At 52.7% G+C, this 57,671-nt stretch carries 49 protein-coding genes and 1 pseudogene (1 of these 50 running past the window's edge); 20 read left to right on the top strand and 30 right to left on the bottom strand.

Going from position 1 to position 57,671, the window contains the following annotated elements; translation table 11 throughout:
* From G367_RS22930 to G367_RS0102505, 3 genes are all read right to left on the bottom strand, one after another.
* Positions 1-1,403: the 5' portion of a SpoVR family protein gene (locus tag G367_RS22930; protein ID WP_020411518.1), read on the bottom strand. It extends 187 nt beyond the left edge of the window; the window shows 1,403 of its 1,590 coding nt (coding positions 1-1,403); the start codon lies at positions 1,401-1,403; its stop codon lies beyond the left edge, outside the window.
* Positions 1,397-2,680, bottom strand: coding sequence for a YeaH/YhbH family protein (locus tag G367_RS0102510; RefSeq protein WP_020411517.1), 1,284 nt, complete (start codon positions 2,678-2,680; stop codon positions 1,397-1,399). Before G367_RS0102510 ends, G367_RS22930 begins: the two co-directional genes overlap by 7 nt.
* A 179-nt stretch (positions 2,681-2,859) precedes the next feature.
* Positions 2,860-4,782, bottom strand: coding sequence for a PrkA family serine protein kinase (locus tag G367_RS0102505; protein WP_026304895.1), 1,923 nt, complete (start codon positions 4,780-4,782; stop codon positions 2,860-2,862).
* Between the two features lie 350 nt (positions 4,783-5,132).
* Between G367_RS0102505 and galE the strand changes: the two are divergent.
* Positions 5,133-6,111 (top strand): annotated as a pseudogene (gene galE, locus G367_RS22925) (UDP-glucose 4-epimerase GalE).
* 130 nt (positions 6,112-6,241) lie between these two features.
* On the opposite strand, the gene G367_RS0102495 reads toward galE, so the two are convergent.
* The 5 genes from G367_RS0102495 to G367_RS0102475 form a co-directional block, all read right to left on the bottom strand.
* Positions 6,242-7,054, bottom strand: coding sequence for a symmetrical bis(5'-nucleosyl)-tetraphosphatase (locus tag G367_RS0102495; protein WP_020411513.1), 813 nt, complete (start codon positions 7,052-7,054; stop codon positions 6,242-6,244).
* Between the two features lie 11 nt (positions 7,055-7,065).
* The gene (rsmA, locus tag G367_RS22920) at positions 7,066-7,884 is read right to left on the bottom strand and encodes a 16S rRNA (adenine(1518)-N(6)/adenine(1519)-N(6))-dimethyltransferase RsmA (protein ID WP_020411512.1); all 819 of its coding nucleotides are present in this window, start codon (positions 7,882-7,884) and stop codon (positions 7,066-7,068) included.
* 81 nt (positions 7,885-7,965) lie between these two features.
* On the bottom strand, positions 7,966-8,943 hold the full coding sequence (gene pdxA / locus G367_RS0102485) for a 4-hydroxythreonine-4-phosphate dehydrogenase PdxA (protein WP_020411511.1): 978 nt from the start codon (positions 8,941-8,943) through the stop codon (positions 7,966-7,968).
* A 74-nt stretch (positions 8,944-9,017) separates the two neighbouring features.
* The gene (locus G367_RS22915; protein ID WP_020411510.1) at positions 9,018-10,352 is read right to left on the bottom strand and encodes a peptidylprolyl isomerase; all 1,335 of its coding nucleotides are present in this window, start codon (positions 10,350-10,352) and stop codon (positions 9,018-9,020) included.
* Positions 10,353-10,360: 8 nt separating this feature from the next.
* Positions 10,361-12,985, bottom strand: a complete 2,625-nt coding sequence (locus tag G367_RS0102475; RefSeq protein ID WP_020411509.1) for an LPS-assembly protein LptD — start codon at positions 12,983-12,985, stop codon at positions 10,361-10,363.
* A 260-nt stretch (positions 12,986-13,245) separates the two neighbouring features.
* Between G367_RS0102475 and G367_RS0102470 the strand changes: the two genes are divergently transcribed.
* The 8 genes from G367_RS0102470 (at position 13,246) to trpC (ending at position 20,784) form a co-directional block, all read left to right on the top strand.
* On the top strand, positions 13,246-14,286 hold the full coding sequence (locus G367_RS0102470) for an aminoglycoside phosphotransferase family protein (protein WP_020411508.1): 1,041 nt from the start codon (positions 13,246-13,248) through the stop codon (positions 14,284-14,286).
* Positions 14,287-14,313: 27 nt separating this feature from the next.
* On the top strand, positions 14,314-15,021 hold the full coding sequence (locus G367_RS0102465; protein WP_157533302.1) for a nucleotidyltransferase family protein: 708 nt from the start codon (positions 14,314-14,316) through the stop codon (positions 15,019-15,021).
* A gap of 19 nt (positions 15,022-15,040) precedes the next feature.
* The gene (gene rpe / locus G367_RS0102460) at positions 15,041-15,703 is read left to right on the top strand and encodes a ribulose-phosphate 3-epimerase (protein ID WP_020411506.1); all 663 of its coding nucleotides are present in this window, start codon (positions 15,041-15,043) and stop codon (positions 15,701-15,703) included.
* A 232-nt stretch (positions 15,704-15,935) separates the two neighbouring features.
* Entirely contained in the window at positions 15,936-17,447 is a 1,512-nt protein-coding gene (gene trpE / locus G367_RS0102455) for an anthranilate synthase component I (RefSeq protein ID WP_020411505.1), read from the top strand.
* A complete protein-coding gene (locus G367_RS0102450; RefSeq protein WP_020411504.1) occupies positions 17,434-18,297 on the top strand; it encodes an ion transporter in 864 nt (287 codons plus the stop codon). The genes trpE and G367_RS0102450 overlap by 14 nt, the downstream gene beginning before the upstream one ends.
* Positions 18,294-18,872, top strand: a complete 579-nt coding sequence (locus G367_RS0102445; RefSeq protein WP_020411503.1) for an anthranilate synthase component II — start codon at positions 18,294-18,296, stop codon at positions 18,870-18,872. The genes G367_RS0102450 and G367_RS0102445 overlap by 4 nt, the downstream gene beginning before the upstream one ends.
* 71 nt (positions 18,873-18,943) lie before the next feature.
* Positions 18,944-19,993 (top strand): anthranilate phosphoribosyltransferase, encoded by a 1,050-nt coding sequence (gene trpD, locus G367_RS0102440; RefSeq protein WP_020411502.1) that lies wholly within the window; start codon positions 18,944-18,946, stop codon positions 19,991-19,993.
* On the top strand, positions 19,990-20,784 hold the full coding sequence (gene trpC, locus G367_RS0102435) for an indole-3-glycerol phosphate synthase TrpC (RefSeq protein ID WP_020411501.1): 795 nt from the start codon (positions 19,990-19,992) through the stop codon (positions 20,782-20,784). Before trpD ends, trpC begins: the two co-directional genes overlap by 4 nt.
* A gap of 80 nt (positions 20,785-20,864) precedes the next feature.
* On the opposite strand, the gene crp is transcribed toward trpC, so the two are convergent.
* Positions 20,865-21,515 (bottom strand): cAMP-activated global transcriptional regulator CRP, encoded by a 651-nt coding sequence (gene crp, locus G367_RS0102430; RefSeq protein WP_051089460.1) that lies wholly within the window; start codon positions 21,513-21,515, stop codon positions 20,865-20,867.
* Between the two features lie 300 nt (positions 21,516-21,815).
* On the opposite strand from crp, the gene G367_RS0102425 reads away from it, so the two are divergent.
* Positions 21,816-22,223, top strand: coding sequence for an OsmC family protein (locus G367_RS0102425; RefSeq protein WP_020411499.1), 408 nt, complete (start codon positions 21,816-21,818; stop codon positions 22,221-22,223).
* 104 nt (positions 22,224-22,327) lie between these two features.
* Here the strand turns inward: G367_RS0102425 and coq7 are convergent, their stop codons facing one another.
* The 11 genes from coq7 to G367_RS0102370 all read right to left on the bottom strand — a co-directional run bounded on the left by coq7 (position 22,328) and on the right by G367_RS0102370 (position 34,455).
* Positions 22,328-22,972 (bottom strand): 2-polyprenyl-3-methyl-6-methoxy-1,4-benzoquinone monooxygenase, encoded by a 645-nt coding sequence (gene coq7 / locus G367_RS0102420; protein WP_020411498.1) that lies wholly within the window; start codon positions 22,970-22,972, stop codon positions 22,328-22,330.
* Positions 22,973-23,026: 54 nt separating this feature from the next.
* Positions 23,027-24,331 (bottom strand): phosphoribosylamine--glycine ligase, encoded by a 1,305-nt coding sequence (gene purD, locus G367_RS0102415; protein WP_020411497.1) that lies wholly within the window; start codon positions 24,329-24,331, stop codon positions 23,027-23,029.
* Between the two features lie 192 nt (positions 24,332-24,523).
* On the bottom strand, positions 24,524-26,095 hold the full coding sequence (gene purH / locus G367_RS0102410) for a bifunctional phosphoribosylaminoimidazolecarboxamide formyltransferase/IMP cyclohydrolase (protein ID WP_020411496.1): 1,572 nt from the start codon (positions 26,093-26,095) through the stop codon (positions 24,524-24,526).
* A gap of 143 nt (positions 26,096-26,238) precedes the next feature.
* Positions 26,239-26,547 carry a DNA-binding transcriptional regulator Fis gene (gene fis, locus G367_RS0102405; protein WP_020411495.1) on the bottom strand — a complete coding sequence of 103 codons (309 nt, stop codon included), beginning with the start codon at positions 26,545-26,547 and terminating at the stop codon, positions 26,239-26,241.
* The gene (gene dusB / locus G367_RS0102400) at positions 26,544-27,536 is read right to left on the bottom strand and encodes a tRNA dihydrouridine synthase DusB (protein WP_020411494.1); all 993 of its coding nucleotides are present in this window, start codon (positions 27,534-27,536) and stop codon (positions 26,544-26,546) included. The genes fis and dusB overlap by 4 nt, the downstream gene beginning before the upstream one ends.
* A gap of 195 nt (positions 27,537-27,731) precedes the next feature.
* Positions 27,732-29,009 (bottom strand): DUF3426 domain-containing protein, encoded by a 1,278-nt coding sequence (locus G367_RS0102395; protein ID WP_020411493.1) that lies wholly within the window; start codon positions 29,007-29,009, stop codon positions 27,732-27,734.
* A 75-nt stretch (positions 29,010-29,084) separates the two neighbouring features.
* Entirely contained in the window at positions 29,085-29,966 is an 882-nt protein-coding gene (gene prmA, locus G367_RS0102390) for a 50S ribosomal protein L11 methyltransferase (RefSeq protein ID WP_020411492.1), read from the bottom strand.
* A gap of 131 nt (positions 29,967-30,097) precedes the next feature.
* Positions 30,098-31,438 carry an acetyl-CoA carboxylase biotin carboxylase subunit gene (gene accC / locus G367_RS0102385; protein WP_020411491.1) on the bottom strand — a complete coding sequence of 447 codons (1,341 nt, stop codon included), beginning with the start codon at positions 31,436-31,438 and terminating at the stop codon, positions 30,098-30,100.
* Between the two features lie 14 nt (positions 31,439-31,452).
* Positions 31,453-31,920 (bottom strand): acetyl-CoA carboxylase biotin carboxyl carrier protein, encoded by a 468-nt coding sequence (gene accB, locus G367_RS0102380; protein WP_020411490.1) that lies wholly within the window; start codon positions 31,918-31,920, stop codon positions 31,453-31,455.
* A 24-nt stretch (positions 31,921-31,944) separates the two neighbouring features.
* Positions 31,945-32,400 carry a type II 3-dehydroquinate dehydratase gene (gene aroQ / locus G367_RS0102375; RefSeq protein WP_020411489.1) on the bottom strand — a complete coding sequence of 152 codons (456 nt, stop codon included), beginning with the start codon at positions 32,398-32,400 and terminating at the stop codon, positions 31,945-31,947.
* 258 nt (positions 32,401-32,658) lie between these two features.
* Complete coding sequence (locus G367_RS0102370) at positions 32,659-34,455, bottom strand: protein-disulfide reductase DsbD family protein (protein WP_245556644.1); 1,797 nt, start codon at positions 34,453-34,455, stop codon at positions 32,659-32,661.
* Positions 34,456-34,527: 72 nt separating this feature from the next.
* Here G367_RS0102370 and G367_RS0102365 point away from each other — a divergent pair, with 72 nt between their 5' ends.
* The 4 genes from G367_RS0102365 to G367_RS0102350 all read left to right on the top strand — a co-directional run bounded on the left by G367_RS0102365 (position 34,528) and on the right by G367_RS0102350 (position 38,325).
* Positions 34,528-35,310 (top strand): hypothetical protein, encoded by a 783-nt coding sequence (locus G367_RS0102365; RefSeq protein ID WP_020411487.1) that lies wholly within the window; start codon positions 34,528-34,530, stop codon positions 35,308-35,310.
* Entirely contained in the window at positions 35,307-35,780 is a 474-nt protein-coding gene (locus G367_RS0102360) for a copper chaperone PCu(A)C (protein ID WP_020411486.1), read from the top strand. The genes G367_RS0102365 and G367_RS0102360 overlap by 4 nt, the downstream gene beginning before the upstream one ends.
* Positions 35,781-35,819: 39 nt before the next feature.
* Entirely contained in the window at positions 35,820-36,389 is a 570-nt protein-coding gene (locus G367_RS0102355) for a YajG family lipoprotein (RefSeq protein WP_020411485.1), read from the top strand.
* 166 nt (positions 36,390-36,555) lie between these two features.
* A complete protein-coding gene (locus G367_RS0102350; RefSeq protein ID WP_020411484.1) occupies positions 36,556-38,325 on the top strand; it encodes an EAL domain-containing protein in 1,770 nt (589 codons plus the stop codon).
* A 58-nt stretch (positions 38,326-38,383) separates the two neighbouring features.
* Here the strand turns inward: G367_RS0102350 and G367_RS0102345 are convergent, their stop codons facing one another.
* A complete protein-coding gene (locus tag G367_RS0102345; protein WP_020411483.1) occupies positions 38,384-39,382 on the bottom strand; it encodes an adenosine kinase in 999 nt (332 codons plus the stop codon).
* A 374-nt stretch (positions 39,383-39,756) separates the two neighbouring features.
* Between G367_RS0102345 and mrcB the strand changes: the two genes are divergently transcribed.
* The gene (gene mrcB, locus G367_RS0102340; RefSeq protein ID WP_020411482.1) at positions 39,757-42,327 is read left to right on the top strand and encodes a penicillin-binding protein 1B; all 2,571 of its coding nucleotides are present in this window, start codon (positions 39,757-39,759) and stop codon (positions 42,325-42,327) included.
* Positions 42,328-42,368: 41 nt separating this feature from the next.
* Here mrcB and hemB read toward each other — a convergent pair whose 3' ends face one another.
* The 7 genes from hemB to G367_RS0102305 all read right to left on the bottom strand — a co-directional run bounded on the left by hemB (position 42,369) and on the right by G367_RS0102305 (position 50,014).
* Positions 42,369-43,379, bottom strand: a complete 1,011-nt coding sequence (gene hemB, locus G367_RS0102335) for a porphobilinogen synthase (protein WP_020411481.1) — start codon at positions 43,377-43,379, stop codon at positions 42,369-42,371.
* 125 nt (positions 43,380-43,504) lie between these two features.
* Positions 43,505-44,131: a GntR family transcriptional regulator gene (locus G367_RS0102330; RefSeq protein WP_020411480.1), complete on the bottom strand. Its 627-nt coding sequence runs from the start codon at positions 44,129-44,131 to the stop codon at positions 43,505-43,507.
* Between the two features lie 6 nt (positions 44,132-44,137).
* A complete protein-coding gene (locus G367_RS0102325; protein WP_020411479.1) occupies positions 44,138-45,313 on the bottom strand; it encodes a benzoate/H(+) symporter BenE family transporter in 1,176 nt (391 codons plus the stop codon).
* Positions 45,314-45,488: 175 nt separating this feature from the next.
* On the bottom strand, positions 45,489-46,772 hold the full coding sequence (hemL, locus tag G367_RS0102320; protein WP_020411478.1) for a glutamate-1-semialdehyde 2,1-aminomutase: 1,284 nt from the start codon (positions 46,770-46,772) through the stop codon (positions 45,489-45,491).
* 171 nt (positions 46,773-46,943) lie between these two features.
* Positions 46,944-47,729, bottom strand: a complete 786-nt coding sequence (gene thiD / locus G367_RS0102315; protein WP_020411477.1) for a bifunctional hydroxymethylpyrimidine kinase/phosphomethylpyrimidine kinase — start codon at positions 47,727-47,729, stop codon at positions 46,944-46,946.
* An 82-nt stretch (positions 47,730-47,811) separates the two neighbouring features.
* Positions 47,812-48,234, bottom strand: coding sequence for a protoporphyrinogen oxidase HemJ (hemJ, locus tag G367_RS0102310; protein WP_020411476.1), 423 nt, complete (start codon positions 48,232-48,234; stop codon positions 47,812-47,814).
* Positions 48,235-48,268: 34 nt separating this feature from the next.
* On the bottom strand, positions 48,269-50,014 hold the full coding sequence (locus G367_RS0102305) for a chloride channel protein (RefSeq protein WP_245556647.1): 1,746 nt from the start codon (positions 50,012-50,014) through the stop codon (positions 48,269-48,271).
* 171 nt (positions 50,015-50,185) lie between these two features.
* Between G367_RS0102305 and argC the strand changes: the two genes are divergently transcribed.
* The 4 genes from argC (at position 50,186) to erpA (ending at position 53,017) form a co-directional block, all read left to right on the top strand.
* Positions 50,186-51,232, top strand: a complete 1,047-nt coding sequence (gene argC / locus G367_RS0102300; protein WP_026304893.1) for an N-acetyl-gamma-glutamyl-phosphate reductase — start codon at positions 50,186-50,188, stop codon at positions 51,230-51,232.
* Between the two features lie 64 nt (positions 51,233-51,296).
* Positions 51,297-52,028, top strand: a complete 732-nt coding sequence (locus G367_RS0102295; RefSeq protein ID WP_020411473.1) for a DUF6776 family protein — start codon at positions 51,297-51,299, stop codon at positions 52,026-52,028.
* Positions 52,029-52,061: 33 nt separating this feature from the next.
* Positions 52,062-52,505 (top strand): bactofilin family protein, encoded by a 444-nt coding sequence (locus tag G367_RS0102290; RefSeq protein WP_157533300.1) that lies wholly within the window; start codon positions 52,062-52,064, stop codon positions 52,503-52,505.
* A gap of 158 nt (positions 52,506-52,663) precedes the next feature.
* On the top strand, positions 52,664-53,017 hold the full coding sequence (gene erpA / locus G367_RS0102285) for an iron-sulfur cluster insertion protein ErpA (protein WP_020411471.1): 354 nt from the start codon (positions 52,664-52,666) through the stop codon (positions 53,015-53,017).
* 29 nt (positions 53,018-53,046) lie between these two features.
* Here the strand turns inward: erpA and G367_RS0102280 are convergent, their stop codons facing one another.
* Both G367_RS0102280 and G367_RS0102275 read right to left on the bottom strand, forming a co-directional pair.
* The gene (locus G367_RS0102280) at positions 53,047-54,156 is read right to left on the bottom strand and encodes an anhydro-N-acetylmuramic acid kinase (protein ID WP_026304892.1); all 1,110 of its coding nucleotides are present in this window, start codon (positions 54,154-54,156) and stop codon (positions 53,047-53,049) included.
* Positions 54,157-54,172: 16 nt separating this feature from the next.
* Positions 54,173-55,552 (bottom strand): peptidoglycan DD-metalloendopeptidase family protein, encoded by a 1,380-nt coding sequence (locus G367_RS0102275; protein ID WP_020411469.1) that lies wholly within the window; start codon positions 55,550-55,552, stop codon positions 54,173-54,175.
* Between the two features lie 275 nt (positions 55,553-55,827).
* Here G367_RS0102275 and tyrS point away from each other — a divergent pair, with 275 nt between their 5' ends.
* Entirely contained in the window at positions 55,828-57,132 is a 1,305-nt protein-coding gene (gene tyrS, locus G367_RS0102265) for a tyrosine--tRNA ligase (protein WP_020411467.1), read from the top strand.
* Positions 57,133-57,671 lie beyond the last annotated feature (539 nt).

Raw genomic sequence — 57,671 nt, 5'->3', positions numbered from 1 at the left:
TACTGGGTGTGATGTAAGGTCAATGAGCGATCGCCGCGAGTGTCTACTGAGAAAACCTGGATATTGGGCTCTCGGTTACCCAGATTGTATTGGCCTGCGAGATTCTCCCTTAGTTGTCGATAGCCGCTATCGTCATGAATTGCGCTGACAACGATTTCATTCTCCTTGTCGTTGTCGCTGATACAGAAGAGCTTCATATCGCGCATTACTTTCGGAGAGAGGAACTGCAAGATAAAACTCTCATCCTTGAAATCTCGCATGGCAAATTGCAATGTTTCCCGCCAGTTACTTCCTGCGATATCGGGGAACCAACGACGATCCTCATCAGTAGGGTTTTCACAGATTCGCCTCAGGTCACTGAAAATACTGAACCCCAGAGTGTAAGGATTTATTCCACTGTAGTGGGGGCTATCAAAGCCAGGTTGGTAAATTACGTTGGTGTGGCTTTGCAAAAATTCCATCATAAAGCCTTCGGTCACCCTACCTCGCCGATATAGCTCTGTTAGCAGAGTGTAATGCCAAAAAGTAGCCCATCCCTCATTCATTACCTGGGTCTGGCGCTGTGGATAAAAATACTGGGCTAACTTGCGGACAATACGCACCAGCTCTCGCTGCCAGTTTTCTAAAAGTGGTGCATTTTTTTCAATAAAGTAAAGGATGTTTTCCTGAGGCTCTTCTGGAAAGCGTTTTTCCTGGGTTTCCTCGGTGCCTTCTCCAAGTTTGGGGATAGTCCGCCATAGATCATTGAGTTGCCGTTGCCGGTATTCTTCGCGCTCTTGCTGCTGGCGCTCCTCTTCAATTGCAGAGATGGGATAAGGCCTCTTGTAACGATCTACGCCATAATTCATTAAGGCATGACAGGAGTCGAGTACTGCCTCTACCTCATCAAGGCCATAGCGCTCTTCACAACGGGAGATATAGTTCTTGGCAAAAATTAAGTAATCAATGATACTGCCGGCATCTGTCCAAGAGCGAAATAGGTAATTGCCTTTGAAGAAAGAATTGTGCCCGTAGGAGGCATGGGCAATAACCAATGCTTGCATCGTCATGGTGTTTTCTTCCATGAGATAAGCAATGCAGGGGTTGGAATTGATAACAATTTCGTAGGCTAACCCCATAAGGCCGCGCTGGTAATTATTTTCGACGCTGATGAATTGTTTGCCAAAAGACCAGTGGTGATACCCCACTGGCATCCCTACCGATGAATAGGCATCCATCATTTGCTCAGAGCTGATCACTTCGATCTGATTGGGGTAGGTATCCAGACCAAACTCTTCCGCTAGCTCGCTAATGGCGCAGTCATACTCCTGAATCAGTTCAAAGGTCCATTCAGAAGAAGTGGAAATAGGGCCAGAAGAATCAGATTTTTGTGAGTCGCTGCCGCTGGCAAATGTTTCTAGCATCGAGCGGTTACCTTTTGGCTAAACAACTGTCGAAAGACCGGATAGATATCCTGGACATCCACAATTTGTTCCATGGCAAAATGATTTGGGAATAGTGCGCGAACACTTTCATATTCTTCCCAGAGGGCCTGGTGATCTCGTGGGGTAATCTCTACATAAGAGTAATATTGAACATGAGGCATGATGTCATCAATCAGGATTCTATGGCAGGTACTGGAGTCGTCATTCCAGTTGTCACCATCAGAAGCCTGGGCACCATAAATATTCCATTCGCTAGCCGGATAGCGTTCGCGCATGATTCTTCGCATTAATTTTAACGCACTGGAAACTATAGTTCCGCCAGTCTCCCGTGAATAAAAAAACTCCTCTTCATCCACTTCTTTGGCACTGGTGTGATGGCGGATAAATACGACCTCGGTATATTCATAACTGCGCTGAAGAAAAAGATAAAGTAATAGGAAGAAGCGCTTTGCCATATCTTTAGTTGCTTGATTCATCGAGCCAGAAACATCCATCAAGCAGAACATGACAGCCCTAGAGCGCGGCTTGGGCTGGCGAATTAGTAGGTTGTATTTAAGGTCAAAATCATCAAGGAACGGCACACGACTGATACGCTGGCGCAACTCGATGATTTCATTTTTAATTGCCTCTATCTTTCGTTGATCACGCAAGGCGGAATCTTTCCGTTCCTCCATATCCAAGGAGTGCTCCAACTCACGTAGTACCCGCCTTTTATTACTGGTAAGAGCGATACGGCGTGCATGAGCAGCCCTAAGGGAGCGAATGACATTGAGCCGGCCGGGTGTGCCTTCATTGCTGATGCCGGCACGAACTATCTGGAAGGACTCATTACCGGCCAGTCGGCGCTTGATCATATTGGGCAGCTGTAGCCCTTCAAACATAAAATCGAGGAACTCTTCTTGAGATATCTGGAAAACAAACTCATCTACGCCCTCACCACTATCACTGGCACCACCTCCGCCACCATCACCACCTCTTTGGCTTTGGCGAGGGATTCGGTCACCAGTAGTGAACTCTTTATTACCTGGAAGTACCCGTTCAATATGCCCGCCGGCACCGTGAGAGAATAGAGGTTCGCTGATATCCCTGGTCGGGATACTAATGCGTTCGCCCTTGTCCATGTCCATGATGGAGCGGCTATTCATGGCGTCTCCGACAGCTTTCTTTATATGGGCTTTGTAGCGCCTCAAGAAACGTTGACGATTAACCGTGCTTTTCTTCTTTCCATTCAGGCGACGGTCGATGATATAGCTCATATTTCTGCCTTTGGGCGGATAAACTCACCGGTCAATTGGCCTGGAATTTGTTCAGAAATATCCTAGTGGACTCGCTTAGTTCAGGGTAACTGTCGGATATTTTGTTAAGGCCAGCTGGCTTGGTTCCCCGTGTAAGGGTGAGCTTTCCTTGGGGAAAGCCCTCCCACTGTGCTTTGAGGTCACTGCGATTTACGGACACGCAGATACCATTCAGACAATAAGCGTACTTGCTTCTCGGTATATCCGCGCTCGACCATTCGAGCAACAAAATCCGCATGCTTACGCTTGTCATCTGCAGAAGCTTTAGTATTGAAGGAAATTACTGGCAGGAGATCCTCGGTATTGGAGAACATCTTCTTCTCAATAACTGCACGTAATTTCTCATAGGATCTCCAGTCAGGATTTTTTCCCTGATTATTCGCCCTTGCGCGCAATACAAAGTTGACTATTTCGTTACGGAAATCCTTAGGGTTAGATATTCCGGCGGGTTTTTCCGTTTTCTCCAACTCCTCATTGAGCGCGCCTCGGTCGAGTATCTCGCCAGTCTCAGGGTCGCGGTATTCCTGATCCTGAATCCAGAAGTCAGCATAGGTGACATAGCGATCAAACAAGTTTTGGCCATATTCTGCGTAGGATTCCAAGTAGGCAGTTTGTATCTCTTTTCCAATAAACTCGACATATCTTGGAGCTAGGTACTCCTTGATGAATCCAAGATATGTTTCCTGGATTTCTGGAGGGAATTGCTCTTGTTCAATTTGCTGCTCCAATACATAGAGTAAGTGAACAGGGTTGGCTGCAACTTCCGTTGCATCAAAGTTGAAGACCTTGGAGAGAATTTTGAACGCAAAGCGTGTAGATAGGCCATTCATCCCCTCATCAACGCCAGCGTTGTCCCGATATTCCTGAATAGTCTTTGCCTTAGGGTCGGTGTCCTTTAGGTTTTCTCCATCATAAATCCGCATTTTGGAGTAAAGACTAGAGTTCTCAGGATTTTTGATTCGGGACAGCACGGAAAATTGTGCCAGCATTCTCAGAGTATCCGGCGCACAAGGCGCTTTAGAGAGAGAGCTGTTTTCCAATAGTTTTTGGTAAATTTTGATTTCTTCCTGGACTCTCACACAGTAGGGCACTTTGACAATATAAATTCGATCTAGAAAAGCTTCATTATTGCGGTTATTTCGAAATGATTGCCATTCGGACTCATTGGAATGTGCCAGGATTGTGCCATTGAAAGGTATAGAGCCGAGTCCCTCGGTGCTGTTGTAATTGCCCTCCTGGGTGGCGGTTAGCAAGGGGTGAAGCACCTTGATTGGCGCCTTGAACATTTCAACAAATTCCATCAATCCCTGGTTGGCGCGACAGAGGCTGCCTGAGAAGCTATAAGCATCGGGATCATTTTGTGGAAAATCTTCGAGCTTGCGAATATCTATTTTGCCAACCAGAGAGGATATGTCTTGGTTGTTTTCGTCTCCGGGCTCTGTTTTGGATATTGCGACTTGATCCAGGATAGAAGGTCGAATTTTTACTACCCGAAATTTACTGATATCTCCCTTGAACTCATGCAACCGTTTAACAGCCCATGGGGACATAATGGTATTGACATATCGCCTGGCGATACCATAGTCCTCTTCCAGGATTCGACCATCTTCGCTAGGTGAGAATAAACTCAAAGGTGATTCAAATACAGGTGATCCCTTGATTGCGTAAATTGGCACCTGTTCCATTAGGGCCTTTAAGCGTTCAGCTAGTGACGATTTACCTCCTCCTACAGGTCCAAGCAAATAAAGAATTTGTTTTTTCTCTTCCAGGCCTTGGGCTGCATGTCGAAAGAAAGAAACAATCTGCTCTATGGCTTCTTCCATACCATAAAACTCGCTGAATGCTTTGTATCGCTTGATGACTTTATTACAGAAAATTCGAGATAAGCGTGGGTCGCGAGAGGTATCTATTAATTCTGCCTCACCAATTGCCATTAACATTCGCTCTGCAGGAGATGCATAGGCGCTGCGATCAGTTTTACATAACTCCAGATACTCCTGGATGCTGAGTTCCTCATCTTGGATTGACTCATACCTTTCCAGGTAGTGGTTGAAAATTGTCACGGTATTTACCTCCCTGTAGCCTAGTGGGCAGAGCTCAGCGTCCTGCTTATCAATTAGAGTCAGTGCACTGGTTGTTTCTAAGGTTGCACCGCTTGTACACATATGGTGATCAATATGTGAAGCGGCATAGCAATCGCCTTGTCTGAGATAAGCTCGGCAAAAGCGCAATTGATTGTTGCCGTTACTATCCTTGTTCTTCCCTGGGGTATACGGAACTGACCCCAGCTATTCCAGCATAGCTTTCAGTCTCATCACGGCACGGTATTGTTATCTAGATGGGTTGAATATAACGGCAGTTTTAAGTTTTATTCGTACTCTTTTAGAAGTGGGTAAAGCTCGAAGGAAGTAAAATGGCGATTCTAGTGACTGGTGGTGCCGGCTACATTGGCAGTCACACATGCATAGAGTTACTTGGTACTGGCTTTTGGCCAGTTGTTGTGGATAACCTATCGAATAGCGGCCGGGAAGTGCTAAATCGTGTCGAGATGATTTCTGGGCAAAAGGTGCTATTTGATGACTTTGATATTGGCGATCAAGAGGGGCTTCGGAAAGTCTTTTCAGAATGTGAGATTGAAGCTGTAATTCATTTTGCTGGTATGAAGGTAGTAGGAGGTTCTGTCGAGCAGCTGCTACGTTATTGTCAGAATAATGTAGCAGGTACCCAGGCTCTTATAGACGTGATGGAGGAATTTGACGTATTTCGAATGATCTTCAGTTCTTCTACAACTGTCTACGAGGAACCTGACACGGTGCCGATTAAAGAAGATTTTAAAATTGGAGCTACTAATCCCTATGGTGCCAGCAAGCTCGTCAAGGAGGGCATACTGCGAAATATCTGTGTCGTTCCTGGGAGCTACTGGAAAGTAAGTTTGTTACGCTACTTTAACCCTATTGGTGCACATAAAAGTGAAAGAATAGGTGAGGATCCTCGAGGAATCCCCAATAATCTTTTGCCGTATGTATCTCAAGTTGCTGTTGGTCGCGGTCCTTACCTACTGGTTTTTGGTGATGATTATGAAACTGTAGATGGGACAGGTGTTCGGGATTATATACTGATCTAGCTCTGGGACATTTAGCAGCCCTAGAACTACTTAGAAAGCCCACAACAGACCAGGGTTGCTTTATCCATAACTTGGATACTGGCCAGGGAAGTTTTGTGTTGGAAGTCGTAAAGGCATTTGAAAAACCAGTGGTAGAGAAATTCCTTATGAAATTGTACCGCGTAGACCTGGGGATATTGTGGAATGCTATGCGGATACTGAGCTGGCTGAAAAAGAGCTAGGCTGGAAAGCGGAATATGACCTGATACAAATGGTTGAAGATGCATAGCGTTGGCAATCACAAAACCCGGGGGGATATAGCTCGTAATATCGACTCCCTGTAGAAAACCCTAACTGCTTGGTCTAACTTAACAGTTGAGGTTTGCTAATTTGCAGTAAAGTCGTAAGTATTTAATTTTTTATAGGCTGCAATCTAGGCAGAAGAACTCCTCATCATCCAACCGCATTGCCGTAAGGTAACCACCCCAAACGCATCCCGTATCTAGTGCATAGATATTTTTAGTATCGGCACGCCCCTCCAGAGCTGCCCAGTGGCCAAAGATAATTTTTTCATTCTTACTTTTTCTGTTCGGAAAGCTAAACCAGGGCTTGTAATCGGCATGCGCGGCTTGAGGTCCTCGTTTGGTCACTAAATCTAAGGTGCCATCTGCTTTACAAAAACGCATTCGTGTAAAGTAGTTGGTTATGGAACGTAACCTTTCGATACCGATAAGATGGTCATTCCAGCAATGTGGTTCATTACCATACATCCCATAAAAATAAGCTTTTGCCATAGCTTCATCAGACAGGGCATGCTCAACTTCGCGAGCAAGCGCCGCTGCCTTGGTTACACTCCAAATGGGAGGAATCCCTGCATGAACCATGGTGTACCCCTTTTTGTGTACTAGAAGGGGAAGACCTTGAAGCCAGTTTAGTAGCTGGTCTGAGCCTTTGGCTTTCAGGATTTTAGCTAAGTCATGCTCTTTTTCAGAAAGGTGTTTGGCTCCATGGGCCAGAGCTAAAAGGTGTAAGTCGTGGTTGCCTAGAACGGCGGTTACCTGATGACGGTACTCATACAAAAAGCGCAAAGTGCCAAGACTGTCGTCCCCACGATGAACAAGATCTCCAGCAAGCCACAATTTGTCACGATCAAAGCGGAAGCGGATTTTCTTTAGTAGCCGTTGTAATGGCTCAAAGCAACCCTGAATATCTCCAATGGCGTAAGTAGCCAAATTTTCGCCCCCTAAATTGGCTTGTTATTTTTTTGTTTTTCAAGCTGTGTACAGAAATTTGCTAATCGGACAAATTCTTCAACACCGAGGGTTTCAGGGCGACGGCTGGCATCTACCGGGAACGAGTTTACATCCAGTTCTGGAAATAGCGGTTTTAAAGCATTGCGCAGTGTCTTGCGACGTTGCTGAAAAGCTACATTGACAATTCGCTCCAGCAGCTTCTCATCCTCGGCAATGAACGGAAGTTTTTCATGAGGAGTAAGGCGTACGATTGCAGATTCTACTTTAGGTGCTGGTTGGAATGATTGGGGGGGCACTGGAAAAAGTCCCTGAACACGGCAGTGATATTGCACCATGACACTCAGACGGCCAAAGGATTTGTTACCCGGAGTGGCGCTGAGGCGGTCGACGACTTCCTTTTGCAGCATAAAGTGCATATCCCGCACTTTACCTTTGAAGCTGAGTAAGTGGAAAAGTAATGGCGTAGAAATGTTATAGGGCAAATTGCCAACTATGCGTAAAGGTGAATCTGCTGCAAATTCTCCAAAGTCAAATTTGAGGGCATCCTGCTCAATAATTTTAAACTGGAGATAATTCCTAAACTTAAACTGCAGCAAGGGTATTAAGTCCCGGTCTAGTTCAACTGCAGTTAGGGAAGGGCATCGTTGGAGGAGAAGCTCTGTAATCGCACCTTGCCCGGGACCAATTTCTACGAGTTTGTCGGATTCTTTTGGGGCTACGGCGCGTACAATACGTTCAATGATATTTTCATCGACTAAAAAATTTTGGCCAAAACGTTTACGGGCTTTGTGCTGGAAAAAACTGTCCATTAAATAATCTATACTTGAAGCTTTTTTGGGTTGATATATACGACAAAAGGGAGAGCCACTTTGCAAATACTGCGAGGTAGCTCACCGAGTAGCCAATTCAATAGCTTGCGCCAAAGCTGCCTCCAAACTACCACTGTCGGCATCGCCAGTACCAGCAAGATTCAGCGCGGTACCGTGGTCTACTGATGTACGGATAAAAGGCAGCCCAAGGGTAATATTTACAGCTTTACCGAACCCCTTGAATTTTAACACCGGCAGCCCCTGATCGTGATACATGGCCAATACTGCGTCACAGTGAGTTAATTGCGGGGGTGTAAAGAGTGTATCGGCAGGTAAGGGGCCAAGGAGCTGGATGCCCTCTGCTCGCAAGCTATTCAGAGCTGGTTCTATCACCTCTATTTCTTCCATACCGAGGTGACCGCCTTCCCCTGCATGCGGGTTTAAGCCGCATACCCCGATGCGAGGAGATTCGATCCGGAACTCATTGGTCAGGCTTTTGTGTAGAATTTGAATGACCTGTGTGAGGCGCTCTCCTGTGATAGCTTTACTGACATCTTTTAGAGGGAGATGTGTAGTCACCAATGCCACGCGCAGATTTTCAGCTGCTAGCATCATTACGACTTGCTCAATACCCGCTTGCTCAGCAAAAAATTCGGTATGCCCACTAAATGGGATGCCTGCATCGTTGATCACTCCTTTGTGTACGGGGCCGGTTACTAAGGCATTAAATTGTCCTCTCAAGCATCCTTTAGCTGCAGCCTCCAGAGTGCTCAAAACATAGGGAGCATTGGTAGTACTCAATTGACCTGGCTTGGCACTGCTGGCCATTTGGATTTCTTGAATATATAGGCAGCCGGGTGGAGTAGCCGATGCTGCTGAATCAGGAGAGAAGGGTAGTAATGTCAGTGGGAGACTGAGAATGCTAGCGGCCTGGTATAGTAGTTCTGGATCTGCAATAGCTATTATTTGTGAGCTGCTGCCCTGCTGTGCCACTTTAACTGCTAATTCTGGGCCTATACCTGCGGGTTCCCCTGGGGTTAGTGCAATTTTGGTGGTCATTTGGTGGGCCAATTCCTTGATCAATAAAAAACCGGGCGCTTAGGCCCGGTTTTGGGATTCTAAAAGGATGAGTGCTACTGTTGCTCTTTTTCGGTCGAGTCTTTGTTTCCATCCTGCAGCTTAATTTCAACATAAGCCTGATCGCGAATTTCACGGCGCCAATTTTGAAGTTCTTCTTCGTAGCGACGGTTACGTAACAAGTTGGCAGCTTGATTGCGGATATATTGATCAGTCATATCTTGCTTGCGCCGGTCCTCAACTTTCAGGATATGCCAGCCAAATTGGCTGCGAAACGGCAGACTGATTTCGCCAATATTAGTGGTGTCCATTGCCTGGGTAAATTCTGGTACAAATTGGCCAGGCATAGACCAGCCTAGATCCCCTCCGGCGAGCATTGAGCCTATATCTTCAGAGTTTTCCCGGGCTAATTTATCAAAATTATCATTGGCCATGGCTTCCTCGCGCATGGCGATCAGTTTGTTATAGGCCTCGTCATCGGTGAGGATGGCGGATGGCTTCAACAGAATATGACGAACTTTAGTCTGTTCCACCAGCTGTTCGTTAGCACCTTTCTGGGCGTGAATCTTGAGTAAATGGAAGCCGGCATCACTGCGGAAAGGCTCTGTTACATCTCCCACTTTCAGGCCGTTGAGCGCATCTGCAAAGAGGGTCGGCAGTTCCACTGTCTTACGCCAGCCTAGATCACCACCGGCTAGAGCATTTTGCCCAGCGGAGTTGGCTATAGCCAAGCGACGGAAATCAGTACCCTCACGTGCTTGTTCAGCTAGCTCTTCTGCCTTTTCGCGAGCTTGGGTCACCTCACTGGATGGTGCGCTGGAGCTTATGGGAATCAGGATATGACCGAGCTCAAATTGCGGTGACTTCCAGAACTCTCCTTCTTTGGAGCGAAGGAAGTTGTCGATATCCTGATCTGTGATTTGGATTCTGCGGTTAACACTGCCTTGTTCTACGCGGCGAATCATCAACTCTTGGCGGACTTGCTGGCGAAAGCTCTTTATGGTCATACCATCTGCACGAAGGCGCTGGCGGAATTCTTCCGGGCTGACACTGGCATTCTGTTGAACTCGTGCGATGGCTTGATCAAGCTCAGACTCAGAGATAGTAACGCCTGCGCGCGAAGCCATTTGCAGCTGTAGTCTTTCGACAATCAGCTGCTCAAGTACTTGGCGGCGTAAAACTTCAATAGGGGGCGCCTGGACCTGCTGTGCTTGGATCTGGCTGGCAATAGTATTCAAACGCTGGGCCAGCTCACTGGCCATCACGACATCTTCATCGACAACGGCGACTACTCGGTCCAGGGTTTGCACTTGTGCTGTAACAGTACCGGCGATCAGTGCGCAGGCAGCCAGAACGGATGACAGACTCAATTTAGTCACAAATTTCTGCATTATTCTCATCACGGTTTCAGCTTTTCTCTCTGATCAAAGTTTGCAATGCCCTTGTAAAGCATCTGAGTTACAGTTGATCCGAACCCTGCCAGACCTTTTAGTTGCACCTCTAGGAAGATACCTTCCTCGTACTCCAAGTCCTCAGCGGCTACGACCCCGGCCAGGTCATTGTCCAGGGTGCGGCTCCATACCAGGCGCGCACGATAGCAGCAATCATCGTATTCGATGCCAGCTAAGTATTGCAGTTCCCGGTCCAGGGTTAAATCGTAGGCGGCGCTAGCCATTATAGAGGTATGGGTGCTGATAGGCAGGACTGCAGAGCTGTTGAGCTGCCGGGTAGAGGAGTCGTCATCATTGTCCACTTCGTTTGGAAATAGCAGTGCGTCATTCCGCTCATAGTAATAGCTGAGGTTGAAGATTCTGGCGTCATCGTCAAAGTATCGCAGGCTGAAATTGCCCCGGTTGATATTGTGCTCCGTGTCGTCGTAAACAAACTCACTGCCGATACGCAGGGACTGAATCGGTCGACTTTCTAGTCGGGCAGCGAGTTCAGAGCGGGGGGTCTCCTCAATTAACTCCGTTAACCCAATTTGTGAGTCACTGGAATAATAGGCCTGGCCAATGCTGGCGGAGAACAGGTCACGCCCGCTGATCGGATCAATAAAGCGGGTAGTGAGACCTAGAGCGACTCGACTTGCATCATCTATACGGTCACTGCCCGCAAAACGGCTGTCGCGGAATAGCTGATCGTAGCTGAAGGTAAATAGCGAAGTATCGTAAAGCAGATTATTACTACGGGGATCAATAACAAGTATGTTATTAGGGTCGTAAGGGTAATTAACTTCCTTCCTGCTGATATCAAAAAAGTCATCCTGGTTGGCATTACTACTGATCAGTGTAAACAGCCGGGGTTCCAGGGTGTGAATAAAGTCCCTGTTGAAAATAAAACTATCCCGTTCAAAATACAGGCCCGTATCCAGGGTGAACTGGGCAGCGGCGGCATCGGGTGTGTCGTTGGCATCTTCGGGCAGGAACAGATCGCTCACCTGGTAGCCCAGGTAACGGCCGGCGATACCGGGTTTGAAATAGCCCCATAGCCATTCTTTATCCCAGGCGAGTTCGTAGTCGAGGCGCAATCTATCCGCAGTAATAAAATCCGTGGTTTTAGTTACCACGCTAGTAGGATCGTCAGTGTCCCCAATAGATGTGATTGTCTGGGTATCCTTGTGCCTCCAGGCTATGGCCTCGTTATGCATAGAGAGTCGCCAGTCCTCCCAGCGGTAATCACCGTTCACATCCAGGCGCGGCAGCTGAGCGAAGGTGTCGGGGAGGTCATTTTCCAGGACCTGGTAGTCCTGGGCACGTAAAGTGACTCGCCAGTTTTCTGTGCTTAAACTGCCTTGCGCTGCTTGGTTGACCTGGGTTTCCGCATTAATCCCCAGATTGGCAGTACTTAAATCCCGAAAATAGTCTGGATCACTGACTTTTGTAAAGTCGATATCGGTGCGCCAGATACTGCCACTGTAGCCGCCTTCCTGGTCAAGATTCACCAGCCAACGGTCCCTGCCTTTGTTGGGTAGCACCAGATCCTCGGGGAAGCCGCGGTCGATAAGTTTGCGGGACAGATCATCGTTGCCGCCTTTGTCATTTGGCAGATCAGCTACGCGGAGTCTGGTATTAAAGATAGGGCTCAAATGGCGAAATTCCACTTCCAGACCTTTGCCCCGGTATTGGATATAACGCGGGGTAAGGGTTGCATCCATCTGCGGCGCTATATTCCAATAGTAGGGAATAGCGAGGTCCCAGCCGTTCTTATCACTGTTGCTCAAAGAGGGAAAGAGGAAGCCCGACATCCGGGCATCTCCCACTGGAAAGCGGAAATAGGGAGCGTAGAACACCGGAACGTCCATGATTTCCAGGCGGACATTTCGAGCTGTACCCTGGCTTTCTACTTCATCAATATTGATTTCACTGCCAATCAGTCGCCAAAACTCCTTTCCCGGTTCACAGCGGGTATAAGTGCCGTCTGTTAGGGTGAGTTCACCACTGGTTTGGCGGGCTGCGTAGGCCGCGTCGCCATGGATGTATTCATCGTGAATAACGTAAGAGACATCATCAATCGATGCTGCCTCACTGTCTGTGTGTACCTCAGCCGAAGCCCCACGGATCAATAAATTCGGCTCACGCAGCTCTACGGCTCCGCTTAGGTAGGCGGTATGGTTTTGCTGATTGAGGTCAACCTGGTCGGCAAATAATTGGCGATATCCTTGGGTGATATGCACATTACCGCTTAATTCTGCGGTGCCATCATCAAGTACCTGTGATCTTTCGGCGGTGGCACGCAGAGGGGCATTCTCGGGAGGAAGATCTGCATCAGGATAGTTTCTCGGAGGGGGAATAAAGGCCCCTGAACATATAGCCGGTATCCTGCCCCTCTCTTCGGGGGTAAGCTCTGAGCGGGGTAGCCAGTCGAGGTACAAATAAGGGTTGTAGTTTGGGTCTTCGTAAGCATTACCCTGGTTGGCGTGTGCCCACAGGGGGGTTGCGGCAATTAAGCCGATTGCGAAAGTACGGGTGTGTGAATAATTAGCAATCGCGAGTGCTAGGCGACGCCACCGGGGGACTTCATGCATCAATCGATAGGTTCCGGCTATTCTTAAATGTTTCTTTATCGGTAGATGCGTGCGACAGCTATCGAGCCGGGGCGCGCAAAAATCTTCGCTCGATTCTACTTGAATGTAGAAATAGTTAATAGCCACAGCGCTGGTACGAGTGTAAGAGGAATTGCGCAGACGCTGCTGGACGCGACACTGCGTGGGGTTACAATGCGATCTTATACCTGGGGAATCAGCCCGGTTATTACAAGCCACAGGTGAAGAATTGAAGGTGTGTTGTGACTGATGACTCGCGATTTGAGGAGCTTTGCCGCTGGGTGGGGCAGGTTTTGGAAATGCACTCCTCCGCGGAGCTGTTCAAATTTGCCGGCGATGCGGGATTTCGACGCTATTTTCGCACAGGCACCAAGCCGAGTTTGATTGCAGTTGACTCCCCACCGGAGCACACCAAGCCAAGTCACTTTGTGGCCATTGCTGATTATCTGCGCCGCAACGGTATCCATACGCCGATGGTGGTCTCGGCAGATACGACCAATGGCTATCTTCTCTTGGAGGATCTTGGCGATACCCAGTTATTTGGTGTACTTAATAACGATAGTGTCGAGGGCCTCTATGCCGAGGTGATGAGTGAGTTGTTGTGTCTGCAACAGATACCCAGAGACGAAACACTTTTTCCCAATTATGACGCAGAGTTGTTTCTGACAGAGATGCGTATTATGCCTGAGTGGTTGGCGGGTAAGCTGCTAGGTCATCAGCTTTCAGCAAAGGAGATGGAGCTGATTGAAGATACCTTCCAATTGCTATTGGATAATGCAGCCAACCAGCCACATACCCTGGTTCATCGTGATTACCACAGCCGGAATCTGATGATACGGGAAGGAGAGAGGCCGGGGATTCTGGATTTCCAGGATGCGGTTTGGGGCCCTATCACTTACGATCTGGTTTCGCTGTTACGGGATTGCTATATACGCTGGCCCCGGGAACGGGTTGAACGCTGGGTATTCGCTTACGCAGCTACTGCAGAAGCTGCCGGAGTGATGGAACCTGTGGACCCTGAAAGGTTCTTACGATGGTTCGACTGGATGGGGCTGCAGCGTCATATTAAAGTACTTGGCCTGTTCCCACGCTTGTCGCTTCGCGATGGCAAACAGGGGTATCTGAGTAATCTCTCCCTGGTTATTCGTTATGTAATGGAAACAGCTGGTCGCTATTCTGAACTGAAGCCCTTTGGCGATTGGTTTGCCGACCAGTTATTGCCATTGATCGAACAGCAGCCCTGGTATAGTGACTACCGCAGTGCTGGGGACTCGCTCAGGTAAGCTGTAAAAATTGTATAGATTAATTTGATGACCCACCCAAAAGAGACCTCTCCAACTACCGCCATGGTCCTGGCTGCAGGCTTCGGTCGCCGTATGCGCCCGCTGACTGACCAGACGCCAAAGCCCTTACTACCTGTAGCAGGAAAACCGCTGATTGAGCACGCCCTGGAGCGCCTTCAAAGTATTGGTATCCAGCGGGTGGTTATTAATCTTGGTTATCTTGGCCATAAGATTAGGAGTTGCCTTGGTAGTGGTGAACGTTGGGGAATGGATATCCAGTATTCGGTAGAGCATGAAGAGAGGCCGCTCGAAACTGCCGGCGGTATTATCAATGCTATGTCACTCTTGGGTGAGGCCCCTTTCCTGGTGGTCAATGGGGATGTCTGGTGTGACTTCGATCTTTCCCAATGGATAACCCACCCTTTACCCAAGAGTTGCCCCGGGCGGTTATTGATGGTGCCCAACCCCCCCCATAATCCTGAAGGTGACTTTGGGATTGAGGATGGGTTGCTATCAGGAACTGCCAAGCCCCGCTATACCTTTGCCGGAATTAGCTGGTTGCGCCCGGAAATACTTACTCACTATCCAAAGATGCGTGAGTGTTTTGGCCTCGGGGAGGTGTTCACTTTTAACGAAGACAAATTACAGGCGGAATTATATCAGGGGGACTGGTGCGATGTGGGGACTCCTGAGCGCCTGGATCGATTGCACCGCCGCTTAACCGCGGAAAACTGATTTACTTAAGGATATTGAGATGTCTGATTACAAAATTGCTCCATCCATTCTCTCCGCCGATTTCGCGCGATTGGGAGAAGAGGTGGACAATGTGTTGGCGGCCGGTGCCGACTGGGTGCACTTCGATGTGATGGACAATCATTATGTGCCCAATCTGACCATAGGTCCGATGGTATGCCAAGCACTGCGTAAGCACGGTGTCCAGGCGCCTATTGATGTACATCTTATGGTTGAGCCCGTGGACGATATGATTCGCATGTTTGCGGATACGGGCGCAACCTATATCACATTTCACCCCGAGGCCTCCCGCCACCCAGACCGCTCTCTGCAGTTAATTCGCAGTTTGGGATGTAAGGCGGGCTTGGTATTTAACCCGGCTACCAGCCTTGATGCCGCCAAATATGTGATGGATAAGCTGGATATGATCCTTTTGATGTCAGTTAATCCGGGCTTTGGTGGCCAGAAATTTATTCCGGCCACCCTGGAAAAGCTGCGTGAGGCACGACAACTGATCGATGCTAGTGGCTATGATATACGCCTGGAAATCGATGGCGGAGTTAACCGGGATAATATTGCAGAAATTGCCGCCGCAGGTGCAGATACTTTCGTAGCGGGCTCTGCCATTTTCAATACATCGGACTACGCTGAGGTGATCGGCGCTATGCGCAAGAGCCTGCCTTGATAAAAACCTGGCGGGTAACCCCTTGCCCGCCGCATACGGGATTTGTAAACTTGTGCGCCTGCACTGAGGGAATTTCCGTGAATCACACTATCCCCACAACAACCAGCTGGCGATGGCGCCACTGATCCGCTAAGGCCAATTTGGTAGCTGCTACCATTCCGGCCACCTTTCCTGTGGGCGCTATCTATACTCTGGCGCCAACCTAAAAAACGCAAAATAGACCGGAGTCTCTATGACCCCAAGCGAATACGCCCAACTTGTGTCTGCGGGCTACAACCGCATACCGCTGGTGCGCCGAGTGCTGGCTGATATTGAAACACCTTTGTCCACTTACCTGAAACTTGCAGCTGGGCGTTACAGTTACCTGCTTGAGTCGGTGCAGGGGGGAGAGAAGTGGGGACGATATTCTATTATCGGTTTGCCAGCACGTACCGTCCTACGAGTGAGTGGTAACGAAGTAACTATTGAGCGGGATGGCGAAGTAGTAGAAAGCCACGCCCCGGAAGATCCCCTGACGTTTGTAGAAGAATTCCAACAGTACTATCGGGTGCCGGAGCTACCTGACCTACCGCGTTTCAATGGCGGTCTTGTTGGTTACTTTGGTTATGATTGCGTGCGCTATATAGAGCCCCGTTTGGCGCACAGTATGCCAGTAGATACTCTGGGTAACCCAGATATTCTATTGATGGTCAGTGATGAGCTGGTAGTTTTCGATAACCTCGCCGGTGCAGTTATTTTTATTGTGCATGCAGATCCAATACAAAAAGACGCATATGAGTATGCCCAGAAACGTCTCGACCAACTTGTTACTCGCCTGGCGCAGCCTTTACCAAATACGGTACCCCTGGACCTGGATGGTAAAGGCATAGAGGAAAGTGCGTTTCACTCTCACTTTGGAGAAGAAAATTTTAAGCAGGCCGTAAGACGGGTCAAGGAATATGTACTGGCTGGGGATGTTATGCAGGTGGTGCCGTCGCAGCGCCTGTCTGCCCCGTTCGATGCGCCGCCACTGAACTTTTATCGCGCCTTGCGCAGCCTGAACCCCTCTCCTTATATGTATTTTCTGGACCTTGGCGACCATCAGGTGGTGGGCTCGAGCCCCGAAATCCTGGTGCATCTGGAAGAGGGGGAGATGACAGTACGGCCACTGGCTGGAACCCGCCGCCGGGGGGCCTCAGAAGAGGAGGACCGGGCTTTGGAGCGGGAATTGCTGGCTGATCCTAAGGAGCGGGCGGAGCACCTGATGCTTATTGACCTTGGCCGTAATGATGTGGGCAGGGTGGCGGCAACCGGCAGTGTGCAGGTGACCGAGCAGATGGTTGTAGAGCGCTACTCCCATGTAATGCATATCACTTCTAATGTAACAGGCCAACTGAGGGATGGTCTCTCAGGTATGGATGCGCTACGCGCGGCCCTACCGGCCGGCACTTTGTCCGGGGCGCCGAAGATTCGGGCTATGGAGATCATTGATGAATTGGAGCCTGAAAAGCGGGGTATCTACGGTGGTGCGGTAGGCTATTTGGCATGGAATGGCAATATGGATACCGCTATTGCTATTCGCACAGCGGTAATCAAGGATGGTCAGTTATTTATCCAGGCCGGCGCCGGTCTGGTCGCTGATTCCGATCCCCAGTCAGAATGGGATGAAACCATGAATAAAGCCCGCGCGCTTTTCCGAGCGGCGGGCATGGCTCTGGCCAGTAGTAGTAAAGATGTAAAGACCGAGAACAATGAGCGAAGTTAGTATTGCCCAAAAACCTACCCTGGCGTTACGTTGCCAGAAAATTGTCGAAGCCCCGCTGTTTAACCAGATGATCATCGGCATGATCCTGTTAAGCGGTATCGCAGTGGGATTGGAAACCTCAAATTGGGTAGTGGAACGCTTTGGCGCACTATTGGGGGGGATTAACCAGCTGGTACTTGGCGCTTTTATTCTGGAGGCGCTGATAAAAATTGCTGCCCATGGCTCGCGCCCCTGGCGTTACTTCTCCAGCGGCTGGAACTGCTTTGATTTCACTATTATTGCTCTCAGCTTAATACCGGCGGCCGGGCCGCTAGCTACTTTGGCGCGTCTGGTACGGGTTTTGAGAGTATTGCGCCTGGTCTCGGCCTTCCCTGAATTGCGCACTCTGGTGGATACCTTGTTGCGCAGTCTGCCGAGTATGTTGCACATAGCATTGCTGATGGGGATTATTTTTTATATTTATGGGGTGGCGGGTTACTTCCTGTTTCACGATGTGGATCCGACCCATTGGCGTAGCCTGCCGATTGCGCTGTTGAGTCTATTCCGCATTGTGACTTTTGAGGATTGGACCGACATTATGTATACGGCCATGGATGCGATGCCTTGGGCCTGGGTCTACTTTATCAGCTTCGTGGTAATGGGTGCTTTCGTAATGATCAACCTGTTTATCGGAGTGGTACTTAATAACCTGGAAGAGGCCAAACTGCGGCGTATGGATGAGCTGTGCCTGCCACCAAGCCAAACTGAAATCCTGCGCGAATTGCGCGCTACCCAGGCATCGCTAGCGCGTCTGCAAAAGCGTATGGAAGCGACTACTAATGTTTCTGAGGCTAAGGGAGCCGGACAATGATTTTAATGATCGACAACTACGACTCCTTTACCTGGAATGTGGTGCAGTACCTGGAGGAGTTGGGTGCAGAAGTCGTGGTTAAGCGTAACGATGAAGTCACTCTGGAGGAAATCGAGCAGATGGCCCCTGAGAAAATTGTTATTTCACCGGGGCCCTGCACACCCAACGAAGCGGGAATATCCCTTGAGGCGATCAGGCACTTTGCTGGACGCACTCCTATCCTGGGAATTTGCCTGGGCCACCAGAGTATTGGTCAGGTTTTTGGTGGCAGGGTAGTGCGTGCGGGTCAGGTTATGCATGGAAAAACCTCGCCTATAGTGCACAACAATCTGGGGGTGTTTCACGGTCTGTCCAACCCCTTCGAGGCGACGCGCTATCACTCCCTGGTTGTGGAAAAAAGCAGTCTTCCTGAGTGCCTTGAGGTTACAGCCTGGACCGAGACAGAAGCCGGAGAGATTGATGAGATTATGGGGCTTCGCCACCGCGAGTTGGCGATAGAGGGTGTGCAATTTCACCCTGAGTCAATTCTCACCATGCATGGCCACGATATGTTAAGGAATTTTATTGAGTCCTGATATCTAAGGGCAAATGTCGCGGGGCCTTGGTCCCGATTGAATAAATTAGCGAGCAGGGCAAAGGGGACACCATGAATATCCAACAAGCCATAGCGAAACTGGTGGATGGAGAGCACCTCACCCGTGCGGAAATGCGCGAAACTGTGGGCCAGATAATGCGAGGCGAGACTCAGGAGGCACAAATAGGTGCGTTACTGATAGCCCTGCGCATTCGCGGTGAAACTGTTGATGAGATTGTCGGCGCAGTGGAAACCATGCGTGAGTTGGCAACAAAAGTAAACCTGAACCTGGACAATACGGTGGATATTGTCGGTACCGGCGGTGATGGTGCAAATCTCTTTAATGTATCCAGTGCCAGTAGTTTTGTGGCAGCAGCAGCGGGGGCCAAAGTAGCCAAACACGGCAATCGCTCGGTGTCCTCCAGCAGCGGTTCGGCAGATCTGCTGGAGCGGGCTGGAGTTTATTTGGAATTAAGCCCTGAGCAAATGGCGCGTTGCGTTGAGACTATTGGGATTGGTTTTATGTTTGCCCCTAGTTTCCACAGCGCTGTACGTCATGTCGGGCCTGCACGCAAAGCACTGGGTTTGCGTACTATTTTTAATTTGCTCGGCCCTTTGACTAACCCTGCAGGAGTCACCCGCAAGGTGATAGGTGTTTATGAAAAACGCTATTGCCGTTTGCTGGCAGAAGTTTTGCAGCGGCTGGGCTCCGAGCATGTACTGGTATTACATAGTGAAGATGGTCTGGATGAGGCCAGTATTGCTGCAGATACCCATGCGGTGGAACTTAAAGATGGCACCATTAATGAGTTTACCCTTACCCCTGAGGATTTCTCTATTGAGCGCCGCGATCTGAGTGGCCTGATCGTATCGGGTTCGCAGGAGTCTTTGGCGCTAATTCGCGATGCCTTGGGTAAGCGCGAAACCGAAGCAGGGCAGAAAGCTGCCGATATTATTGCCCTCAACGCCGGTCTCGCCATTTATGTGAGTGGTGTAGCCGGTAGTGCAGAACAGGGAATTGCCATGGCGCAGGATGCCATCGACAGTGGCCTGGCTGCGGAAAAAATGAATGATCTGGCCGCTTTTACCAGCGCCTTTCGCCCCGAGGAAGTAAAGTCGTGAGTACGCCAACAATTTTAAAAACCATAATTGAGCGCAAATGGCAGGAAGTGGCTGAGCGCAAATCTCAGTGCGGTCTGGAGACAATGCGGCTGAGAGCACAGGACCAGCCGCCGGTGCGGGGGTTTGTTGATGCTTTAGAGCGCAAAATTAATGGGGGCGAAGCTGCAGTGATTGCCGAGATCAAAAAGGCATCGCCCAGTAAAGGTGTTATCCGCGAGGATTTCCTACCGGCGGAAATAGCGACCAGCTATGAAAAAGGCGGGGCTGCCTGTTTGTCGGTGCTTACCGATATCGATTTTTTCCAGGGGGCAGACAGCTATTTACAACAGGCGCGTAATGCAGTGCGCCTGCCGGTGTTGCGTAAAGATTTTACTGTGGACCCTTTTCAACTCTACGAGGCCCGGGCAATCGGTGCCGACTGTATACTATTAATTGCCGCTTGCCTGGATGACCAGCAGATGCAGGACTTGAACAGTTTGGCCCTGGAATTGGGCTTGGATGTATTGGTGGAAGTGCACAATCGTTTGGAGCTGGAACGTGCGCTGGTGCTGCCAAATCGCTTGATTGGTATTAATAATCGCAACCTGCATACGTTTGAAGTTCAGCTGGAAAACACATTTAAATTGCTCGATCTGATTCCAGAGAATCGGATTGTGGTCACTGAAAGTGGAATACACACCACTGACGATGTTGCGGCCATGCGCGGCCACAATGTCAATACATTCCTGGTTGGGGAGGCATTTATGCGTGAGCAGGAACCCGGGCGCAAATTGATGGAAATGTTTAACTGAAGTGTAAGAACGAATTGTGATTACACTCACATAAAAAAGGGCGATCTTTGGATCGCCCTTTTTTATTAAGATGAGTAAGATTAACGTGTGCCGTAAACCACCATGGTTTTTCCTTTTACGGATACTAAACCTTGCTCTTCCAGGGTTTTTAGTACACGCCCAACCATTTCGCGGGAACAGCCTACAATCCGGCCGATTTCCTGGCGAGTAATTTTAATTTGCATCCCCTCTGGGTGAGTCATCGCATCCGGTTCATTGCACAGATCCAATAGGGTGCGTGCGACACGTCCAGTGACGTCTAGGAAGGCCAAATCGCCCACTTTGCGTGTGGTGTTGCGCAAGCGGCCGGCCATTTGAGTTGCCAGTGCGAAAAGGAATTCTGGGTGTTGGCGGGTGAGCTCCTGAAACTTGGTATAGGAGATTTCTGCTACCTCACATTCAGTCTTGGTGCGGACCCAAGCACTGCGGGTATCCTGATCGAACAGGCCCATTTCTCCGAAAAAGTCTCCATCATTCAGATAGGCGACGATCATTTCACGGCCTTCATCGTCCTCAATCAGAACAGTAACAGAACCGCGCATAATGAAATAAAGGGATTCACAGCGGTCGCCTGCATAGATAATCGTACTTTTGGCCGGGTAGCGACGCCGGTGGCAGTGGGCCAGAAAGTCTTCAATATTGCCGATAGTCATGGGGTCTTCGATAGCAACCGTCACGGATTTATTCCTCATTTTTTGTCTCGTGCCCTATCCCGGCTTTAGCAGCTGAGCACTATTGAATTATCGCGCGAAAAAAGAGTCCCCAACAGAGGCAGGCCACAGCAAAGTTCCGCATTGTGACCTGTGACACCCTGGCGCCGGTGGGATTGGACTCCAGAGCCGATCGGACGTTCACCGACGAGCTTTGAAATTGCACTGAAATACATTCCGCGCGGAGGCGTGGCTAACACTATACCGGAAATAGTAAGTCGTCGGGATAAACTTGTACGGTATGCTAAGCTTCGCGACTGGAATTTTTGTGGGAGTATGGCGATGCAGGGCAAGGTAACCTGGGTTAACGATTTAACCTTTGTCGGCGAGGCTGGCAGCGGTAATTCGATAGTCATGGAAGGTGGACGCACAAACAACGGCGTTCGCCCCATGGAAATGATTCTGCTCGGTGTTGGTGGTTGCGCCGCTTACGATGTGGTTTCTATATTACAAAAAGCCCGCCAGAACATTATTTCCTGTCATTGTGAGCTCAATGGAGTACGCCCGGATACGACACCGTCGCCATTTGAGCGGATCGAAATGGAATTTGTGGTGCGTGGCCGCGGTTTAAAAGAATCCCATGTAGCGCGCGCGGTGGAGCTGTCTGCGGAAAAATATTGCTCAGCTTCTATTATGCTGCGAAGCGCGGGTGTGGAAATAGTACATAGCTATCGAGTTGAAGAGGAATAAGGGGTGTTTTTAATCGGTCTGGGCATGGCAGGCTGGTGACTGCTGCCACTCAATATCCAGCCGGTGAATTCACTGGGTTTTTACTAGTACCCAGTGAATGCCCATTAGATTTTGTAACTGGCTGAAGTCATTACTTTGGCTACCAGTGACATTGCGCCCTTAACCGGAGCCGGGAATCGTTTGCCCCCCGCTGCCAGGGCTGCATGGGCGTGCTCATCCTCATCAATCAGCATTTGTTCCACAACCGCACGACTTTTTTTGTCCTGGGGTGGGAGTTGCTGCAAATGATTTCGCAAGTGTTTGCAAACCCGTTCTTCTGTTGCGGCGACAAACCCGAGGCTAATGCGGTCGCTAACTTTGCCAGCGGCGGCACCCAAGCCAAAAGACAGTCCGTACCAGAGGGGGTTAAGTAAACTGGGACGACTGTCCAGCTCCCTCAGCCGCTGCTCACACCAGGCCAAGTGATCAATCTCCTCATCGGCAGCGCGTTCCATCTCACCTCGTACCTCAGGTAGCTTCGCCGTGAGGGCCTGCCCTTGGTACAGGGCTTGGGCACATACTTCACCGCTGTGGTTGACACGCATCAGGCCGACAGAGTGACGGCGCTCGGTATCGCTGAACTCGGCCTCGGGCTCTTCTTTGGCTGGGGAGGGGCGTGTATGACAGGGTTCTCCCGGGCTCAAGGTGCGCAGCGCCCTATCAGCCTGAATGAGCAGGCGGTCCAGGCCGCTCAGGTTGCGTTCACTCATATTCTACTGCTCCTCTATTACGGCAACTGCTGAGGCAGTCGCCGTGAGTGGCTTTTACTGCTTGTCACTAACAGTGGCTTCTTCTCTTTCGACAGCGCGGTAGCCGATATCTTTCCGGAAGAACACGCCGTCCCAGTAGATAGTCCGAGCTGATTCATAGGCATTTTCCTGGGCTTCGGCGACAGTATCTCCCAATGCTGTCGCGCACAGCACCCGGCCACCATTGGTGACTACGCGCTCACCATCCAGTGCGGTACCGGCGTGGAAGACCTTGGCGTTGTCACTGTCTGCTTTGTCCAGGCCGCTGATGGCATCGCCTTTGCGGTAGCTGCCGGGATATCCGTGCGCGGCAAGGACCACACCCAGGGCAGGGCGGGGGTCCCACTCAGCAGTGACGGTATCCAATTTATTGTCCAGAGCGGCCATGCACAGGTCGACTAGGTCCGACTTCAGGCGAATCATAATTGGCTGGGTTTCCGGATCGCCAAAGCGGCAGTTGTACTCGATGACCTTCGGAGTACCGTCGCTATCGATCATCAGGCCGGCGTAAAGGAAACCGGTGTAAGGCGTACCCTCAGAAGCAAGACCTTTAACAGTGGGTTCGATTACTTCTTGCATAATGCGCTGGTAAATGGTGTCGGTCACTACCGGTGCCGGGGAGTAGGCACCCATACCGCCCGTATTGGGGCCGGTATCGCCATCGCCAACGCGCTTGTGATCCTGGCTGGTGGCCATCGGCAGGATATTTTCTCCGTCCACCATCACGATAAAGCTCGCTTCCTCACCCTGGAGGAACTCCTCGATAACCACGCGGCAGCCGGCTTCACCAAAGGCGTTTCCAGACAGCATATCGCGTACAGCGAGCTCAGCCTGCTCTTCGGTTTCGGCAACGATCACACCCTTGCCCGCAGCCAAGCCGTCGGCTTTAACTACGATGGGCGCGCCGCGCTCGCGAATGTAGGCAACCGCCGGCTCCACTTCGGTGAAATTGCGGTAGGCAGCGGTGGGGATTTTGTGGCGCTCGAGAAAGTCCTTGGTAAAGGCTTTGGAGCCCTCCAGTTGGGAAGCGCCTTTACTGGGGCCAAAAATGGCGAGGCCACGGGCATTAAAGAAATCGACAACACCCTCTACCAGCGGCGCTTCCGGGCCGACAATCGTTAGTTCTACGCCGTTTTCCTCGGCGAAATCTGCCAGGGCGGCGAAGTTATCCACACCGATTGCGATATTTTCCAGCTTGGGTTCGCGGGCAGTGCCGGCGTTGCCCGGGGCAACATAGACGGTACCGACATTTGGGTTTTGCGCTGCTTTCCACGCCAGGGCGTGCTCGCGGCCACCTGATCCGATAACCAATACGTTCATTCTTAAATCCCCCCTAAGTCGACCGATCCGGTCCATTGCACAGGTTATAGGTGTGCTAGTTTAACGTGGAATTGATTCTGGGGCCTGAGTCTCGCCCTTGGATTCAAATGATTTGTGCAGGCTGGTAAGTATCGATACTTCCCAGCCCGTTGATCATAGCCCGCAACAGTAAGCATTTGCGGGCGCACAATCTTAGTGGCGGAAGTGGCGCATACCGGTAAATACCATGGCCATATTGTGCTCATCCGCTGCGGCGATCACTTCTTCATCGCGCATGGAACCGCCGGGCTGGATGACCGCCTGGATTCCCACAGCGGCAGCATTATCGATGCCGTCGCGGAAGGGGAAGAAGGCATCGGAAGCCATAACGGACCCTGCAACGGCGAGACCGGCGTGCTCGGCCTTGATCGCGGCGATGCGTGCGGAGTTTACGCGGCTCATCTGGCCCGCGCCCACACCCACGGTGCGACCGTCCTTGCCGTATACGATGGCATTGGATTTTACGAACTTGGCCACTTTCCAGGTAAACAGCAGATCGCGGATTTCTTCTTCAGTGGGCTGGCGCTTGGAGACTACTTTCAGGTCGGCAGCGGTGATCAGGCCGTCGTCGCGGTCCTGAACCAGCAGGCCGCCATTAACGCGCTTGTAGTCCAGTGCCGGGGTGCGCTCGCTGCTCCACTGGCCGCATACCAGCAGGCGCAGGTTCTTCTTCTCGGCAATGGCCTGTTTGGCCTCTTCGGAGACTGACGGTGCGATAATGACTTCAACAAACTGTCGCTCGACGATCGCGCGGGCAGTGGCGCCATCGAGTTCCCGGTTGAAGGCGATGATACCGCCAAAGGCGGATTCGCTGTCGGTAGCGAAAGCCAGGTCGTAGGCCTTGTGAATATCTTCAGCAATCGCCACACCGCAGGGATTGGCGTGTTTGACGATCACGCAAGCGGGGTGTTCGAAGGACTTCACGCACTCCAGCGCGGCATCGGTATCGGCGATATTGTTGTAGGACAGCTCTTTGCCCTGCAGCTGGGTGGCAGTGGAAATACTGGCCTCAGCTGGGTTGGCTTCGGTATAGAAAGCGGATTTCTGGTGCGGGTTCTCACCGTAGCGCAGGTCCAGCTTCTTGATGAATTGGCTGTTGTAGGTACGCGGGAACAACTGCTTTTCTTCGCCTTTAATGGCGCCCAGGTAATTGGCAATAGCGCCGTCATAGCCCGCCGTGTGCTCAAAGGCTTTTACCGCCAGGTCAAAGCGGCTGGCGTGGCTCAAGGTGCCATCGTTAGCTTTCATTTCTTCGATGATGTGGCCGTAATCGCTGGCATTGACCACGATAGTGACATCTTTGTGGTTCTTGGCGGCAGCGCGAACCATGGTGGGGCCGCCGATATCGATATTCTCGATAGCGTCTTCGAGGGAACAGTCGGGCTTGGCAACGGTTTGAGCGAAGGGGTAGAGGTTAACCACCACCATATCGATCGGGGTGATACCGTGCTCGCCCATGATGGCATCATCGGTACCACGGCGCCCCAGAATGCCGCCGTGTACTTTCGGGTGCAGAGTTTTGACACGGCCGTCCATCATTTCAGGGAAACCGGTGTAGTCGGAAACTTCTACCACGGGAATACCCGCTTCCTTGAGCTGGCGGTGGGTTCCGCCGGTGGAAAGAATCTCAACCCCCATTGCGGAGAGCTGTTGAGCGAACTCTACAATGCCACTCTTGTCAGAGACACTAATTAGAGCGCGGCGGATGGAAACCTTGTCTGTCATTGCACTTGATCCAACTGGTTTTCGAAAAGGATGTTTAAAGGGTTTTAGCGGTTGTCCACTGTGGCAACAAAAACGCTGCCGGGAAAATAGCGAAGGGGGATGAGTTACCTCATCCCCCTTCAATATTTCGCTCGGTGGGAAGCTTACAGCAGGCCGTAGCGCTTCAGCTTCTTGCGCAGGGTGCCACGGTTGAGACCCAGTAATTGCGCGGCGCGGGTCTGGTTGTGGCGGGTGTATTTCATCACCACTTCGAGCATGGGCGCTTCGATCTCCGACAGCACCATGTCGTAGACATCGGTTACCATCTGGCCATCCAGGTGGCGGAAGTAGTTCTCCATTGCGTGCTCGACGGCATCGCGCAGGGACTGCTGCTGTGGCTGTGCCAGTTGAGTCTGCCCCCTGGAGGATACTTCTTCATTGCCAGTATCCGGAATCAATACTTCGTTATTCATGCCGCTTGTGCCCCTCTCGTTATTCGGCGTTCAAACCACTCGTGAACGCTGGCATGTTGTACTTCTGCACTCTCTATTTGGAAAAAGGTCTTGCGGAAGGACTCGCTATCCGCGAGCGTCTTCAAGTACCAGCCCACATGTTTGCGGGCGATACGGACCCCCATCACCTCACCGTAGAATCGGTGTAGTTCGCCCAAATGGGCGAGCAAAATATTCCTGACTTCATCCAATGTCGGTCCGGGTAGCCGCTCGCCAGTGGCGAGATAGTGGGCTATTTCCCGAAAAATCCATGGTCGTCCCTGTGCTGCACGGCCAATCATGACCGCTGATGCGCCAGTGTAATCGAGCACTTCTTGGGCTCTCTCGGCACTGGTGATGTCGCCATTGGCAAAAACCGGGATCTTCACCCTGGATACAATTTCGGCAATGGTATCGAATTCAGCCCGTCCGTGGTAGCCACAGGCACGAGTACGACCGTGTACCGCTAGAGCGGCAATCCCGGAATCCTCGGCCATCTTGGCTACAGTGACGCCATTGCGGGAATCCGGACACCAGCCGGTGCGGATCTTAAGGGTCACTGGGACGGAAACAGACTGGATTACAGCTTCAAGAATATCTGCAACCAGCTTTTCATCCCGCAGTAGGGCGGAGCCCGCTGCTTTTTTACACACCTTTTTTGCCGGGCAGCCCATATTGATATCGATAATCTGTGCGCCGCGACGCACGTTCTCCCGTGCGGCTTCCGCCATCATTTCGGGGTCACCACCGGCGATCTGTACCGATATCGGTGCCGTTTCTCCACCGTGGTCCAGGCGCAAGCGAGACTTGCGACTGTTCCATAAGCGTGTGTCCGAGGTCACCATTTCCGATACCACCAAACCAGCGCCGAGTTTTCGGCACAGCTGGCGGAAAGGGCGGTCGGTGACACCGGCCATGGGCGCCAGAATTACCGGGTTGTCGATAATATAGGGGCCAATGGCAGTAGACACGGTAGCTCCATTTGGGCTGTAAGAAGGACATCTCGGGCCCCGGCAAAAGAGCCGCCTATGATAGCGGCTGGCCCGATAATGGCAAAGCGAAAAAGCGGGCAATTTGATCGAACTCTATCCGTTTAGCCTGCAGAGTGTGCAATTTATGTGGCTTTTTGTGCCAGTTAACCTCTTTTGTTGGCGCACAATTATTTTTTACGGAGTGATTTTCATCTCATAATTTACTGCTTCAGCGCCTGGATCTACCACCTCAATAGCAATGTGTACAGGGCTGTCCTGAGGCATCAACCTGCGACCGGCCAGCTCCCCCTGCAAATATTCCAGGGGAGAAAATCGGCGGCTTGCGACATTACGATTTTTGAGGTCACTGAAATTCAATAGCAAGTTAGGGAAAGGCTGACCGTAATCAGCGGTATTGACCAGTACTGCATCCACTATCAGTGCGCCTTCCAACTGAGGATGGCTGCGCACCATCAGGTTGGTGGCTTGGATGGCGTTAAGGTCTCGGAGCTGGGGCAGCTTGCAACCGAGCAGTGGACATGCGGAAGCATAGATATTGCGCCAGGGTTGTTTTTTGCTGAGGGTGTCAAACTTGAAGTAGGCAATCTGGGCCAGCAATGTGGTGGTCAGCAGCGGTAGTAGCACCCACCAGACCCAAGATGGCATAACTTTCTTTTGTGGTGTCACTCCCCAGGACATCTCCAGGGGGGCGGGCTGGATAGCGGATATCAATTGTTCCCGCTCGGGCTCTATTTCTGTGTCCGCATCGAGCTCCTCACCGGAAGCAAAAAAAGGTTCACGACGTCCATCTGGGGCACTGTTTTGGGTAACCGGGTTTTCTTGTACGGAGTCATCAGGAATTGTTGTTGGTCCAGGATCGAATGTATCCGCCCTCTCTGCTTGAGATTCGAGGGGGTGGTCCCACGGGTCGCGGTCCCTGAAATGATCGTTGTACGAAGATATATTGGAATTATTGTCGTTATTACTTACCGAGCGGTGATCGAAATCGGAGACATCATCCCAATCCGGCTTGAGGAAGGACTCTAGATCCTCTTCGGGCTCCTCATGAGCAGTCTCGTCCTGCAGTTCCTGCCACTCATTGTCGCCGAAGGCGTCACCGATCAGTGAATCGGAGTTCGGCTTCCTATCAGCGTTTTGGGCATTATCTGCTTCTATCGCTTGGGGACTCTTGTCTGCCTTTCCTGCTGGAGTGGTCTCCTGCTCCTCGGGCGGGGACGGCTCATCGTCATCCAGTTCGATATCGTCGTGGATTAAGAAGTCGTCATCTTCCAGCAGAGCTTCTAGGTCGTTGCGGGTATTGGTGTTCTCGTCATTAAAGACGATGTTTTCGTCAGCGCGAAAAACCTGCAGGCAGGAGCCGCAACGCACTGCGCCGCGGGCGGCGCGCAATTGCTGGTCATTGATGTGGAAAGAGGTGCTGCAGTGGGGACAGCGGGTTACCAGTTGAGACATTCGACTATGGCGTAGTTTATTTTGCAGTCAAGTTTATCAGCCTGCTCGGCCCCCGCGTAGTGGTGGTTAGCCTATTTAACAGATACGGGTTCCACTCAAGCGCACCCAGCCTTCATGCACTCCGTCTTCATCAAATTCGACGTTTTGTGTATAGGCGGCTTTTACTTGCTCTGCTTGGGATATAAGAATGCCGGAAAGACAGATGCGCCCGCCGACTCTGGTTAATTTGATCAGCTCGGCGGCGAGTTCTACAAGAGGACCTGCGAGGATATTTGCCAGCATTACATCCACGTTTTCCTGTGGCATTTGCTCGGGTAAGTACACAGGAAAACGCTGCGGATCGATACCGTTGCGTTTGGCGTTATCGCGGCTTGCGATCAGGGCCTGGGGGTCAATATCTGTGCCCATTGCCCGCTCAGCACCCAGCAGCAAGGTGCCGATGCCAAGGATGCCGGAACCGCAGCCAAAGTCGATAATGCTTTTGCCCTGTAAAGGCTCCTGAGCCAACCATTGTAAGCAGAGGTAAGTGGTGGGGTGGGTGCCAGTGCCGAAGGCGAGGCCGGGGTCGAGTAGCAGATTAACCGACTCGGGGTGGGGTGGCTCACACCAACTGGGGCAAATCCATAAGTTGTCGCCGCACTGAATCGGCTTGTAGTGCGTCATCCACTCCCGCTCCCAGTCCTTATCTTCCAGTTGCTCCCAGCGAACGTTGGGAAGCAGCTCGCATAGATAAGAGGCTGCCTTGGCTTCGGTGACGGTAGTGTCGATTTCGGCGTCGAACAGACCGGTAACACGGGTCTGGTCCCATAAGGGTACTTCGCCCAGGCCAGGTTCAAGAATAGGCTGGTCTGCGTTGTCCTGCAGGGTGACGGAGACGGCACCGGCAAATAGCAGTGCGTTTTCAATTTTTTCCGCTTGTGCGCGATTGGTATCGACACGGAGTTGTAGCCAGGGCATAGAGGTTCCGTAATGAGTAACTGCTGTGGTGGGTGGTAAGTCCACCCGATCCCTGCGACGGATCGCCGTCCATGGCGCTTGGGTTCGTCGTCTGACGCAATTCTCTCCGACTTTATCCCTGCTGGCGAGGGTTAGAGTCCCAGCTTTTTCTCCAGATAATGAATATTGACCCCGCCTTTGGCAAAGGCCTCATCCCGAACCAATTCTTCCTGCAGTGGGATATTGGTTTTAATGCCATCAATGACCAACTCGGAGAGAGCTACTCGCATGCGCGCGAGAGCGGTATCCCGATCCTCCGCGTAGGTGATTACCTTGGCGATCATCGAGTCGTAATTGGGCGGCACCGAATAACCAGAGTAAAGGTGAGAATCCACACGTACGCCGAGGCCGCCGGGCATATGGAAATTATTCACTTTACCGGGGCTAGGGAAGAAGGTTTGTGGGTCCTCTGCGTTGATTCGGCATTCGAAGGCATGGCCGCGAATTACTATATCTTCCTGCTTCAGGGAGAGTTTCTCTCCGGCGCAGACGCGAATCTGTTCTTTGATCAAGTCGATGCCAGTAACCATTTCGGTGACTGGATGCTCCACCTGGATACGGGTGTTCATTTCAATAAAGTAGAAACGTTCGTTCTCGTAGAGAAACTCGAAGGTGCCAGCACCGCGATAGCCGATATCGATACAAGCCTGCACACAGGAATCCAGCACCTGTTTGCGTACGGCATCGGGGATGCCAGGGGCTGGAGCTTCCTCCAAAACCTTTTGATGGCGGCGCTGCAGTGAGCAATCCCGGTCACCCAGATGTATGGCATTCCCCTGGCCGTCGGACATTACCTGAATTTCCACATGACGCGGATTTTGCAGGAATTTCTCCATATATACAGTGCCGTCGCCAAAAGCAGCCTGAGCTTCGGATTTGGTGACAGCAATGGCATTGACCAGATTATCCGGGCTCTCTACCACACGCATGCCGCGACCACCGCCGCCCGCAGCAGCCTTAATGATGACGGGGTAACCGATATTCTGTGCGATCTCGAGGCAGCGCTCGCTGTTGTCTGGTAGCGGACCATCAGAGCCGGGCACCGTGGGGACCCCCGCTTTTTTCATTGCGGCAATTGCGGATACTTTATCGCCCATCAGGCGAATAACATCTGGATCCGGGCCGATAAAGGTAAAACCGCTCTTCTGCACCTGCTCGGCGAAGTCGGCGTTTTCGGCCAGGAAGCCGTAACCTGGGTGCACGGCCACCGCATCGGTAATTTCCATGGCGGAAATTAGGGCTGGTATATTCAGGTAGCTCTGCGGGGATGGGTTGGGGCCTATACAGACAGATTCATCTGCTAGGCGCACATGCTTCAAGTTGCGGTCCACCAGGGAGTGCACCGCCACAGTGGCGATGCCCATCTCTTTACAGGCGCGCAAAACCCGCAGGGCAATTTCGCCGCGGTTGGCGATCAGGATCTTGTCGAACATTGTGCCTACCCCGCTCAGACGATGGTCACGAGCGGCTGGTCAAACTCTACCGGTTGGCCATCTTCCAGCAGTATGGATTCGATAGTACCGGCTTTGTCAGCTTCGATCTGGTTCATCATCTTCATCGCCTCAACGATGCAAACCACATCGCCGATTTTCACTTGCTGGCCGACTTTCACGAAAGGCTCAGCACCGGGGCTGGGTGCCGCATAATAGGTGCCTACCATGGGGGATTTCACCGCATGACCGCTAACAGCGGGCTTGGACTCCTTTTCAGCTGGCGCAGTTGCTGCGCTTGGAGCGGGGGCTGCCGGTGCAGGAGCCGGTACGGCAGGGGCGCTGTACATCGGCATGACCTGCTGGTTCGCACCGCTCACTCCTCGACTTATGCGCACAGATTCTTCGCCTTCCTTGATCTCCAGCTCGCCGATATCCGATTCCTCGAGCAGTTCAATTAGTTTTTTAATTTTGCGGATATCCATAGTTCATTCACTCGCAGGTTTGATTCATTGGTTTCGAGGCGCCATTCCCAGTTGGTGTATGGCTGCCTGTATTGCCAGCGTGTAGCTGTGTGGGCCGAAGCCGCACACCACACCGCGGGCTATGTCGGATAAGTAAGAGTGGTGCCTGAATTTTTCCCTTGCGTGGGGATTGGACAGGTGTAATTCGATAAACGGTATGGCAACGGCGGCTAGGGCATCTCGCAGAGCGACACTGGTGTGGGTAAACGCCGCAGGGTTGATCACTATGAAATCAACGCCAGTGGAAGACGCCAAATGAATGCGGTCGATCAGGGCAGATTCGCTATTGCTTTGCATGGTCTCCAGCTCGTGCCCGGCATCCTCGCACTGGCGCTCAGCTGCTTCATCAATTTCCGCGAGGGTGCTGGCACCATAGATGTGCGGCTCACGAATGCCGAGCAGGTTGAGGTTGGGGCCGTGCAAGAGTAGGAGTCTAGCCATAATCTGCCTTGAGAATTGTTGCCGAAAAGCCACGAAATGTGGTCTAAAGTTGGCTATCTTGCGGGCAAACTCGAATTTTGGCCTATTTGCCCGAGTGCATTAGGCGAGTGTGCCGCAAAAGTGACTCCCTGTCCATGCCTGTTGAGCAGTTTATCGAAGTTAGCGGCAGTTCGGCGATATTGGGCTAAAAATTAGCGCAAAATATCCAGGTTGTGGCCTTTTTACCCCAGCGAATGGCTACAAAGGCGGAAGTTTCCTCTATGGGATAGATGATGTGCTTAGCCCGCCCTCTGCAGCGGCCTCGAGCTCCATGAGCAACTCCTCACGGGAGAGGATCTGAGGCAGGATTTTGGCGTCACCCCCGCCGGCAGGATAGAGCAAGTACAGGGGTACACTGGTACGTCCGTATTTTGTCAAAAGGGCACTGATATGCGGATCCTGGTTGGTCCAGTCCCCCTTCAGCGCCACGACCCCGAGCTCCTCAATAGCTTTGCTAACTGCATCGCTTGATAGCACCACCTTTTCGTTGGCGAGGCAGGTAATACACCAGGCCGCGGTCATATTGGCTAATACAGCGCGACCCTCTCCTCGTGCGGTTTCCAGCCTTTCTGCCGAATAGGGTTGCCAGTAGTCACTGGTTTGCTGTTGGGCCAGGGGTGTTGTGCTGAGACGCGGTAACAGCATTACTGCGAAAGCGAGCGCGGCAATTGCTACTGTACCGCGTAGCCAATGCCACTGGGGGCGCGGCCAGAGCCAGAGGGCAAATGCGATGGCAACCGTACCTGTGAGAATCAGGGTTACTCCATCTCCACCAGTCTGACGGCCCAGCACCCACAAGAGCCATACCGCAGTCAGGTACATGGGAAATGCCAGCAGCTGCTTGAGTCTATCCATCCAGGGGCCCGGTTGAGGTAGTTTTTTGACTAGACCGGGAATATAGGTCAGCAAAAGGAAGGGGAACGCCATACCAGCGCCCAGGGAGGCAAAAACACTCAGGGCAACGATGGCCGGTTGGGTTACTGCAAATCCCAGCGCAGAGCCCATCAATGGTGCCGTACAGGGACTTGCCACCAGAGTGGCCAGGGCTCCAGAAGTAACGGAGCCGCGTAGACCCTGGCTGTTATTCAGGTTGCTGCCGATACCCATCAGGCCGGCGCCAAACTCAGTGACTCCAGACAGGCTCAACCCCATGATAAAGAAGAGGTAGGCCAGTCCTGCCACCAGCCATGGGGACTGAAGCTGGAACCCCCAGCCGATCGCCTCACCACCGGCGCGCAGCGCCAGCATCACTGCGGCGATAGCAACGAAGCTCAGGACTACTCCCGCGGTGTATGCCCAGCCATGATGGTGACGCTGGCTGTCATTCTGAGCCGCCTGGCTCACGGCCAGTAGCTTGATCGAAAGCACCGGAAAAACACAGGGCATTAGGTTCAGCAGCAATCCGCCGGCGAAAGCGAACAGCAAGGCCAGAGGTAGGGTGATCGAGCTGCTGCCAGCATTGGCTCCCTGGGGTGGGGCGCCGGCCGTCGGATTGGCGACATTGGAGAAGCCGCCTTTCGCCGCCTCAATACTGCCGTCCGAGGTGTTTACGGTGTAGTGGCGGGTCTGGGGGGGGTAACACAGCCCTGCATCAGCGCAGCCCTGGTAGTGCAACTCCAGTTGCGCAGTACCAGCCGTGCTTTTAAGGGCAATAGGGAACTCCAGCTGACCGCGGTAGACTTCTGTCTCTTTCTCGAAATAATCGTCCCAGATCACTTCTCCATTTGGCAGATCCAGGGGCAGCTGGGTCTTTTGTCCACCAGCGATTTGATAGAGGGCAAGTTTGTCACGGTAAAGGTAGTATTCGGGGGCTATTTCAAAGATGGCACTGAGCTGACTGCCGTTGAGAAGCAGGTCTTGCCTGTAGGCTTCATCTACTGGCAGGAAGGTGTTGTCCTGCGAATTGCTTAGACTCGCAAAAGGGTTGTCTGGGCTCTGAGCCAGGGCTTTGGCACCAGACACAAACAGCAGGATCGCCAGCAGGGCGAGGAAATTATTTCTGAAACTTTTGGTCATCACAGCCATAGATGAAAAAATTCATTATAGTCGGGCGCATAGTTCTGACTGCTGCACCGGACAGGGGTTCAGTTGCGCCAGCAGTATAGCGATGCCAGTGGTACAAAAAAACAACAGCGGGGGATTGCTTTGCCGTCATTTGAACGCCTTCACAGCCTTAGTGGCTGCCTGTTCATGATCCTGGTGCTGGGGGCCTGCAGTTCCAATCAGCCAGTTCCCGCTCCACCCACCCCAGCGCCCAAAAAAGCCGGACCCTCAGCGGAGGCAGTAAGGCGGGGCAATGTGAATTTCTTCCTAAAGCGTGCTGAACAAGCCCTGCGCAAGGGGCATCTGACCCAGCCGGCTGGCGCCAGCGCCTATGACTATTACTTGAGGGTACAGCAGCTAGATCCCGGAAATCGCGGGGCGCAAACCGGCATACAGACCATTGTCGTTACCTATGTGGAGCAGGCCCGGGAGGCCCTGCGCCGGCGGGCGTTTGGCGAGGTGCAAACCCTCCTCAAGCGCGCGGAGATGCTTGCGCCAGGCAATGCTCTGGTAGCTGAGGTTCGCGAGAACTTGCTGCGGGAAAGGGGGCGGGCGCGATTAGACCTGCCAGAGGGAGAGAGTATCGGACTTCCGGCTGCAGAGTTGAATGCCAGGTCTAAACATCTCTCCAGTCAGTTGGAAAAGATTGCGCAAAGAATCCGCAAAGAGCAGTTACGCGTCATTATTGTTGCCAGGGACGATGCTGAAGGGCGTTGGATTTACCAGCAGTTGCGCGAAGCTGTGCCTGGTTACCGTGTGCGGGGCGACATAAAGGTCGGTAGCCCGGCGCGACTAGTTCTTGTTAAACCCAGTGGAGGGGTCCAGTGAAAAAACCAGTTTTGTCCGTATGGATAATTGCTGTCGGTGTTCTGTTGTTTGTTAGCAGGGCTTACGCAATAGCCCTGCCTTTACAGGTAGAGGGCTATGCGCGTGAGACGCCCCCAGGTGCCCCAATGAGCGCAGCCTATTTGTCACTTCACAATACAGGAGAGCATTTGCTGTTACTCAAAGCTGTGGAGTTGCGGGGAAAGCAGGATATTGGTGTTGACCTACATACCACTGAGAGCAGTGATGGCATCAGCCGAATGCGTCCGCTAGAGCAATTGGCGATTGCCGCCGGCCAGAAGCTACAGATGGCTCCGGGGGGAGTGCACCTGATGATCCATGGATTACAACTGCGAGAAGGGGAATTACTGCCCCTGCGCCTGGTCTTTACCAACGGTTCCAGTCTTGAGATTGAAGTACCGGTTGTCGGGCCGAATAAAGCAGACAAAGAGCATCATCATCACCATGGCTGAGCCGAACTAGTTTTTTTGTTGAAGTAAGGGGAGGAAATAATGAAAAAATTATTATTGTTTATAGGGGCCCTGTGTTTAGCTGGTTGTGCCCATAGCCCGTTGCAAATCCAGTTGGAGCCACAAGTGCAAGTTGCTTCCGAGTCCTTGGGAGCCGGCCATAGCCTGAGTGTGCGCGGAATCAATGAATTGCCCAACGGTGGCCTGGGTTCTTTGGGGGGGGTTTATGCTGAGACCTCTCAAGTAAGTATCGGCAATGATGCGGGAGAAGCGATTGCCTTGGGTTTACGCCAGGGTTTTGCTAATTGGTCTTTTCGTATCACAGATACCGCCCCCGAAGTACAAGTGGTGGCAAAACTGGTAAAACTCACTTACAACAGTCCCAACACTGTCTACACAACCACTATCGATACCTCAGCTGAAATCCACCTGGAAGTGACTGCTGGAGCCGCCTCATATTTTGCGACTTACAGTACGTCAGGTAAGGATCGCAACCTGGTCAAGCCCAGTCGTGAAGAGGTACAAACCCGGGTTAACGGGTTGTTGAGTGCCACCCTGCAAAAAATATTTGATGATGAGAAGCTTAAAAACTTCTTGCTAACTCATCTTTGAATGTGCAATTTAGGCGCCATGTAAGAATGGTGCGGCTGGGAGGCTGAATAATTGAATAAAATCGGCGATCTTGGACGACGATGTCGATATATTCCTTTAGTTTGTGGAAGGAACAACTCTGCAACAACAGAGTTGCCTGCCAAACTGCCTCGCCCGCTCTGGAAATATGGCTGTGACTCTGTTTGATCCAGGCTCTGCCAGGTATCTGGGGCCACTTGCCCAATTGGAAGAGCGCTTCAATCCCAGCGAGCAGGTGAGTCTGCAAGCGGCGGAAGCTGCTCTGGGCGAGATTGCCGATGGAGTGATAGTTACTGACCCCAGCGGGACAGTACTCTATGCCAATCCACTAGTCAGTGAAATGAGTGGGGATCTGGTTGGGTTGCTGCCAGGCCAGTCGTTGAATGACGGATTGATACTCTGGGATGAAAAAGGCGTGCCGCTTCCGCCATTGCTACCGGATTCTCCCGCTGACGAAGTGCCGAGTACCCAGGAAATCAGCGCTTGTATCCACCGACCTGGAGATAGTCGCCCGCCCTTAGAGGTTACAGTACAAGTAATGGCGCTCTGGGATGCCGGTGAATTGAAGCACTATGTACTTGTGTTACGTGATACCTCCGCTGCCCGACGTATTTCTACCCGCCTAAGCTGGCAAACCAGTCACGATACACTCACTCGCCTGCCAAACCGCCAGTATTTTGAGAGCGAGCTGCAAAAACTCCTGTCTCAATGCGTCGATAAACGCCAGCACCACGTACTTCTTTACCTGGATGTATACCAGTTCAAGGTGATCAACGACACTCTCGGCTTTGTCGCCGGTGACCAACTGCTGGTTCAGTTGGTTACCCTGTTGCAGCGGGGTTTGTCCAGTTCCGATCTGTTTGCTCGGGTGGGTAGCGATGAGTTTGCCATCCTGTTGAGAGATTGCACCCTGGAAGAGGGGGGGCGGGTAGTTGCGCGCCTGCGAGAATCCGTGCAGGAGTTTAGATTCCACTGGTTGGGCAATGACAACCGGGTGGCTATTTCCATTGGTGTGGTGGGAGTGGACCGCTTTACTCCCAATGCCAGTCAGCTACTTGCCACTGCCAATGATGCGTGCTGTTCAGCGCGGGAGCAGGGGCGTAACCGGGTTAAATTATTTGGTGACTCCCGCAAGTCGCTGGAGAAACGCCGTGAAACCACTTGGGTGGCAGAGATCCATGCGGCCCTGCGTGAAGATCGCCTGATTCTCTATAGGCAGCCGGTAGTCGCACTCCAGGGAGAGCGCAAGGTACACCATTTTGAGATTCTGGTGCGCATGCGTGGCCGGGATGGGGGGGTGATTTCTCCAGGCCTGTTTCTGCCAGCAGCCGAGCGCTACGGTTTGATCGAGGAGGTCGATCGCTGGGTAATCCGCAAGGTGTTCCACTATATGGCCCAGGAGCAACATATCGGGATTGCCGGCACCAGCTATGCAATTAATATCTCCGGTATCAGCCTGGGTGACGAGACTTTTGCCGATTTTGCACTGCAGGAGTTAGCCGATGCGGGAGTCACACCTTCAAGAGTGCAGTTTGAGATTACCGAAACCAGCGCAATTAATAATTTGGAACGTGCGTTAATCTTTATTCACAAGCTGCGCGCAGCCGGTTGCAGTTTTGCCCTGGATGATTTTGGTCGCGGTGTTTCCTCCCTGGCCTACCTGCGCCAGCTGCCGGTGGACTACCTCAAAATTGATGGAAGCTTTGTGCGCAATATGCTTGAGGATGAAATTGATAGTGCCATGGTGAGCACTATCGATCATCTGGCCAAGCGTATGGGTATCAGTACTATCGCCGAATATGTGGAGAGCCCGGAACTGATGGAGCGACTTTGTCAGATGGGGGTGGACTACGCCCAGGGCTTTGGTATTGCCGCTGCCACCGGGCTGCCCGAAATAGGGGATTTCCAAGGCCTTTGAAATAGAGAGGCGGCCATAAGGCCGCTTACCGATTACCATCCATAAAACAGCGAATCTTTTAAATAACTGCTGCGAGCAGTTCCGAGTGCTGTTCAGCCTGCAGGCGGGGACCATACTGGCTAACCACTTGCGCGGCGGCGCGACAAGCCAGTTCTCCCGCCTCTACAAACCCCATTTCCCGGTTGATCCCGTACAGGAAAGCACCTGCAAACATATCCCCGGCGCCATTGGTATCGATGGCATGGACTTCGGGGCTGGCCACGCGTTTAAGTTGTGTGCCATCCCACAGGAGTGCTCCATCGGCGCCGAGGGTGATAGCGAAGCTGCGGCAATAGTCACGCAGTGCTTCGGCGGCTGCATCCAGGGAATCGGTTCCGGTAAAGCCTAGGGCTTCATCGCGGTTGCAGAATAGGATATCTACGCCACCACCAATCATTTCCCGCAGGCCTTCGCCGAAGAACTGTACCATTGCCGGATCAGACAGGCTCAGGGCGGTTTTCACTCCAGCCTGTTGTGCCTGCTCGCGCAGGGTGATCGCTGCTTTACGGCCGGTCTCGGAAGAGACCAGGTAGCCTTCGATATAAGCCCATTGGGAGGATGCCAGAGCTTCATTGTCCAGTTCGGCCACAGACAACTTCTCGCTAATACCCAGGTAGGTATTCATACTGCGTTCAGCATCCGGGGTAATCAGTACCAGGCACTTGCCTGTGGTACCCCCATCGGCTTCCTGCAGGCTGGCAGGATAGTCGACGCCTGCGGCACTGAGATTATTGCGATAAAAATCGCCATTATCATCTGCAGCAACTTTACAGGAGTAAAAAGTGTTCAGTCCGAAATAGCTGGCAGCAATTACAGTGTTGGCGCCAGAGCCACCGCAGGCACGCTTGGCTGTGACCAAGTGATCCTGCAGGTCATCTACAAGCTGCTGCTGCCTGGCATCGTCGACCAGAGTCATGATTCCCTTTTCAACACCGAGGGCTGACAAGTCCGTGTCGGATACTTCAATTTCCGTATCCAGCAGGGCGGCGCCAATGCCGTAGAGATCGTATTGCCTCATATCTATCCTTTTCGGGGTATTTGTCTAGATTTCCGCCGCATTATGGCTGTGATTACAGCAAGTGCAAGGCGGTAGGTTTGACTTCAGCGAGGCATTGTTTATAAAGGCGCGTTAAGCCTCAATATGAACTAATAGGGCGTACTTGTGGTCAATCCACGAACAAGTCGTAGCACTTCGATTTACGACCGGCCAGTATTTATTCTGGCGTGGGAGTCAGGTGGTTCAGGGATGTTCCCCAAAGGCACCGGTCCGGGTGCCGGAGGCAAGATACCAGTGGAGCTGCCACCAGCTGGTACCCTGCCAAAGATAGTGACTGGGCTGTCGTGCCCCGCTGTCAATTGATGTACTGACCTGGCAGCTGGATACCTCTTTTTATGGCCTCGACCAAACGCCGGCGCGGCAAAGCGTCACAACCGAAGAGACGATACCGCTGGCTCAAATTCCTGTTCCTGCTGGCTCTGGTGGGAGCACTCTCCCTTGCTGGTTATATGGCCTACCTGGATGTACAACTGCGAGAGCGTCTGGATAGCCGCCAGTACCAGCTGCCGGCGCGAGTCTATGCTCGTCCCCTGGTTTTGCGCGAAGGGATGGTGATGCATCCGGATGAATTAGCCTCCGAGTTTGCAGCACTTAATTACCGCAAGCAGGAAACCCTCAGCGAGCCCGGTTCCTGGTCCCAAAATGGCATGGATTACTCTGTTTGGCGTCGCGATTTTATTCACTCCAATGGCCGAGAGCCGGCGGCAGTGGTTTCTTTCCGCCTGCGCAACGATGAGATTAGCAATCTGCGCGATAGCGATGGGCAGCGCATCGCGGAATTCCGCCTGGATGCGGCCAATATTGGCTCCTTGCTCGGAGGTGGTGATGATCGCAACCCTGTGAGATTTAGCGATATCCCGCCGCTGGTGGCCAATACTCTGATTGCTGTGGAGGACCAGGATTTCCTCAACCACTTTGGAATATCCCCTCGGGGTATTGCTCGTGCCATGGTTGCCAACGTGAAGGCCGGGCGTCTGGTACAAGGTGGTTCCACCATCACTCAGCAGCTGGTAAAAAATATATTTTTTGATCACAAGCCGAGCCTGCAGCGAAAAATTAATGAAGCGCTGATGGCAGTTTTGATGGAGATCCACTACGACAAAGGCTACATCCTGCAGGAATACATCAACGAGGTTTGGCTCGGACAGCAGGGCGCCCGAGGCATCTATGGTTTCGGGCTGGCCTCTGAATTTTACTTCCAGCAGCCACTGGACACCCTGGAACCGCATCAGGTGGCATTACTGGTGGGTTTGGCCAAGGGCGCTTCTTACTACAATCCCTGGCGACACCCCGAGCGTGCACTCGAGCGTCGTAACACTGTATTGGAACTAATGCTGGAGCAGGGGTTAATTTCCCAGGCTGAGTTCGAACTCTATGCGGCCAAACCCTTGGGGGTGGTGAAAGGTGGAGTGACTGCGCAAAACCCTTACCCTGCTTTCACAGAGCGGTTATTGGCGGAATTGCGCCCCTACTATTCCTATGAAGAGCTGCGGACTGCGGGCTTGAGGATCTATACCAGCTTGTCGCCTTCGGTACAGAAGCTGGCCGAAGAGGCTATCAGTAATGGGGTCCTACAGCTGGAAAAGGACCGGGGAATTAAGGTCAATACTTTACAGGCCGCCACCGTGCTGATGGACAACCGCAGCGGTAACGTGCTGGCGATGGTGGGAGACCGCGATCCGGATTATCCGGGCTTTAACCGCGCGCTTGAGGCCCGCCGGCAAGTGGGCTCGCTGATCAAGCCCGCAGTCTTCCTCACTGCCCTTGAGCGCCCAGAAGAATACAATCTGGCGACGCTTATTGACGATGCGCCTGTGCGCATCGAAGAGGCGGACGGCGATGTGTGGATGCCGCAGAATTTCGACAAGCTAGCCCACGGCCAGGTACCTCTTTACGTAGCGCTTGCAAAATCCTACAACCTTGCCACAGCGCACCTGGGGCTGGATCTGGGGCTGCAGAATGTGCGTCAGACCATTCGCCGTCTGGGAGTGGAAACCAGCCTGCCGAAGGTGCCGGCGATGTTACTGGGTGCCGTTGAAATGACACCATTTGAAGTGGCTGGCATGTATCAGACTATTGCCAACGGTGGCGAAACTGTGGAGCCGCGCACTTTGCTGGCAGTCTCCGATGCCGGTGGCGGGCGTGTCCAGAACTTCCGCCGCCGTGCCCATCGCGGAGTTGATGCGGTACCGGCCTACCTGCTCCGCTGGGGTCTGGAGCAGGCTATGCGTGAGGGTACCGGACGCAGGTCTGCCAAGCGTTTACCTAGCAGTGTGGCATTTGCAGGTAAAACCGGAACTACCAACAATAACCGCGACAGCTGGTTTGCCGGTTTCTCTCCGGAGATTACTGCAGTGGTTTGGCTCGGGCGCGATGACAATGAGCGCACTCGCCTGACGGGGTCTACCGGTGCACTGCCAATTTGGACAGAGATCATGCGCAGGCTGCCCCATGAGCATGGGCCTGTGGAGCCGCCGCGGGGGGTGGAGGTCAAGTCGGTGAATGCACGCGGCGAATATATGGACCCGGACTACTGTCGTGGCGGATATGAAATTCCTTTCTCCTACGAGACGCGCCTGCAGCCGGCACCGGAATGTCGCGGGCGTGATCGTTGGCGCTGGTTTCGCAACCTGTTTGGCAATGGGCGCTCAGAGGCGGCACCGCGGGAGCAAATGACTCCCGGCTGGGGTGTAGATCCCAGCGAGCAGCAGCTGCGTGAGCAGCGTCGTCGCCAAATGCAGGAACAGTTGCGTGGTGATGATGCGGAAGAATTTGGTGTTGATCGGGGGTACGAAGAAGAGCCCGTCGAGCTCCCCCGCAACCAATCTTTTGAATCGGGCCCTGGCGGCGCCCCCGTAGAGGAGGCTCAGCCGATAGGCCCGGCACTGGAAGACCAGTGGCCCTGACTTAAGTCGCATGACCGAGAGTCGCGCGCGATTCTTGACGACTAGCTCTGCAGCAGTCGTGCGGCCTCTTCGGCGAAGTAGGTGAGGATGCCATCTGCACCGGCGCGCTTAAAGGCGAGCAGTGATTCCAAGATAACAGCCTCCCGCTGTAGCCAGCCGTTCTCGAAGGCGGCACAGTGCATCGCGTACTCTCCGCTCACCTGGTAGGCGAAGGTGGGCACTCGCAATTCTTCCTTCACCCTGCGTACTATATCCAGATAGGGCATACCCGGTTTAACCATCACCATATCAGCACCTTCCTGCAGATCCAGAGCGCACTCGTGTATGGCTTCATCGGTATTGGCTGGGTCCATCTGGTAGCTGGCTTTACTGCCGCCTTTCAAATTGCCCGCTGAGCCAACCGCGTCGCGGAAGGGGCCGTAGTAGGCAGAGGCGTACTTGGCCGCGTAGGACATAATCAGGGTATTGGTGTGGCCTGCCCCTTCGAGAGTCTGGCGAATGGCGCCGATGCGACCGTCCATCATATCTGAAGGTGCGACCATGTCTGCACCGGCAGCTGCATGGGATAGAGCCTGCTGCACCAGTACTTCTACAGTTTCATCGTTGACGATATAACCGCTGTGGTCCATCAGCCCGTCCTGGCCGTGGCTGGTAAAGGGGTCCAGGGCTACATCGGTAATGACGCCCAGCTCAGGCGCAGCATCTTTCAGCTCACGCACGGCGCGCTGGGCCAAGCCATCGGCATCGTGGGCGGCACTGGCGCAGTCTGATTTTGCCGAGGGATCTACCACGGGAAACAGGGCCACTGCGGGGATGCCCAGTTGCTGCAGTAGCTTCGCTTTTCTCGCCAACAAATCCACACTCAGGCGCTCCACCCCTGGCATAGAGGCTACCTTTTGGGTTTCGTTGCGCCCCTCGATTACAAACAGCGGCAGGATCAGGTCATCGCAACTGAGCTGGGTTTCACGCACCAGGCGACGCGAAAAATCCTGGGCACGCAGGCGGCGCAGGCGGGTGTTGGGATAGGCACCGCGGCCGAGACTTTGACTCATAGGGCATTTACTCCGACTATCCATAAGGCTGCAGAAATCCTGCAGCCACAATTGGCGGCCATCATATCAAATTGCTTACTGCGGTGATTTCGGAGGCTCCATAAGTCCCCGCAGTTAGCCTCCATTCAGGGTTGAGCTGAGCGCAGATAGCGCACCAGTGATTTACCGGCGGCTTCAATATGTTGTGTCAGTAATGTTGTGGCTAGCTCTCTATCTCCCCTTTTCAGGGCTTTGAGAATGGAGAAATGCTCCCCCTGGCTAGTGTTTTGGTATTGCAGGCTGCGGGATTGGTAACCGATATAGCGTTCACACTGGCGGTGTAGTTGTTCCACTGCAGAAAAAAGCGTTGGTCGCTCGGCTGCCTTGTAAATGCAGGCATGGAACTGCCAATTCAGGTTGCCGATTAGTTCGGCGGACATTTGGGGGTTGGCCTCCATCGAATCGAGAATATCGTTGGCTCGCCCCAGTACTTCCCCACTGAGCTTATCTAGCGCCAGGGTCTGCAATAGGGGCTCGAGGCGCATACGCATCAGGTAGAGGTCCTCTACTTCGATAGGGTCAAACTGAGGCACTGCAACACCGCGCTTGCCGTGTGGTGAGAGCCAGCCTTCATTTCGAAGTTGATGCAGGGCATCCCGTACCGGGATACGGCTTACATCGTAGAGTTCAGCAAGTTCAACCTGCCTTAATACTTGCCCTGGGATGAAGCGCCCCCGCTGTAGATCTGCTTTGATTTTATCGTATAGGCCCATTGGAGCTTATGAACTCCTGCGGTTAAAAAGCCAGTAACAGGCGAGCCCGCCCAGTAGCCCCCAAAATGCGGAGCTGACACCAAACAAACTAATACCTGAAGCGCTGACTAAGAATGTGATGATTGCCGCTTCTCGATGTTCTGCTTCTGCCGTAGCACTTGCCAGGCTATTGCCAATGACCCCTATCAATGCCAAGCCCGCAAGGCCGGCGATTAATTCCTGTGGAAAAGCGCTAAATAATGCCACTACGCTGGCACCACACAAGCCCACGATTAGATAAAAGATACCGGCCGCAATACCGGCGGTATAGCGCTTGTCTGGATTGGGATGCGCCTCAGGACCGGTGCAAATTGCCGCCGTAATAGCGGCCAGGTTGAAGGCAAACCCGCCAAAAGGGGTCAGTAGTAGGGAAGCCAGGCCCGTACCGCTGATGACTGGGGAAATGGGCACTCTTCCATAGCCGCTGGCAGCCAGAGTTGCGGCACCGGGCAGATTCTGGGAGGTCATAGTGACGATAAACAAAGGCAGCCCAATACCGATCAAAGTGGAAAGGCGAAACTCCGGAGTAACCCATACGGGTTGTGCGGCTTTCCAGTGGATTTGATCGAAAGCGATCAATTGTAGCTTCCAGCAGGCTGAGACCCCGACCATGAGTACCAAAAGAATGGCATACCGCGGCGCCCATCTCCGCCCAACTATGTAGGTTAGGGACATAGCGCCAACAAGAATTGGCTGGGCTTGCAGGGATGTGAATACAGAGAGGCCAAATTGCAACAGTATACCTGCGAGCATGGCACTGGCGATGGGGGTTGGTACCAGACGATTGACCCGGTCAAAGGCTCCAGAAAGGCCTACCAGCAGAGTTAATATGGCGCTGCAGACGAAAGCTCCAATAGCTTCGGCAATCGGAATCCCGGTGAGACTGGTGGCCAGCAATGCTGCGCCTGGGGTCGACCACGCAGTAATCACGGGAGCCCGGTAATACCAGGAAAAGGCGATACAGGTTAGCCCCATTCCCAATCCGAGGGCACCGATCCATGAGCCGGTCATTAGCTGGTCGGCACCGGCAGCCCGTGCGGCCTCAAAAACAATCGCTGCTGAGCTGGCCACTCCTACCAGAACTGTGATGAACCCGGCGCTGACAGTGGAGAGGCTGGTATCTAAAAGTGGCGATTTATTCAAAATGTATACCTTTTAAATTATGTATACATTTTTGTAGATGCTTTAACAATACACAAGACTTATGCGTCGAAGCGCGCCAATACCTGAGAAATGGTTGTGATTTGTGCGAGTGGTAAAATGGGATTTAGTGTTGGAGTGCAGCACCTGCGGGCGGCAGGTGCTGTAGCGGGGGCAATCAGTCGAGGCGTGCAAAGACTTTTTCTGCAGCGGCTATGGTTGCTTCAATATCCTCATCGGTGTGAGCCGCGGACATAAACCCGGCCTCGTAGGATGCTGGTGCCAGATAGACCCCCTCCTCGAGCATGCCGTGGAAGAAGCGATTAAAGCGCTCATTGTTGCATGCCATTACCTGCTGGTAATTGGTGACCTTTGACTCCTCGGTGAAGAAAAAGCCGAACATGCTGCCAACTTTGTTGGCCGTAACAGGAATACCTGCTGTCTTCCCGGCAGCGAGAATGCCTTCCACCAGGCGGTCTGTCCTGGCTACCAGTGGCTTGTAGAAGTCGCTCTCCTCTACCAAGCGTAGGGTTTCCAGGCCTGCCACCATGGCCACCGGATTTCCGGACAGGGTGCCTGCCTGATAAACCGGCCCCAGTGGCGCTATCTGCTCCATAATTTTGCGTTTGCCACCGAAGGCGCCTACTGGCATACCGCCACCGATTACTTTACCGAGGGTAGTAATATCGGCTTCGATACCATAAAAGCCCTGAGCGCCGGTCAGGCTCACGCGAAAACCGGTCATTACCTCGTCAAGAATTAACAGGGCGCCGTGCTGGTCGCAGACTTCCCGCAGAGTTTCCAGAAAGCCGGGCACCGGGGGAATACAGTTCATATTACCGGCTACGGGTTCGACGATAATGCAGGCGATCTGATCACCGAACTCTTCGAAGCAGGCGCGTACAGCATCTGGATCGTTGTAACTCAGGGTGATGGTGTGGTCCGCAAGGGCGGCAGGCACCCCTGGGGAGGAGGGCACGCCCATGGTCAGGGCGCCGGAACCGGCTTTTACCAGCAATGAGTCTGAATGGCCGTGGTAGCAGCCCTCAAACTTCACAATCTTATCCCGTCCGGTATAACCGCGTGCCAAGCGAATGGCGCTCATTGTGGCTTCGGTGCCGGAGTTGACGAAGCGCACCAGATCCATATTTGGCCATAGCCGACAGAGTTCCTCGGCCAGCTCGGTTTCCAGCTCGGTGGGAGCGCCAAAGCTGAGGCCGGATTGAGCCTGCTCCACAACGGCCTCGATGACTTCGGGGTGGGCGTGGCCTAAAACCATGGGCCCCCAGGACTGTACATAGTCGATATAGCGCTTGTCATCAGCGTCGTAGAGGTAGGCGCCCTCGGCACGGCGGATAAATACCGGCGTACCGCCAACCGCGCGGAAAGCCCGTACCGGAGAGTTAACGCCGCCGGGAATGTACTGCTGTGCTTCTGCGAAGAGCTGCTCGGATTTACTCATAGAATTCATTCAGAAATTACGGAATAGGCCAAGAATCAGCGGACCATTATCGCGGCGACAGGCCTTGAGGACAATGTGGAGATCACAGGGGGTGTGGATTTCGGGTTGGCCGGCGGGTCGCACCGATTTTCACACCGATGCGGCAAGTCACTTGTCGGGCAGGGAGAGGCTTTAGCGCTCACACCAGAAAAGGCGATTGGGTATCGGCCGCCCCATACCCAGGCGGCGGCTGTCGCGAATGGCGCTCCAGGCATACTGTTGGCTGCGACTGACAGCCTCAATGATGGTCAGGCCGTGGGCAATATGGCAGGCGATCGCTGTGGCCAGGGTTCCGCAGACCCCATAGGCCGCTGGTGGCAACCGTTCCCAGTGGAATTCCCGGATCAGGCCACGTTCGTCGTAGAGACGGTTTTGTAGCTGTTGCTCATGGGGTACGCCAGTAAGTAACAGATAGCGGCAACCGCTTTCAAGCAGCTCCTGGGCCATGGCGTCATGTGTATCGGCCTCTACCGCCATAGCGCGGGCTTCGCGGCGATTTGGGCAGACCATGGTGGCATAGGGGAGTAGTAGGGAGGCCATGGCTTCCCATAGTGGGGGGGCCAACACACTTTCCTTATCCGCCAGTGTGGCATCGGGGTCGATCACTACCGGGATATCGGGGTAGTCCCGCAATACGCTGTGCAGTGCCCGAACATTCTCTACGGAGCCCAGGTATCCCACCTTGATTGCAGCTACCGGCATATCTTCCAGAACTGTGCGGGTTTGCTCTACTAGCAAGCTTTCATCTACTGGAGCAACCCCAAGCAGTTCGCCAGTGTTACACACACTGATGGCGGAAACCGCGGAGGCAGCATGGCAGCCCAGGCTGACAGCCGTCTCCGTATCTGCGGCTATTCCTGCACTGCCGCTAGGGTCATGGTGGGTGACGGTCAGAATAACGGGCTGCGGTGTATCCATAGAAAATCTACATGACTGCCAAAAGCTGTGCGCCTAATTTTAGTTGCTGGCTGCCCGATACAAAGAATGATTCTGCGCCAAATTAAAATGGCTTGACCACAGCCAGAATCACAATGGCAAACAAGGCTACAGTCGGAACCTCATTAAAAATACGAAAATAGCGTCCGCTACGGGTATTGGCCCCCTGGGCAAACTTACGCACATAGGCTCCACACATATGATGATAGGCCAGTAACAGCACGACAAAGGTAAGTTTCGCGTGCATCCAGCCTGCGGATGTGTAGTAAGCCGGGTTTAGGCTGTAGAGCCAGATGCCTAGAGCTACGGTAGCGATCATCGCGGGAATGGCGATACCGCGGTACAGGCGTCGCTCCATAATGCAAAAGCGATCGCGACTTACGGCGTCTGTGGCATCGACATGGTAGACAAAAAGGCGTGGCAAGTAGAAAAGCGCAGCAAACCAGCACACCATGGCGATAATGTGAAAAGCCTTGATCCACAGCATTGAATATCCCCTCAAAAAGAAACGCGAAATTATTTTATTTCCGGTAAAAGTTATCGATCTGTAGCGGCAGAATAATGCCCGCGATGCGATTGTCCAGTGAGCCGCTCTGATGGCGATTGATATACAGGGCATCGGCTCCAGTGCTTTTCAGTTTTTGCTGGGCTTCGAGCAGGGTGGCGCACCAATTTAGTTCGGCCATTTGTTTACGCTCGCCAGGAATTTTAAGCAGGTCTATGAGGGGGGGCTGCCCAGGTTTTTCCTCCTCTTGTTTTACTGTGGTTTCTGTATCCCCACCTTTTTCGGCACCCTGTAAAAATGTGGCCAGGTCGGCAGCACGCAACAATTGCGGAGCGGGTTCATCGGGCAGGTCGATCAAAATCCACTGGGGGTGTTGAGCGATTAACTCTCTCGCCTGATCAACTGGGATTTCCCTTGGTTCAACGACAAAGTTTCTGTCCATTTGGCTGGCTACGCCGACACTACTGAGCATTTGTTGGCGCCAGGTGGGGGTCCCGGCCTTGTTCAAGGCGCGTAAGGTTTCCTGGTAAATCCCCCGGGTGGCGAATACCTGTCTGCTAATAAGCATCGCTACTACGATCATCATCATGCCTGGGAACAGGACATTCGGATTGTAGGTCAGTTCGAGAATTGCCAGCAAAGCTGCCAGTGGAGCATTGAGCATTGCCGCCATCATTGCGGCCATACCCACCATTGCATAAAAGCCCGGGCTGGCGGTGTGTGGTCCCAGCCACATATTGGCGAGGCCTCCGGCGATCCCCCCCAGGCAGGCACCAAGAATCAGGGCTGGGCCTATGACTCCTCCGGGGATACCCAGCCCCGAACCCAGTGCTGTTGCCACCAACTTGGCGGCAACAATTACCGTTAATGTGGCGATGCCCAATTCTCCCAGCATTGCCATTTGCAGGGTGTCGTAGCCACCACCAAGAATTTCAGGTACCCAAATGCCTAAGGTGCCGGTTACAAGTCCCACCAGTAAGAAGCGCAGTAGCGGGGAGCGATACTGTTGGCGTGTCAGGCTGCGGTGGGCCCAAATAAATAGAGCTGCCAAGAGTCCGATTGCGAGTGCGCAGAGAAATAGGATAGGCAGCTCTGCGAGGGAGTTAAGCTGGATAGCCGGAACGTTAAAGTCTGGCTCACGCCCAAAGGTAATTTGGGTGATGGCACTGCCAGTCACTGCAGCCAACATGACAGGTAAAAAACCCACCACTGAATACTCGAGCATCACCACTTCCATGGCGAACACCATCCCGGCCAGAGGAGTATTAAACGATGCGGCGATAGCTGCGGCTACACCGCAGCCCAGCAGGCTGCGTGCCGAGTTATTGGGCAGGTGCAGTACACGTGCTAGCCAGCTGCCACTGGCGGCTCCAAGGTGTACAGCAGGCCCCTCACGTCCTACAGAGTGGCCGCTGATCAGAGCAATGGCGCCGGCAAAAAACTGCAGTAGAGCATTTTGTATTGGCATTTTGCCCTGATGGTTATAGAGGCGATCGAGAACATGCACCACACCGACGTCGTAGCGCTTGGGGCTGAGTAGCAGATAGATAATGCCGATCACCAGTGAGCCCAGCACAGGTAGGGCAAATCGCCAGAAAGGCGATAAGGATTCATAATTTTGGGGGACTGACAGGAAAAATGTTGTAGGCCACTCCATTGCCAGGCGGAAGAGAATAGTTACACCTCCAGCCAATAGCCCAGTAATTAATGCCATACCCACTAGTGGCGCTAAAGCCTCCTTGGCAGAGAGTTGTAAACGCACGTGTTCCAAGCTGTTTGTCTTGGGTAAACACCGAGCTAACGCGTTTTTCAGTAATTTCCTAGGGCGCTGTGACACTGCACATCCTTCAAGTGCTGGGGCTTATGGTAGAGTGCTTGGCTGGTTTTATGATTATCGTCTCAGTTGGCAGATTTACCGGGAGATTTTAGCAAGGTGATTAAGGTAGCAATTGTTGGTGGCACCGGCTACACAGGTGTTGAACTGCTAAGGCTTTTGACGACACATCCGCAAGCAGAAGTTACCGCAATCACCTCACGCTCTTTGAAAGGCACCCCGGTGGCGGAGTTATTTTCCAGCTTGCGAGGCCATTATGACTTGGCTTTTTGTGAGCCGGATATTGAGCAATTGTCCGCTTGTGATGTGGTATTTTTTGCCACTCCCCATGGGGTTGCCCAGGCCCAGGTGCCGGCGTTGATTAAAAGAGGTGTACGAGTTATCGACCTCTCCGCCGATTTCCGCCTCAAAGATATTTCCACCTGGGAGCAGTGGTATGGCCAGGAGCATGCTGCTCCCGAGTTGGCCCAGGAGGCCATATACGGATTACCGGAAGTAAATCGTGCCGAGATAGCTGGTGCTCAATTGGTGGCCTGCCCAGGCTGTTATCCCACTGCGATTCAGCTGGGCTGGATTCCACTATTGGAGGCGGGCGCTATTGAACCAGCGGGCTTAATCGCCAGCGCTGCTAGTGGTGCCAGCGGTGCGGGTCGCCAGGGTAAGACGGATTTGATATTGGCTGAAAACAACGACAATTTCCGCGCCTATGGGGCTGCTGGCCATCGCCACTTACCCGAAATTGAGCAGGGGCTACGACGGGTCCAACCCTGTGAGGCGAGCCCTGCCCAGGTGACCTTTGTTCCACATCTCCTGCCAATGATCCGGGGCATACACGCAACCTTGTTCGCGAAGTCCAAGACAGATATGTCACCACTGGAATTGCAGCAGTTGTTTGAAAATCGCTATCAGAATGAGCCTTTTGTGGATGTTCTCCCCGCTGGCAGTCACCCTCAAACCCGTAGTGTGAGAGGTACGAATATGTGTCGTATTTCCGTGATGCAGCCCCAGGGTCGGGATACTCTGCTGGTAATGTCGGTAATCGATAACCTCGCCAAGGGCGCTTCTGCCCAGGCGATACAGAATATGAACATTATGTTTGGCCTAACTGAGACGTTGGGCTTGGAGAGCCCGGCGCTGCTGCCTTAGAATCAAAAAAATACGACAATCGATAAAACCCGGTTAAGCCGTAGCGGATTTTTGGGAGCTCAGAGTGAAAGGCAGCAAGCAGTACCGTATGAAAGTGGTGCCCCATCGCCCCTTTTCAGGTGTAATCACAGCAGGTGGTGTCGCCCTGTTGGTACTGGTTACTTCCGCCAGCTCTTACTACGCCGGACAGTATCAACTGCGTAAAAACCTCGATGAAAAAACGAGGGAGTACACAAGGGTACTGGGGCGCCTTGAGGCGTTGAACAGTGAAAATGAAACTCTGCGCATGCGTGCAGCAACTGCTGAACAGTCCCTGGCGATTGGTGAGCAGGCCAGTGAGACTGTACGAACCGAGCTTGTGCAGAAAGAAAACCAGATCGCAGAGCTAAAGCAGGAAATCTCTTTTTACCGCGGCGTTATGGCCCCGGCAGATGGTGGTGAGGGAGTATCTATAGGCCGCTTTATTCTTTCGCAGACGGCTGATGCGCGGAGTTACCAATACAAATTACAAGTCCAGCAGTCGGCGGTGCGACGCAACGTGGTTCAAGGCTCAGCCACTTTCACTGTGGTGGGGCGCCAGGATGGAGAGCTGAAAAGCTACCCACTAAAAGATTTGTCTGACCAGGTGGAGAGCGTATCCATTCCACTGCGTTTTAAATACTTCCAGAATATTGAGGGCGAACTGCGCCTCCCCGAGGGCTTTGTTCCTGAAGGGGTGGAGTTATCGCTTAAGTCTACCGGGCGCAAGGGATTCAATATCGAACAGCGCTACGGTTGGCTGGTACAGAAAAGCTAGCATTAATGCCAGAGGCATGAGGTTTTAGGGATTATGTTGAGAAAAAAAGAGAAACAAGTAGCTATGGCCAGTTCCGGTAGTAACCACACGACCCTAATTGCGCGCCAGACAGAAGTATCTGGGGATATTCACTTTCGTGGCAATCTGGTCATTGAGGGCAAGGTAAAAGGCAATGTCACCGCTCATAGCGATAGTGATGCGCGCCTGCAGATAGTCGATGGCGGAATCATAGAGGGAGAGATCCGTGTTCCTCAGGTCGTGATTAACGGAAACGTGAATGGCGATGTGTACGCCACGCGCCACCTGGAGCTGGCGGCCAAGGCTATGGTGGAAGGCAATGTGCACTATAAGCTGATTGAGATGGTAAAGGGTGCCCAGGTGAACGGGGCCCTGGTTTCCAACGTGGATATTAGCTCCGCTGGTGAGACCCCCATGATCGGTTACTCGGAAGATGAGACTGTCATCGAGGCTTCCTGAAGCCCACTCCACCGGCCTGGCAGGTGAGTAGCACCAGGGCCTGTTGCTCGCAAATACTTGACTGGTTTCCTGGGTTTAAGCAAGATGACGCCCCCGTAGCTGCATTCTGCATAGCTTTTATGCGAGCTGCGAATGTCCCGATGAGTTGAGAGAGACTTATGTCAGAAGCTGTATCCTTTTCTCCTGCGCCACTGGTAGTCACCGATAAAGCTGTGGCCAAGGTAAAGAGCCTGTTGGAAGAGGAGGGCAACCCGGAGCTCAAGCTCAGGGTGTTCGTCACCGGTGGTGGCTGCTCAGGATTCCAATACGGTTTTACCTTCGATGAACTGGTTGCCGAAGACGATGCCATCATTGAGAAAGATGGTATCCAGGTACTGGTTGACGCCATGAGTTATCCATACTTGGTTGGCGCCAATGTTGATTACGAAGAGGGTTTGGCCGGATCTCGCTTTGTGGTGCAGAACCCCAATGCTTCCTCAACCTGTGGGTGCGGCTCCTCCTTCTCGATCTGAGCCGCACTTTAGGCGATTTGAGCGGTGTTTCAGGGGGAGTAAATGGCGCCCAAAACAGCCTCTTTTTTTGCTCCTGTGACTCCGGGGCAGTTGCCGGGCAGGCCGAGTAGAGTCTGCCGGGCCAGCCAGGCAAAGCCCACAGCTTCGAGCCAGTCGGCATCGATTCCATAAGTGCCGGTATCGGTAATTGACCAGGTTGGCAGTCGTCTCTGCAGCCGAGACAGCAGATCTTTATTTTTGGCCCCGCCCCCACAAATCAGTAGTTCCCCCCCATCAGCGAACAAATGCACAGCCTCGGCAATACTGGCGGCAGTTACTTCCGACAGGGTTGCCTGCACGTCTGCAGGAGACAGCTCCAGGCCAGCTAGCGCCTGCTCCAGCCAGCTGGCATTGAAGGTTTCACGGCCGGTGCTCTTGGGAGGCTCCGCAGCAAAATAGGGATCTGACATCAGGCGATTGAGCAACTCGGGGTGGGCACGACCACCAGCGGCCCAGGCGCCATCCCGGTCAAACGGTTGCTTCTTATGTAGGTTCACCCAATAGTCCAGCAAGGCGTTGCCGGGCCCGGTATCGTAACCATATACACTGCCATCGGCTGTCAGCTCGGTGATATTGGCCATTCCACCGATATTCACCACGGCGCGATTGCCCTCGGTTTTAAAAGCGGCGCGGTGAAATGCGGGCATTAGCGGAGCACCCTGGCCTCCGAGGGCCATATCGCGTCGGCGGAAGTCCGCTACTGTACTGATACCAGTCAAAGCTGCGATAGTGTTCGGGTCCCCCAGTTGTAAAGTGAAGGGGGAGGTCACAGTGCCTGGCGGGCGGTGCCGCACAGTTTGTCCGTGGCTGCCAATTGCGGTTACTGCGCTGGCCTCAATACCGGCACGGGCCAACAGGGTATTGGTGGCCTCGGCAAAAGCCTGGCCGAGCTGTCGGTCCAACTGTCCGGCACGATCCAGTTCAGAGGGGCCTGGGGCGCACAGGGCTAGGATGGCATCACGCAGCGAGGGGTGAATCGGGTGGCCCAGAGCTGCCAGGATACGCGGCTTGATTCTCTCTTCGCCGCCAAAATCGACCAGTGCAGCGTCGATGGAATCGACGCTGGTGCCGGACATCAGACCGATAAAAAGATCGGGCATATTGAATGGCGCTTTATCAATTGTTTTCGTCAAGTTTGGCCAATGCTGGGCCCTGGTAGTTTTCCAGTTTTGCCAGCAGAGGTTGAGTCTGGTTTTTGAAGCGCGTCATTTCAGAGGACGGCACTGACTTGGCTTTGGGAAGCTTGCGCACAATTGTTGCAGGGTTCCGATGCCTTCCGTCCACCAGGAATTCGTAGTGTAGGTGTGGACCGGTTGCGTACCCGGTTGAGCCTACAGTGCCTATTACTTGGCGCTGTTTTACTCGTTGACCTTTCTTCACTTTGCGTTTGGTCAGGTGTAGGTAGCGGGTAACGTAACGTTCTCCGTGCTGAATAAATACATAATTGCCGTTGGGCTTACTGTAACCGGATGCGATCACACGGCCATCCCCTGTCGAGTAAACCGGGGTGCCACGCGGGGCGGCATAATCTGTGCCGTTGTGAGGGCGGCGCGACTTGAAAACCGGGTGCAAGCGCCGTGGATTAAAGTGGGAGCTGATGCGCACTATATCCAGCGGCGTACGAATAAATGCCTTGCGCATGCTTTTGCCTTCAGGCGTGTAGTAATTGGCGTCGCCGCTACTGTCGATGTAGCGCACTGCACTGTAAGTGCGGCCCTGATTGGTAAAACTGACCGCTAGAATGGGGCCGTTGCCAATTTTTTCCCCATCCAGGAATTTCTCTTCAAACATCACGCTAAAGGTGTCGCCCTGGCGTATATCCAATGCAAAATCGATATCGGAGCTGAACACATCAGCCACTTCCATAATCAGGCTATCACTCAGACCGGCCTCACTACCGGCAACAAACAGGGAACTGTCAATTTGAGCTAGGCGATAGGCGGGGTGGCTGTCAGGCTGGCGCTGTACCAACGTATGCTGGAAGTCATTACCCTCCGCGCGGGTAAATTTGACTTGGTTGAGACGGTCTCTTTGTAGTTCCAGACTTTGCAGTTGGCCTTCGGAGTTGACCTTAAATGTCAGCTCTTCACCGGGAGTTAGACGCGCTAGTTTCTTAGCTTCCTTGCCGCTGCCAAGCAGCTGATACATTTCGCCTGCGCTCACTTTGGCACGCTTGAACAGATCGGAAAGGGTGTCTCCGTTGCGCACCGTGAGGTTCAGGGACTGTATTGCCTCTACCGTCGCACTCGCCAAGGGAATGCTCTGGCGGGGCGAGACAGCCGCCAGTTGCTTGTCAATTTCCAGCGTGTCTTCATCTAAGGAGGAGAGATTGACGTCCAGGGGCATGCGCTTGGCTTCTACCTCTGGAGTGGGAATAAATAACGCCAATACGAGTACGCAGGCAGCGACACCAGCTGTTAGTGCGTGTACTCGCGGAAAGTGTTTGGGCAAGGCGCCAATACGGACACGTGAAGTCGGTTTGCGATGATTTTGCATGGTATTAATGGGCGGCGCCGGCTGTGGTTGTTATCTGCGCTTGAAAATCAGGGTGTTTAAAAAACAGGCATTGAAAGGGCTTTATAGCAAAAAAGCCGCCTTGGTTCACGGGGTAATTGACCCGGCTATCCATGAGTAAGTTCCTTGGCAGTAGTTTTACAGGTCGTGTCGAGCGCTTTTGCCCGCTTGTATTTGCTGCAAACTTCGGTAATGTTGCAGCGCATTTTGCCGCCGTCCGGCGGTACTAATTTCAAGCCTGAAGATGAGGGGAAAGCATGGCTGGGGTCGACATGACACTGCTTGAAGACTTGGACCGCCGCGGATTAATCAATCAAGCGACTGGTGACGGCGAACTGACGCAGCATTTGTCGGAGAGTCGAACCCTCTATTGCGGCTTTGATCCTACCGCAGACTCCCTTCATATAGGTAGTTTAGTACCATTGCTGACTTTAAAGAGGTTTCAGGCGGCGGGACATAAGCCCATAGCGCTTGTAGGCGGTGCCACGGGCTTAATCGGCGACCCCTCTTTCAAGGCGCAAGAGCGCAGCCTTAATACGCCCGATGTTGTTGCTGGCTGGGTGGATAAACTGAAGAGCCAAGTTTCCCAGTTTATTAATTTCGAATGCGGTGGGAATAGTGCAGTTGTTGCGAATAACCTCGACTGGACGCGCGATTTGAACGTGCTAGATTTTTTGCGTGAAGTAGGAAAGCACTTCTCTGTTAACAATATGGTTAACAAGGAATCCGTAAAGCAGCGTATCCAACGTGAAGGGGAGGGGATTTCCTTTACCGAATTTTCCTACATGTTGCTGCAATCAATGGATTTCTCCGAGCTGTATAAATTGCACAATTGCACCCTGCAAATTGGCGGTTCAGATCAATGGGGCAATATTACCGGTGGTGTAGATCTGACCCGTCGACAACACCGTGGTAAAGTCTTTGGCCTGACTCTGCCATTGGTGACTAAAGCAGACGGCACCAAGTTTGGTAAAACAGAAAGCGGCACTATCTGGCTCGACCCTAAGCGCACCAGCCCTTATGCCTTTTACCAGTTTTGGCTGAATACTGCTGATGCAGATGTGTACAAATTCCTGCGTTACTTCACTTTCCTTAGTGTCGATGAAATTGATGCGATTGAAACTGCTGACCGTGAACGTGCCGGCAGGCCCGAAGCCCAGGGTATCCTTGCGCGCGAAGTTACCCGTCTGGTTCACAGTGAGGAAGGCCTGGCTGCCGCGGAACGTATTTCCCGTGCGCTTTTCTCTGGAGATATCGCTGACCTGTCCACAGGTGATTTGGAACAATTGCGTCTTGATGGTTTGCCCTCTTCTGTACTTCCGAAAGGTTTCGGCGAGCAAAGCCTGATTAACCTATTGGTTGACGCGGGCATGGCTCCTTCAGGCAAACCGGTGAAAGACGCCTTGGGCCGCAATGCGGTTTTGGTCAATGGAGAGGCTGTTGGTATGGAGATGAGCGCAAATCCGGCCACGGTTTTTAGTCGTGAAAAGGCACTTGGCGACAGCTACTTTATCGTGCGCTTGGGCAAGAAGAAGTACCATCTGTTCAGCCTTGCTGATTGATGGTTTTTTATCCGGTTTTTGCTTAAAAAAACTTTTTTACAGAATTGTCATAAAAGTGCTTGCCGGCCCTCCCTGAAGTCCGTATAGTTCGCCTCCTCGCTGCTCAGGCAGCAGCGGGAAGGCAGCTCCAAGTAATTGATTTTCTTAAGAAAATTTCTTCAAAAAGAGCTTGCCAAGCACGGAGAGGTCGCTATAATGCGCACCACTTCAAGCAAGGGTGGAAACAACCTTGCCGGGATTTGAAAAGCGCTTTGAGCAGTTCAAATCACCGAAAAAAAAGCTGCAAAAAATCACTTGATTCAGCAGCCCGGATGTGTAGAATACGCGTCCCGCAGTTAGAGCCGAGCGCTCAACTGAGTTGTTTAAAAATTCGATCAAGCAATATGTGTGGGTGCTTACGGAGTGATGAATCGATACATCTAGCTTCGGCTAGAAAAAGATTTATCGGAAGTAAGTAACTCGAACAATTCGATTTACGTTTTATTCCGAGCAAGACTTAAGTCTGATCGAGAGCCATATTCCGGTTCTTGAGAAAGGCG

Origin of the sequence: Microbulbifer variabilis ATCC 700307, assembly GCF_000380565.1 — a bacterium.
GTDB classification, from domain to species: Bacteria; Pseudomonadota; Gammaproteobacteria; order Pseudomonadales; family Cellvibrionaceae; genus Microbulbifer; species Microbulbifer variabilis.
The sequence above is the reverse complement of the archived record's forward strand: the minus strand, read 5'-3'. Positions and strand labels throughout refer to the sequence as shown.

Coding starts and splice junctions, on each gene's coding strand:
- G367_RS0102510 (WP_020411517.1), bottom strand. CDS start 2,680: ATGAGCTATATCATCGACCGTCGCCTGAATGGAAAGAAGAAAAGCACG.
- rsmA (WP_020411512.1), bottom strand. CDS start 7,884: ATGGACAGTTTTTTCCAGCACAAAGCCCGTAAACGTTTTGGCCAAAAT.
- pdxA (WP_020411511.1), bottom strand. CDS start 8,943: ATGACCACCAAAATTGCACTAACCCCAGGGGAACCCGCAGGTATAGGC.
- G367_RS22915 (WP_020411510.1), bottom strand. CDS start 10,352: ATGCAGAAATTTGTGACTAAATTGAGTCTGTCATCCGTTCTGGCTGCC.
- G367_RS0102475 (WP_020411509.1), bottom strand. CDS start 12,985: ATGCATGAAGTCCCCCGGTGGCGTCGCCTAGCACTCGCGATTGCTAAT.
- G367_RS0102465 (WP_157533302.1), top strand. CDS start 14,314: ATGACCCACCCAAAAGAGACCTCTCCAACTACCGCCATGGTCCTGGCT.
- rpe (WP_020411506.1), top strand. CDS start 15,041: ATGTCTGATTACAAAATTGCTCCATCCATTCTCTCCGCCGATTTCGCG.
- trpE (WP_020411505.1), top strand. CDS start 15,936: ATGACCCCAAGCGAATACGCCCAACTTGTGTCTGCGGGCTACAACCGC.
- G367_RS0102450 (WP_020411504.1), top strand. CDS start 17,434: ATGAGCGAAGTTAGTATTGCCCAAAAACCTACCCTGGCGTTACGTTGC.
- G367_RS0102445 (WP_020411503.1), top strand. CDS start 18,294: ATGATTTTAATGATCGACAACTACGACTCCTTTACCTGGAATGTGGTG.
- trpD (WP_020411502.1), top strand. CDS start 18,944: ATGAATATCCAACAAGCCATAGCGAAACTGGTGGATGGAGAGCACCTC.
- crp (WP_051089460.1), bottom strand. CDS start 21,515: ATGAGGAATAAATCCGTGACGGTTGCTATCGAAGACCCCATGACTATC.
- G367_RS0102425 (WP_020411499.1), top strand. CDS start 21,816: ATGCAGGGCAAGGTAACCTGGGTTAACGATTTAACCTTTGTCGGCGAG.
- coq7 (WP_020411498.1), bottom strand. CDS start 22,972: ATGAGTGAACGCAACCTGAGCGGCCTGGACCGCCTGCTCATTCAGGCT.
- purD (WP_020411497.1), bottom strand. CDS start 24,331: ATGAACGTATTGGTTATCGGATCAGGTGGCCGCGAGCACGCCCTGGCG.
- purH (WP_020411496.1), bottom strand. CDS start 26,095: ATGACAGACAAGGTTTCCATCCGCCGCGCTCTAATTAGTGTCTCTGAC.
- fis (WP_020411495.1), bottom strand. CDS start 26,547: ATGAATAACGAAGTATTGATTCCGGATACTGGCAATGAAGAAGTATCC.
- G367_RS0102395 (WP_020411493.1), bottom strand. CDS start 29,009: ATGTCTCAACTGGTAACCCGCTGTCCCCACTGCAGCACCTCTTTCCAC.
- prmA (WP_020411492.1), bottom strand. CDS start 29,966: ATGCCCTGGCTACAACTCCGTGTCGATACCAATCGCGCACAAGCGGAA.
- accC (WP_020411491.1), bottom strand. CDS start 31,438: ATGTTCGACAAGATCCTGATCGCCAACCGCGGCGAAATTGCCCTGCGG.
- accB (WP_020411490.1), bottom strand. CDS start 31,920: ATGGATATCCGCAAAATTAAAAAACTAATTGAACTGCTCGAGGAATCG.
- aroQ (WP_020411489.1), bottom strand. CDS start 32,400: ATGGCTAGACTCCTACTCTTGCACGGCCCCAACCTCAACCTGCTCGGC.
- G367_RS0102370 (WP_245556644.1), bottom strand. CDS start 34,455: ATGACCAAAAGTTTCAGAAATAATTTCCTCGCCCTGCTGGCGATCCTG.
- G367_RS0102355 (WP_020411485.1), top strand. CDS start 35,820: ATGAAAAAATTATTATTGTTTATAGGGGCCCTGTGTTTAGCTGGTTGT.
- G367_RS0102350 (WP_020411484.1), top strand. CDS start 36,556: ATGGCTGTGACTCTGTTTGATCCAGGCTCTGCCAGGTATCTGGGGCCA.
- G367_RS0102345 (WP_020411483.1), bottom strand. CDS start 39,382: ATGAGGCAATACGATCTCTACGGCATTGGCGCCGCCCTGCTGGATACG.
- mrcB (WP_020411482.1), top strand. CDS start 39,757: ATGGCCTCGACCAAACGCCGGCGCGGCAAAGCGTCACAACCGAAGAGA.
- hemB (WP_020411481.1), bottom strand. CDS start 43,379: ATGAGTCAAAGTCTCGGCCGCGGTGCCTATCCCAACACCCGCCTGCGC.
- G367_RS0102330 (WP_020411480.1), bottom strand. CDS start 44,131: ATGGGCCTATACGATAAAATCAAAGCAGATCTACAGCGGGGGCGCTTC.
- hemL (WP_020411478.1), bottom strand. CDS start 46,772: ATGAGTAAATCCGAGCAGCTCTTCGCAGAAGCACAGCAGTACATTCCC.
- thiD (WP_020411477.1), bottom strand. CDS start 47,729: ATGGATACACCGCAGCCCGTTATTCTGACCGTCACCCACCATGACCCT.
- hemJ (WP_020411476.1), bottom strand. CDS start 48,234: ATGCTGTGGATCAAGGCTTTTCACATTATCGCCATGGTGTGCTGGTTT.
- G367_RS0102290 (WP_157533300.1), top strand. CDS start 52,062: ATGTTGAGAAAAAAAGAGAAACAAGTAGCTATGGCCAGTTCCGGTAGT.
- erpA (WP_020411471.1), top strand. CDS start 52,664: ATGTCAGAAGCTGTATCCTTTTCTCCTGCGCCACTGGTAGTCACCGAT.
- G367_RS0102280 (WP_026304892.1), bottom strand. CDS start 54,156: ATGCCCGATCTTTTTATCGGTCTGATGTCCGGCACCAGCGTCGATTCC.
- G367_RS0102275 (WP_020411469.1), bottom strand. CDS start 55,552: ATGCAAAATCATCGCAAACCGACTTCACGTGTCCGTATTGGCGCCTTG.
- tyrS (WP_020411467.1), top strand. CDS start 55,828: ATGGCTGGGGTCGACATGACACTGCTTGAAGACTTGGACCGCCGCGGA.